Origin of the sequence: Croceicoccus mobilis (assembly GCF_001661965.1) — a bacterium.
Lineage (GTDB): Bacteria > Pseudomonadota > Alphaproteobacteria > Sphingomonadales > Sphingomonadaceae > Croceicoccus > Croceicoccus mobilis.
This window is the reverse complement of the sequence record NZ_LYWZ01000022.1, coordinates 399,323-453,873: the sequence shown is the minus strand read 5'-3', so window position 1 is coordinate 453,873 and position 54,551 is coordinate 399,323. Positions and strand designations below refer to the sequence as shown.

Here is a 54,551-nt window from a genome sequence, read left to right as displayed (position 1 = left end):
GTGGAATACCGGCTCTCGCGGATATGGGCCGCGGGCCGGGCTGTCCATGCCTATCGCTGGGCAGCGGCAATCCCCAAAGGCGCAATGCCCATCAAGCAGGGCGATTTCCTGCGCTGGCTGGGTGAAACCGGGCGGCAGCCATATTGCGAACCGCCGCCTCGGCACCAAGCGCGTTCTCGTCCGTTCGACAGGGCATGACCAAGACAGCCATCATCACCGGCGCGGGCAATGGCATTGGCCGCGCCACTGTAATTCATCTGATAGGCGAGGGCTGGCGCGTCGCCGCGCTGGACAAGGATGGCGAGGCGCTCGACGAGATCGCGGCGTCTTTGCCAGCGGACCAGTTGCTGACCTTCACCGCCGATCTGGGTGAGGAGGATGCGGTTAAATCCGCCTTCAAGGCCATCGCCGATTGGGCCGATAATGCCGCGCTTCTCGTCAATAATTCGGGTATCGCCCAGCCGCATGCAGGGCCGCTGGAGGATCTGACGCTCGACAAGTGGCAGGGCTGGATCGACGCGAGCCTTACCGCGGCATTCCTATGCAGCCGGGCTGCCCTGCCGCTGCTGCGGGCGCATGCCAATGCGGCGGATGAGGCTTCGGCCATCGTCAACATTACCTCGACCCGCGCGATCCAGTCGGAACCCGATACGTTTGGCTATGCTGCGGCAAAGGGCGGGCTGGCGGCGCTGACCCATTGCATGGCAGTCAGCCTGGGCCCCCAAATTCGCGTCAACGCCATCGCGCCGGGCTGGATCGAGACGGGGCCATGGCAAAAGGAGGCGAACCGGGCCCAGCCCGATCACTCGGCCAAGGCGGAGAAGCAGCACCCCGTGGGCCGCATCGGCAAGCCGCAGGACATCGCCGAGGCGGTCGCATGGCTGGCAGGCCCTGCGTCCGGTTTCGTCACCGGACAGCAACTGGCGATCGATGGCGGAATGACCCGAAAGATGATCTACGTCAGCTGATTAGACGCGTGAAATAGTCTTTTAGCGAAATATTTACCCCACTACGGCACGATTCGATTCAAGAGCGACCATCATCAACCGCAGCCATCGATTGAGGCCACGACCGTGATCAGTCTTGCGAAAGCCCTGCCTTTCGGGATCTTCCTGAGCTGGATCCTTTCCCTGTTCATGGGGAATGGCGGTACATCGGGCGGCGTGCTTGCGGTTCATCTCGCGCATGTGCAGGACTACAGCTTCTACTGGAGCTGGCCGTTGTTCTTTGCCGGGACTGCGCTCGCCACCGCGCTGATCGCGATGATGGACGCCTGAGGCTCCCTGAACAGTCCGCCCCGACCGACGCCGAGGTACTTGCCAAATCCGCCGCGCTCGTCTAGGCGCGCGCCTTCACCGACACGAGATTCGAGTCCGGCCTGGCGATAAGGGCTGCCAGGGCTGGTCCAGCGTGTCCCTTTGAAGGAGACGAAAATGCCCAAGCTCAAGACGAAGAGCGGCGTGAAAAAGCGCTTCAAGCTCACCGCGACCGGCAAGGTCAAGCACGGCGTGGCCGGCAAGCGCCACCGCCTCATCAGCCACAACGGCAAGTACATCCGCCAGAACCGCGGCACCACCGTGATCAGCGACGCAGACGCGAAGACGATCAAGAAGTGGGCGCCCTACGGGCTGAACTGAGGAGCATTAGACCATGGCACGTGTCAAAAGGGGTGTAACCACCCGCGCCAAGCACAAGCGTATTCTGGAGCAGGCCAAGGGCTACCGCGGCCGCCGCAAGAATACGATTCGCGTCGCTCGCCAGGCCGTCGAAAAGGCTGGCCAGTACGCCTATCGCGACCGCAAGGTTAAGAAGCGCAGCTTCCGCGCCCTGTGGATCCAGCGCATCAACGCCGCTGTGCGCGCAGAGGGTCTCACCTATTCGCAGTTCATGCATGGCGCAAAGCTCGCCGGCATCGAGCTGGACCGCAAGGTGATGGCCGATCTCGCGATGAACGAAAGCGCCGCTTTTGGTGCGATCATCGCGCAGGCGAAGCAGGCCCTACCGGCCTGATTTTGCGGGCATGATGTCCACCCGGTCCGCCGGGTGGCATCGGCAGCTACGAAAAAAGCCCGGGGGCGAGCATCAGGCTCTCCCCGGGCTTTTTCGTGTCACGGAACATCATGGAAATGTGCTGGCGGCCGGATCCCCCAACCCGGCACGCCAGCTTCCGAGCTGCGACCAGCCGAGCCGGTCGCGGTGTCCTGCAGCACTTATGCTGCTTTGCGGCGAAACGTGCAACAGTATCTGCCGAGTCGAAGGCAGATTCGACAAATCTGAACAATCTTTGTCATCACTGGCATTTCTGTCAGTAATGCGGCGGGTGCGGTTCTGACCGGCTGAGCGTTGCCCTTTCGCTGGCGGCATCCTAGAGAGCGCCTCTCATTCATGCCCGGAGCGTTCGGGCACCGTTCACGACCGATAGACACGAAAAGATGGCTTCCACCCAAACCGACAGCATGCGCGCCGATGCGCTGGCGCAGATCGAAGGGGCTTCCACGCTCGAATCGCTTGATGCGGTGCGCGTGGCCTTTCTTGGCAAGCAGGGCACGATTTCGGCCCTGTTGAAGACGCTGGGCAAGATGAGCCCCGAAGAGCGGCAGGAGGCGGGCCCCGCCTTCAACGGCCTGCGCGCCGAGGTGACCGAAGCGATCGCCGCGCGCAAGGCCGTGCTGGAGGCCGAGGCGCTGAACGCGAAGCTGGCGGGCGAGACCATCGACCTGTCGCTCCCCGCGCCGGAAGCGCCGATCGGCAGCGTGCACCCCGTCTCGCAGGTGATGGACGAGCTGGCCGAGATCTTCGCCGACATGGGTTTCGCCGTCGCGACCGGGCCGGAGATCGAGGACGACTGGCACAATTTCACCGCGCTCAACATGCCGGAGAGCCATCCGGCGCGCGCGATGCACGACACTTTTTATTTCCCCGATGCGGACGATGAAGGCCGCTCGATGCTGCTGCGCACGCATACTTCGCCGGTGCAGATCCGCACCATGCTGAAAGATGGCGCGCCACTGCGGATCATCGCGCCCGGCCGCGTCTATCGCAGCGACAGCGATGCCACGCACACGCCGATGTTCCACCAGATCGAAGGTCTGGTGATCGGCAAGGGCATCCATCTGGGGCATCTGAAATGGACGCTGGAGACTTTCCTGAAGGCGTTTTTCGAGCGTGACGACATCGTCTTGCGCCTGCGCCCCAGCTATTTCCCCTTCACCGAACCTTCGGTCGAGGTCGATGTCGGTTACAGCGTCGAGAAGGGCCGCCGCGTCGTCGGCGGGTCGGGCGACGATGAAGGCCATGCATGGATGGAAGTGCTGGGCAGCGGCATGGTCAATGCCCGCGTGATCGAATTCGGCGGTCTGGACCCCAATGAATGGCAGGGTTTTGCATTCGGCACCGGCGTCGACCGGCTCGCCATGCTCAAATATGGGATGGATGATTTGCGCGCCTTCTTCGACGGCGATCTGCGCTGGATGAAGCATTACGGATTCGCGGCATTGGATGTGCCCACCCTTTCCGGCGGCGTGGGAGTTTCGGCATGAAGTTCTCGCTTTCCTGGCTGCAGGACCACCTCGAAACCGAGGCGACCGCCACCGAAATCGCCGCGAAGCTCAACGCCATCGGGCTGGAACTGGAAGGCATGGACAACCCGGCTGAGGCATTGGCCGGTTTCCGCGTAGCCAGGGTGCTGACCGCGGCCAAGCATCCCGACGCCGACAAGCTGCAGGTGCTCACTGTCGATACGGGTGAAGGCGATCCGCTGACCGTGGTCTGCGGTGCGCCCAATGCGCGTGCGGGGCTGGTCGGCGTGCTGGGCCTGCCCGGCGCGGTCGTGCCTTCGAACGGCATGGAGATGCGCAAGGCCGCGATCCGCGGGGTGGAATCGAACGGCATGATGTGTTCGGCCCGCGAACTTGACCTGTCGGACGAGCATGAGGGCATCATCGAGCTGCCCGAAGATGCGCCTGTCGGAACGGATTATGCCGCCTATGCCGATCTGGACGATCCGGTATTCGATGTCGCGATTACGCCCAACCGTCCCGACTGCATGGGCGTTTACGGTATCGCGCGCGATCTGGCGGCGGCAGGTCTGGGGACGCTCAAGCCTGTTTCCGAACACGTTCACACCGGCAGCTTCGCCTGCCCGGTGCCGATTGCCATCGAGGACCGTGAAGGCTGTCAGGCATTCTACGGCCGCGTCATTCGCGGCGTGACCAATGGGACGAGCCCCGACTGGATGCAGGCGCGGTTGAAGTCGGCGGGTCAGCGCCCGATCTCGGCGCTGGTCGACATCACCAATTACGTGATGCTCACCTATGGCCGCCCCAGCCACGCCTATGACGTGGCGCAGCTTTCGGGCACCGTCACCGCGCGCCGCGCAAAGGCGGGTGAGGGTGTGACCGCGCTCAATGAAAAGCACTATGTGCTGGACGACAGCATGACCGTCATCGCCGATGACGCGCAGGTGCACGATATTGCCGGTATCATGGGCGGCGAACATTCGGGGTGCAGCGAAACGACGAGCGATGTTCTGCTGGAAGTGGCGGCCTTTGATCCGGTGCGTCTGGCGAAGACGGGCCGCGCATTGAACCTCACCAGCGATGCGCGCAGCCGGTTCGAACGCGGGATCGACCCCGCTTTCCTCGCGCCGGGCCTTGAAATCCTGACCGGCCTGATCCTCGACATCTGCGGGGGCGAGGCGAGCGAGGCGCTGCATGTCGGCGCGCCGCACGATCCCGCCCATATAGTCCGTTATGAGCCGAAACTGGTCGAAACGCTGGGCGGGCTTCCGGTCAAGGAAGAGGATCAGCGCCACATCCTGACCGCGCTGGGTTTCGAGATCGCGACCATCAGCGAGAACGGGCAGACTCACTGGGCCGTGACCGCTCCCAGCTGGCGGCCCGATATCGACGGCCCTGCTGACATTGTCGAGGAAGTGATCCGCATCAAGGGTCTCGATGCTATTACCTCGGTCCCGCTGGACCGGGCCGATGGCGTGGCGCAGCCGACCGCGACCCCGGTGCAGGCCTTGGAGCGCCGTGTGCGCCGCTCTGCTGCTGCCCGCGGCATGCACGAGGCGGTGACATGGTCCTTCCTCCCCGCCGATCAGGCCGCGACATTCGCGATCGACGGGCAGGAGCCGTGGGCGCTTGCCAATCCGATCAGCGAGGATCTGAAGGTCATGCGCCCCTCGATGCTGCCGGGCCTGCTTTCGGCCACGGCGCGCAATCAGGCGCGCGGGGCTTCCAGCATCCGCCTGTTCGAGATCGGCCGTCGTTACCTGCGTGGGCCCGGCGGCGCTTCGGATGAGAAGCTGACGCTTGGCCTCGTGCTGGCGGGCGACAAGCATGCGCGTGGCTGGCAGCAGGGCAAGGCCGCCGATTTCGACGCATTCGATGCGAAGGCCGAGGTCGAGGCGATCCTGTCTGCCGCCGGCGCGCCGGTCGAAAAGCTGATGGTGATGGGTGAGGCAGGCGATGCTTTCCACCCCGGCCAGTCGGCGACGCTTCGGCTCGGGCCGAAGAACGTGCTGGCACGCTTTGGCACGCTGCACCCGCTGGTGGCAAAGCAGTTCGATGTGGATGGCGCGGTCGTCGCGGCAGAGATCTATCTCGACGCGATCCCCGCAAGGAAAGGCGCGGCGGGCTTCACCCGTGCCGCCTATGTGCCGCCGGTGCTGCAGCCGGTGATGCGCGATTTCGCTTTCCTCGTGCCCGATGCGCTGGCGGCGGGCGATCTGCTGAAAGCCGTGCGCGGGGCGGAGAAGAACGCGATCACCGATGCGCGCATCTTTGACGAGTTCAAGGGCGCGGGCGTGCCCGAAGGCCAGAAGTCGCTGGCGGTCGAGATCGTGTTGCAGCCGGGCGATGCCAGCTTCACGGAGAAGGATCTGACCGCGATTTCGGAAAAGGTCGTGGCTTCCGCCGCCAAGCTGGGCGCGACCCTGCGCGGATGAGCGAATTGTTCACGATAAGCTCGGGCGATCTCACCGCCCGCATCGATCCGCTTGGCGCGGAGATGGTTTCGCTGCGCGATGCCAGCGGCGGCGAATGGATGACCGACGCCGACCCCCAGTACTGGACCGGCCACGCGCCGATCCTGTTCCCGATCGTGGGCGAGCTTGTGGGCGGAACCTATCGCTTTGACGGACAGGAATACGCGCTTGCCCGCCATGGGTTTGCGCGCAAGAGCATGTTCGAGCGAGTGGATAGTTCGCCGCGCAGCGTCAGCTTCCTCCTCACCGACAGCGAGGCGACGCGCAAGGTCTATCCCTTCGCTTTCAGCCTCGAACTTCTTTACGAGATCGAGGATCGCACCCTGCGTCTGACCGCCACGGTCACCAATCGCGGCGATGGCGACATGCCATTCAGCATCGGTTTTCACCCCGGCTTCGCATGGCCATTGCCGGCAGGCGGCGCCAAGGAGCAGCACCGCGTCGTCTTTTCCGACCACGAGACCGGGCCGATCCGCCGCCTTGACGACAAGGGCCTGCTTCGCGCCTATGAGGATACGCCGATCCATAACCGGATCCTGAGGCCCTATCCGGGTCTGTTCCATGCCGATGCGATGATCTGGGACCGGCTTTCCAGCCGCATGCTGCGGTTTGAGGGCGAAACGCCGGAGAGCGATGACGAGGATGCGGGCGAGGAGCCAGCCGCCCTTGAACTCGCGTTCCCCGACAACGACATGCTGGGCATCTGGCAAAAGCCGGGGGCGAATTACCTCTGCCTCGAACCGTGGTCGGGTATTGCCGATCCCGAAGGGTTCGACGGCGATTTCCGCGAAAAGCCGGGCATCATGTCGCTGGCTGCGGGTGAGGCGCGCAGCTTTCGCCTTGCCATCACCATCTACCCGGCAGAAGCAGGAGACTAAGCCATGCCCACCGCCCTCATCACCGGAGCAACCGCAGGCATTGGCGCGGCATGTGCGCGCGAATTCGTGGGCGCGGGCTGGAAAGTCGTCGGCACGGGCCGCCGCGCCGACCGGCTGGAGGCTCTGCGCGAGGAACTGGGGGCGGACAAGTTCCACCCCTGCGTGTTCGACATCCGCGACGAGGCGCAGCGCGACGAGGAACTCGACGCGCTGCCCGATGCATTCGCGGGGATCGATTGCCTGGTGAATAATGCCGGGCTGGCATTGGGGACATCGACTGCGGACAAGGCCGATCTTGCCGACTGGAAGGTCATGATCGACACGAATGTCACTGCGCTCGTTTCTCTGACGCATCGGCTTCTACCCATGCTGAAAGAGCGCAAGGGCGCGATCATCAACCTGTCTTCGGTGGCGGCGACCTATCCTTACACGGGCGGCAATACCTATGGCGGGACCAAGGCTTTCGTGCGCCAGTTCAGCCTTGGCCTCAGGTCCGACCTGCACGGTAGCGGCGTGCGCGTGACAAGCATCGAACCGGGCATGGTCGAGACCGAGTTCACCACCATCCGCACCCATGGCGACAAGGGGGCGAGCGACGCGCTCTACGCCGGGTCGAACCCGATGACGGGTGAGGACATTGCCGAAACGATCCTGTGGGTGGCGACCTTGCCCCCGCATCTCAACATCAACACGCTGGAACTGATGCCGGTGAGCCAGAGCTTCGCCGGTTTCCAGGTGGCACGCGAAGAAAAGTAATTCTCATGGCTTCCGAGCGGCGGACTTTCGCCATCATCTCCCACCCTGACGCGGGTAAGACCACGCTGACGGAAAAGCTGCTGCTGACTGGCGGCGCAATCCATCTCGCGGGTGAGGTGAAGGCACGCGGGCAGGCGCGGCGCGCCCGTTCGGACTGGATGAAGATCGAGCAGCAGCGCGGCATTTCCGTGACTAGTTCGGTCATGACGTTTGAGCGCGGCGGGGTGACCTTCAACCTGCTCGACACGCCGGGACACGAGGATTTTTCCGAGGACACCTATCGCACGCTGACCGCAGTCGATTCCGCAATCATGGTCATTGACGCGGCCAAGGGCATCGAGCCGCAGACGAGAAAGCTGTTCGAAGTGTGCCGCCTGCGCAGCGTTCCGATCATCACCTTCGTCAACAAGGTCGACCGCGAAGGGCGCGATCCGTTCGAGCTGCTCGATGAAGTGGCCGACATGCTGGCATTGGACGTCTGCCCGATGAGCTGGCCCATCGGCATGGGCGGGCAGTTCGAGGGTATTCTCGATTATGCGACCGGCGGCGTTGCGCGTCCCGAAGGCGGGTCGAAGGAATTCCTCGGCACCATTGATGAAGACCCGGCGATCCCCGACGATTTCGCGGAGCAGGCCGAACTGGCCCGTGAAGCTTATCCCGATTTCGATATCGAGGCCTATCGCGGCGGCGATCTGACGCCGGTGTTTTTCGGCTCGGCGCTCAAGAACTTTGGCGTGGTGCAGATGATCGAGGCGATTGCCGATTACGCCCCGCCGCCGCGCCCTCAGCCCGCTGGCGAAGAGTTGATCGAGCCCGGTCGCGACGAGGTCACGGGCTTCATCTTCAAGGTGCAGGCCAATATGGACCCTCAGCACCGCGACCGCATCGCTTTCATGCGGCTGGTTTCAGGCACCTTCAAGCGCGGCATGAAGCTGACGCCTTCGGGCCTTGGCAAACCCATCGCGGTGCATTCGCCGATCCTGTTCTTCGCTCAGGACCGCGAGATTGCCGATACTGCAGAGCCGGGCGATATCATCGGCATTCCGAACCACGGTACCCTGCGCGTCGGCGATACGCTGTCGGAAAAGAACGATGTGCGCTTTACGGGCCTTCCCAATTTCGCGCCCGAAATCCTGCGCCGTGTCGCGCTGAAGGATCCGACCAAGACCAAGCAGCTCAGGAAGGCCCTCGACGACCTTTCGGAAGAGGGCGTGATCCAGGTGTTTTACCCGGAGATCGGCGCGCAGTGGATCATCGGCGTCGTCGGCCAGCTGCAGCTTGAGGTGCTGATCTCGCGCCTCTCGGCCGAATATAAGGTCGAGGCCAATCTGGAAGCTTCGCCCTTTTCGACCGCGCGTTGGGTCAAGGGCGAGCAGGCGGCCCTGAACGAGTTCGAAAGCTTCAACCGGCCCAATCTCGCCAAGGACCGCGATGGCGACATGGTGTTTCTGGCGAAATCGCCATGGGACGTGAACTATCAGCAGGAAAAGAACCCGAAGCTGAGTTTTGGCACCACCAAGGAGCGGTGAAGGCGCTGTTCATTCGATCCTCTCGCCACCCTGCCGCAATATGTGGCACCGGAACCAACCGCGAGGCTGGGGGATAGAATGAGCGTGAGTCTCAAGGTCGTCAGCTACAATATTCACAAGGCCGTCGGGCTGGATCGTAAGCGCGATCCCGACCGCATTCTGTCCGTGCTGGCCGAGATCGATGCCGATGTCGTGATCCTGCAGGAATGCGACCGCCGCTTTGGCCAAAGGCAGAGCGTGCTGCCCCGCGCCCGTATCGAGGATTCGCATTACCGTCCCGTGCCGCTCGATACGCGGCCGGGCAGTCTTGGCTGGCACGGTAATGGCGTGCTGGTGAGAAAGGGTGTCGAGGTCCTCGAAACCAGCGTCCTCACCCTGCCCGCGCTCGAGCCGCGCGGTGCGGTGCGAGTCGATCTGCGGCATGGTGGCAAGCGGGTGCGGGTGGTCGGCATGCATCTCGACCTGTCCGGACTGATGCGGCGGGAGCAGGCAATGCATGTACTCGATCATCTGGGCCGGCTCGACAGGCATTGCCCGACAGTGCTGGCAGGCGACACCAATGAATGGGCAGCGCGCGGCGGTGTATTTCGCTGCTTTCGCGAAGGGTGGAGCGTGCTCGACAGCGGGCGCAGCTTTCCGACGCGCCGCCCGATCGCGCGGCTCGACCGGCTGATCGTCACCGATCATTGGCATGTGGAGGAAACGAAGGTGCATCATAGCCTGTTGGCATCGCGTGCTTCGGACCATCTGCCGATATGGGCGGCTCTCAGGCTCTGACCGCCAAATCTGGCTGCCGCCTGTTCACCGAACAGACATGAATATGCCCAAAAATTAGGCACAGCCTGCGTCCCTGCTTACACAATGGGCGATATTCTCAACATTTTATTACCTTGACGGTTCCCAAAGCTGCGAAAAAATGTCGATTCGGCATTTGGCACGGCGTTTGCATTTAGAATTTCCGACCGGCGCTTGGGCCGGTAAGGCAAACGAGGGGGCAAGGATGAAATTCATCATTGCGATCATCAAGCCGTTCAAGCTGGACGAGGTTCGCGAGGCATTGGGCTCGCTGGGCGTAGCTGGCATGACGGTTACCGAAGTTAAGGGTTTCGGTCGGCAAAAGGGACAGACCGAAATCTACCGCGGTGCGGAATATTCGACGAATATGCTGCCCAAGGTAAAGATCGAGATCGCCGCGACGGACGCGCTCGCGCCGCAGATCATCGAAACCATTCAGCAGACCGCCAGCACCGAAGCCATCGGCGACGGTAAGGTCTTCGTGCTTGATCTCGCCTCTGCCGTGCGCATCCGCACCGGCGAGAGCGGCGACACCGCGCTGTAAGGGGAACCGCTCATGGATCGTAAATTCCTTAAGACGGGTGCCGCCGCTCTGGCTGCAGCCGCAATCGCCATTCCGGCGGTCGCCTTTGCCCAGGAAGAAGCTGCGCCTGCCGCAGCCGAAGCCGTTTCGGGTGGCACCGCCTATATTCTCAACACGCTGCTGTTCCTGATCGGCGGCTTCCTCGTGATGTGGATGGCCGCAGGCTTCGCCATGCTCGAGGCGGGCCTCGTGCGTTCGAAGAACGTCTCGGTGCAGTGTCTCAAGAACATCGGCCTTTATGCAATCGCCGGTTTGATGTTCTGGGTTCTTGGCTACAACATCGCCTATCCGGGTGATTTCAACGGCTACATCGGCGGCTTCTCGGGCATTTACCCGATGCAGGGCGTTGGCGAAGCCGACACCGACACCGGCTATTCGGTCGCTTCGGACTGGTTCTTCCAGATGGTCTTCTGCGCCACCACGGCGTCGATCGTTTCGGGCACCATTGCCGAGCGTACGAAGCTGACCTCCTTCTTCATCTTCACCGCCGTCCTGACGGGTGTGATCTATCCGATCGTGGTGAGCTGGGAATGGGGCGCAGGCTTCCTCGACCAGATGGGCTTCTCGGACTTCGCCGGTTCGACGCTCGTTCACTCGACCGGTGGCTGGGCCGCTCTCATGGGCGCCATCATCATCGGCCCCCGCCTCAACCGCTACACCTCCTCGGGCGTGACCGTGTTCCCGGGTTCGAGCATTCCGCTGGCAACGCTGGGCACCTTCATCCTGTGGCTGGGCTGGTTCGGCTTCAACGGCGCATCGCAGCTGGCGATGGGCACCGTTGGTGACGTTTCGGACGTGTCGAAGATCTTCGTGAACACCAACATGGCGGCCTGTGCCGGCACCGTTGTCGCGATCATCATGACGCAGCTCATCTACAAGAAGGCTGACACCACCATGGCGCTGAACGGCGCGCTGGCCGGTCTCGTCGCCATCACCGCTGAACCGCTGACCCCGAACGTGGGCATGGCGATCATCATCGGCGGCATCGGCGGCGCGCTGCCCGTGATCGTTGTTCCGCTTCTCGACAAGCTGAAGATCGACGACGTCGTCGGCGCGATCCCGGTTCACCTGTGCGCAGGTATCTGGGGCACGCTGGCCGTTCCGATCACCAATGGCGACGTGCCCTTCGTGGCGCAGATCACTGGTGTGATCGCCACCGGCATCTTCGTCTCGGTTGTTTCGGCCATCCTTTGGCTCATCCTCAAGTTCACCGTCGGCGTCCGTCCTTCAGCTGAAGACGAGATGGCCGGTCTGGATCACTCGGAAACGGGTATCGAGGCTTATCCCGAATTCGCCCGCGTCACGTAACGCGATACGGCGAAAACAAATTGGCGGGGCGGGTGTTTCACACTCTCTTCGATGCCCGCTCCGCCTCACCACGTTCCTCCTGCGAACGGTAGCCTTCGGGCCGGAAGCCAGCCGCTTCCGGCCCGTTTTTTTCATCTTTGCTTGTAAATCGGGCAGCTTGGCAGCATCTCTCAGGTCAAAGAGAACGAGAGGACCTGCCGATGAAATATGTGATTGCCGTGATCAAGCCGCACAAGCTCGACGCCGTGCGCGAGGCTTTGAGCACGATCGGCATTGCCGGGATGACGGTCTCGGAGGTCAAGGGATTTGGCCGCCAGAAAGGCCACACCGAAGTTTATCGCGGCGCGGAGTACACCGTGAACATGGTGCCCAAGGTCAAGCTTGAGATCGCCACCAGCGATGCGCTTGCCGCGCAGGTTGTAGAGGCGGTGCAGGAGGCGGCGTCATCCGACACGATCGGTGACGGGAAGATCTTCGTGCTCGATCTCGGCAGCGCCGTGCGCGTGCGCACCGGCGAAACCGGCGACAGCGCGCTTTAAGGCCTTGTGCGCAGCAATCAGCTTCCCGCTGAGAGCATTTCCACGATCTGGCGCACGGGCGAGATGTCATATCCCGCACCCGCCGCCTCGCTCGCGATGACGGAGGGGTTCTTGCCCTGCTTGGCGCTGGCTAGCGCCCAGAGCAGGGTCGAACGCGTCCCCGACCGGCAGAAGGCGAGGATCTGGCCGTCGCCTGCACTATCGAGCGCCTTTGCCATGGCGTCTACCTGCCCCTGACCGAACCCGGCATGGGTAACCGGAATCGCGACATAGGAAATATCGGCCGCCTCGGCCGCGGCGGCGATCTCGTCGCCTGCGATCTGGCCCGGTTCTTCATCATCAGGCCGGTTGTTGACGATCAGGGTGACACCCATCGCCTTCGCCTCTGCCACGTCGGATACGCTGATCTGCGGGCTGGCGAGGACCTTGTCATTGATGCGGCGGAAATCGCTCATGCAATATGCTCCGTGGCAAGCGCGGCCTTGCGGCGGTTGCGCTTCACCATGTTCAAAAGTTCGACCGCGACCGAGAAGGCCATGGCGGCGTAGATATAGCCCTTGGGCACGTGGAAGCCGAAGCCGTCGGCGATCAGCACAAGCCCGATCATGACGAGGAATGCGAGCGCGAGCATGACCAGCGTCGGGTTCTTCTCGATGAACTTGGCCAGCGGATCGGCGGCGACCAGCATGATGCCGACGGTGATGACGACCGCGGTGACCATGATCGGTACCTGATCGGTCATGCCGACGGCGGTCAGGATCGAATCGATCGAAAATACAAGGTCGAGCGCGATGATCTGCGCGATTGCCGCGTTGAAGGAGACCTGTACCACGCCCTTGTTCTTGTCGAACATCTCGCCCGAATGATCATCAGGCTCCATGTTGTGGTGAATTTCCTTGGTCGCTTTCCAGAGCAGGAACAGGCCGCCAACCAGCAGAATAAGGTCGCGCCCGGAAAAGGCGGTTTCGAAAGTAGGTTGGCCATGTTCGCCCGGGGCACCGGTGATGCCGAGATCGAACAAGGGTGTCTGCAAGGTGACCAGCCAGCCGATCAGCAGCAGCAGGCAGATTCGCATGATCAGCGCGAGAGCAAGCCCGATCCTGCGCGCTTTTGACTGCTGTTCGGGCGGGAGCTTGTTCGACAAGATCGCAATGAAGACGAGATTGTCGATCCCCAGCACGATTTCGAGAATCACCAGAGTTATGAGCGCGGCCCAGGCTGCGGGGTCGGAGAGCAGTGCGACGATGTCCATAGGCCATTTCTCTGCCCGCACGGGTGGCCATAAGCAAGAGTTTGCTTGGCGTAGCCGGGCTTATCCGACGCAAATGCGCAATTCGTTCGCTATTGGCGGATAAATGCTTTATGAACGCTGCGCAGTGGGATCCGGTATGGGAAATATCGGTCTGATCGCCCGGCAGTTGTACGTCCGCACGCCGGGACGATAGAGGGAAGGGCGAGACGCAAGGTACGCTTCGGTTTATGGGTTATGACAAAGGTCGGCGCGGTCGTGGCCGCGACAAGCGCGATGGTTTCGGGGAAGAGGGTTACGACCCGTTTTCCCGCTCCAGTGGCGGGTTTGGATACGATCAGGGGCCGTCTGATGGCGGTTTTCGCTCTGGCGGTTACGACCGCGATCGGGGCGGCTTCGGTGGGGACCGGGGCGGTTTCGGCGGCGGTGATCGCGGCGGTTACGGCGGTGGTGACCGCGGTGGCTTCGGCGGCGGTGGTCCGCGCGGCGGTGGCGGTGGCTTCCGCGGCGGCGGCGGCGGCGGCGGTGGTGGCCGCATGCCCGCACAGGTCGTTGGCGCCGGCAAGGGCGTCGTAAAGTTCTTCAATTCGAACAAGGGCTTCGGCTTCATCCAGCGTGAGGATGGCGGCGAAGACGTGTTCGTGCACATCTCGGCGGTTGAACGTGCAGGCCTTGAAGGTCTGGCAGAAGGTCAGGAACTGGCCTTCAACCTCGTCGATCGCGGCGGGAAGATCAGTGCTGCCGACCTGCAGGTCGTCGGTGACGTGATTCCCGTGGCTGCCAAGCCGGCTGCGCCGCAGCGCCAGCTGACGGGCGACAAGGCACAGGGCACGGTGAAGTTCTTCAACACCATGAAGGGCTTCGGCTTCATCACCCGCGACGATGGCGAGGCTGATGCCTTCGTCCACATCAGCGCGGTGGAACGTTCGGGCCTTCAGGGCATCAACGAGGGTGACCGACTCGAGTTCGATCTCGAAGTCGATCGACGCGGCAAGTATTCCGCGGTGAATCTCGTTCCGATCCAGTAACGCCGGTTTCCGGCACATACAGGCGGACCGCGGGTTTGACCGGGTCCGCCTTAAGCCCTAGATGGGCGTGAATGGCGGTTCCCGGTCCGGGGGCCGCCATTTGTCGTTCGATTCTTTCAGGGGCCCTGCACTGCGAAAGGCGTTGCAGGCCAATCTTCGAGGACCAAGCATGTCGATCACTGAGTTGATGCCCGTCTATCCGCGCTGCGATGTTCGGCCGGTTAAGGGAGACAATTGTCACTTCATCACCGATGACGGCCGCCGATTCCTCGACTTCGCAAGCGGCATTGCGGTCAACCTTCTCGGCCATTCGCACCCCGCTCTGATCGGCGCGATCCAGAAACAGGCCGAGACGCTGATGCATGTCTCGAACCTCTATGGCAGCCCGCAGGGTGAGGAACTGGCCAAGCAGTTGGTCGACCTGACTTTCGGCGACACGGTGTTCTTCACCAATTCGGGCGCCGAGGCGGTGGAGTGCGCGATCAAGACCGCGCGCGTCTATCACCAGGCTGTCGGCAACGATGAAAAGTTTGAACTGATCACCTTCAACAACGCCTTCCACGGGCGGACGATGGCGACCATCTCGGCGTCGAACCAGGAGAAGATGCACAAGGGTTTCTACCCGATGCTTCCCGGTTTCCGCTACGTCGACTTCAATGATCTGGAAGCGGCGAAAGCCGCGATCGGCCCGCACACCGCCGGTTTTCTGGTCGAGCCGATTCAGGGCGAAGGCGGTATCCGCGTCGCCAGTGAAGAGTTCATGCAGGGCCTTCGCAAGCTGTGCGACGAGCATGACCTTATGCTGGTGCTGGACGAGGTGCAGTGCGGCGTGGCGCGTACTGGCCAGATGTACGCCTATGAGCATTACGGTATCGAGCCCGACATCATGGCCACGGCCAAGGGCATTGGCGGCGGCTTCCCGATGGGCGCTTGCATCGCGACCGAAAAAGCCGCGCGCGGCATGACTTTCGGCACGCATGGCAGCACCTATGGCGGCAACCCGCTGGCGATGGCCGCGGGTAAGGCCGTGCTGGATGTCGTTGGCAATGACGAATTCCTCGCGCAGGTTCGCACCATGGGCGAAAAGCTGCGCGGGCGGCTTGAGCAGTTCATCGGCAACTATCCCGAGCTGTTCACTGAGGTTCGCGGCAAGGGGCTGATGCTGGGTCTGAAGATGACCGTCGAGAGCCGCGGATTCTATGCGCATCTGCGCGACAATCATGAGCTGATGACCGTCGCGGCAGGTGACAACACGCTGCGCGTGCTTCCCCCGCTGGTGATCGAGGACGCGCATATCGACGAGTTCATGGATAAGCTCTCGGCCGGTGCGGCGAGCTATCAGCCGGAAGCTGCGGCATGAGCGTGCGGCACCTGCTCGACCTCGCTGATGCGGGGAGCGATGCGCTTCAGGCGATGATCGATGATGCTGTTGCCCGCAAGACTGCGCGCAAGGGCTGGACCAAGGGCCGCGCCGACGCGGATGCGCCTCTGGCAGGCTGCACGTTGGCGATGATCTTCGAGAAGAACTCGACTCGCACGCGCGTTTCGTTCGACATGGCAATGCGCCAGCTGGGCGGCAGCGCGATCATCATGGAAGCGGGAAGCATGCAAATTGGGCGCGGCGAAACGATCGCCGATACCGCCCGGGTGCTGTCGCGCATGGTCGACGCGATCATGATACGCACCGATGATCACGCCAAGATCGAGGCGCTGGCCCAGCATGCGACGGTGCCGGTCATCAACGGCCTGACTGATCGTTCGCACCCGTGTCAGATAATGGCCGACCTGCTGACGCTGGTCGAGCATGGCAAGACGCTGAAGGGCATGGAGCTTGCCTGGCTTGGCGATGGCAACAACGTCCTCCATTCCGTGCTTGAAGCTGCCGGGCTAATGGGTTTCAACGTGCGCTATGGCGTGCCGGAGGGCTATGAGCCGGAAGAGGAATTCGTCGAGTTCGCCCGTTCGCGCGGCTCGACCGTCACCATGACCAGAGATGCAGCCGAAGCGGCGCAAGGTGCCGATGTGCTGGTCACCGATACCTGGGTCTCGATGGGGCAGGACATGGCGCATGACAAGATCAACGCCATGAAGCCATTTCAGATCAACGAGGCGCTGATGAGCCATGCCAAGAGCGATGCGGTTTTCCTGCATTGCCTGCCCGCGCATGTCGGTGATGAGGTTACCGAAGGCGTCTTCGAAGGCCCTCAGTCGGTCGTCTGGGACGAAGCGGAGAATCGCATTCACGCCCAGAAGTCGGTCCTACGCTGGGCGTTCGGCCAGATCTGAACATGGAACCTAAGATCCCGCAGGATGAGACCGGCTTTGACACGGTCGTCGGCTTCACCATTCCCGCGCGCAACGTGCGCGGTCGATGCATACGTTTGGGGCCCGTTCTCGATATCGTATTGTCCGCCCATGATTATCCGGCCGCGATCAAGCATCTGTTGGCCGAGGCTTTGCTGTTGGGGGCGCTGATCGGTTCGCTGACCAAGGAGCAGGGCGGGCAGATGACGATGCAGGCGCAATCCGCCGATGGCATTGTCGACCTTCTGGTCTGCGATTACCGTGATGGAGAACTTCGCGGCTATGTTCGCCACGATCCCAGCCGCCTCGACGAGGTAGGGACAAGCCCGACGCTCACGACCTTGTTCGGGGAAGAGGGGTATCTGGCGATTACCTTCGATCTGGAGGAAGGCGACCGTTACCAAGGGATTGTCCCCCTGAATGCCGCCTCGCTCAGCGAAGCATGCGAGACCTATTTTCGGCAGTCTGAGCAATTGCCGACGGTGCTGCGTGTGGCAGTTTCGTCACAGGATGGCCATTGTATCGCGGGGGGGCTGCTGATTCAGGATCTGCCTGACGGCGAGGAAGGGCGAGAGCGCATTCATGTCCGCATGGACGATCCGGACTGGGAGCATGTAGCCATTCTAGGATCGAGCGTTCGACATGCAGAGCTGGCTGATCCGGCAATCTCGATGGAGGCCTTACTCTGGCGCCTTTTCCACGAGGAAGAGGAAATCCGCGTCGAGCGTTTCGCCGAATTGAGCCGCGGCTGCCGGTGTTCCAGCGACCATTATCGCGACGTCCTTTCAAGATTCGGCAGCGCCGAATTGGACGAGATGCGAGATGATAATGGGCTGATCCAGGTCGACTGCGCTTTTTGCTCGAAGATTTTCCCGATCGAAATCTGATCGATAGCGGCACAGCTGGCAGGCCTTTTCCCATTCGGGTCCGAATGCGCTATAATCATGCTGCGATGCAATGGAGCGGGTTGAGTGCTGGCGTATCTGAACAGACGTGCTCTGAGCCTTTTGGCCGCTGCCGCTTCGGTTTTTGCGGTCGGCGTGGCGACAGCTCACGCAGATATCCGCTCGGCCATGGCTGGCTTGCGCCCCGGTTTATATGAGGCACGGGATCTCGAAACAGGTGACGCGCGGCGTATCTGCATTCGCAGCCAGTCCGATCTCGTGCAGCTGCGTCACGTGGGTAAAACTTGCAAACACTATGTCATCGAAGACACGGCTAGTGCGCTGGGTGTCCGCTACAGCTGTCCGGGGGGAGACTGGGGCCTGACACGGGTGAGGTCGGAAGGCCGCGTTCTTGCCCAGGCGGAAAGCCAGGGCATGGAGCAAGGCTCTCCTTTTTCCGTGCAAGTCGAACTGAGGTATCGAGAGCCCTGTTAGCAGCTGCTTGCAAGGGCTGAAGTCACAGTTTAGCGCCGCTCCATGACTAAAGAAGCAGCAGCAGCCAAACCGGCGGTGGTCCTACTGTCCGGAGGACTCGATTCCATGGTGTCCGCCGGCATCGCCAAATCACAGGGCTACGCAGTTAATGCCCTTACGATTGACTACAACCAGCGCCATTCACGCGAACTGGAAAGCGCAGGCCTGATCGCCAGGACGCTCGGCGCCCAGCGGCATGTGGTACTACCCCTCGATCTGCGGCAATTTGGCGGCTCGGCACTGACGAGCGACATCGATGTGCCCAAGGAAGGCGTCGGACAAGATATTCCGGTCACCTATGTTCCGGCTCGCAATCTCGTTTTCCTGTCATTGACGCTGGCATGGTGCGAAGCCATCGGCGCGCGTGACATCTTTATCGGGGTCAATGCGTTGGATTATTCAGGCTATCCTGATTGCCGACCCGAATTCATTTCTGCATTTCAGGATCTGGCAGAACTCGCGACCAAGGCGGGGAGCGAGGGGGATCGGTTTACGGTCCATGCCCCGCTGCAGTTTCTCTCGAAAGCGGAGATTGTGGCCAAGTCCTACGAGCTCAATATCGACCCGGCTATGAGTTGGTCCTGCTATGACCCCACGCCTGAGGGACTGGCATGCGGGCTGTGCGACAGTTGCCGTTTGCGGCAGCAGGGTTTTGCGCAGACAGGCCGCACAGATCCGCTGGAATATGCTGTGCGCCTGTAATTTGGGGGAAGGCCCCGATTGTAGAATGAAGCGTCTCGCAGACCGATGCCAAAGAAAAGGGGCCGGATTTCTCCGGCCCCTTTCCTGTTTGCGCGATCTCGCGATCGACTGATTACATGCCCGAACCCGGACCGTACGTGATTTCCACACGACGGTTCTGAGGCTCGCGGACGCCATCCTCGGTCGGAACGCGCGGATTGCTCTCACCGAAACCTTCGGTGGTGATCGAGCTGTCCGGAATGCTCCGAGCCGTCAGATAGGCGCGGACCGATGCCGCACGACGTTCCGACAGGCCCTGGTTGTACGTGGCCGAACCCGAAAGGTCGGTGTAGCCGGCAACCATGATCGGAACCGAGTCACAGTCAGCATAGGAAGCGATTGCGCTATCCAGAATGCTGGCAGCCTCCGGCGTGATGTCCGACTTATCCCAGTCGAAGAACACGATATACGGACCCGTGTTGCAGACCACTTCCGGAGCCGGCGGCGGCGGCGGCGGCGGCGGCGGCGGCGGGGGAGGCGGCGGCGGCGGAGGCGGCGGCGGCGGAGGCGGCGGAGCCATGCCGAAGTTGTAGATCAGCGACCCCATGAGCGAGTGCGTACGCACATCGGTTTCAAAGGACGAACCGTCGAGGCCAACCAAGTCGACATTCTGGTGGTTGAAGAAGCGATACTTCAGGCCAACGTCCCAGTTGTCGCTGAGCGGAGCTCGAACGCCAGCGATCACCTGCCAGGCAAAGCCCGTATCGGAGTCGTCAATGAGGCTGGGTTCTTCATAGTTGGTGCGAGCAACACCTGCACCACCACCAACGAAGCCTTGGATCCCATCGTCATCGCCGAAGTCCACCATGCCGTTGAGCATGAAGCTCAAGGTGTTGAACTCCATGTTCACTTCGCTGTCAGAATATGAAGTGCCACCGATGATCATCCCGTCGTCGCCGGCACCCTTATAGCCAGCTTCCGTTTCGAGACGGAACGGGCCGAAGTCGTATCCGACAACAGCGTCGAAGTCATAGCCGTAATCCCAATCGGTCGTTGCGAGATCACTGACCCCACCAACTTCCCAATCAGCATCTTCGACAATCATGGCACCGCCATCGACACCAATGTACCACGCATCATCGCGTGCCAGTGCCGGCGAGGCCATGGCCGTAGAGGCCAGAGCGAGGCCGATAACCGCTTTACGCATCAGCGTTTCCCCTTATTTTCCATTTTGTTGATTGAAGCCACGGGGGCGAGTTCTATCCTTTGTTGAAATTTCACGCAAGCTTGGTAACGCGACGAAATGTTGCATTCGTGCATCACTCTTGTTGCCCGACGTGGCATATCTGCTGATAGTCTTACCCTCACGTTATGGCCAAAATCGCTATGGCGGGAAAAAGTTCCCGGCATGTTACGACTAAAAACAATCAGCTTTATGCTCGGTCAGCCGGAGGGGAGCAAACCGGCACCCTGCATCAAATTCAGGATTTGGTCGATTACGGCCCTTGCTTCGACATCGATGGTGTCTCCGCTGCCCGGCGTGCTTAAGGATACAGGTGTACTCCACCCGTCGCGGTAATGCCGTTCCGCTCCGAGAATGGAGTCGAAAACCCGCATCCCTGCAGCCGGTGTGACGAAAAGCCACTGCTCTTGTTGCCGAAGGGCAATCTGCCCCGTCCGCCCCGCAAAGGCCTCGGTCGCATTGTCCGCAATAATGAATGCCTCGCCATCCGAGGCTTCGACCGGTGGCGCGGTAACGATGCCCTTCACCACGGGATGGAGCAATGCATCGGCCAAGGCATGGGCCTCGTTGACGAAGAGTTCTTTCTGCGCCTGCGCCGAAGGCGTGGCTATGCTGCGGACCGCGCAGGCTTTCCGCTTCGGCAGCGGAGTAAAGAAACGCCTGCGCGCCGTTCGGCCATGTGATCCGCCGCAGCGATGGTTCGAACGTGGGGCGGCGATAGGGCGGTGAGACCGCAAGAATGCCGCTCTCTCCCTCAACCATGATCGAACGCGTTTCGGGCAAAGAGGCGCCGATCAGCGCAATGCGCGCATCGGGATTGTCACGCGCGATCTCGCGAACCCACTCCGCACCGGCGCGGGTTTTGCCAAAGCCGCGCCCGGCACAGATGAGCCAGCTGCTCCAGTCCCCGCCCGGCGGCAATTGTTCGGGCCTGGCCCACAGCGGCCAGTACCATCGTAATTCTTCGCGTTCCTCTTCAGAAAAAAGGGACAGGATCGCTTCGCGATCGGCGGGGTCGAGCGATGTAAGCCAGACGATCCGGTCAAGGCCGGCCATGTATCAGTGCCTATTCGTTATCGTCATTGGACTTGTCGGTGATGGCACCGGCGGCATTCGGCGCATGATCGACCACCTTCGCATCCTTTTCGCGCATCCGGTCGCGCATCATGTCGAGCTTCGCGTTGATCGCGGCGATGATCGCTTTCTCGTCATTGCTAGTGCGGCTGGCCTTGGTCTTGCTCACCGCCTCGCGGTGGATGGTGAGCAGGCGGAAGGCCGTGGCATTGTCATGCTTGCGGTCTTCCTGATCCTTGCCCTGACCTTCGCGCAGGCGGCACAGCAGGTCCATTTCCAGCGCGTCATAACCTTCGCAAAGCGCATCGTGCCATGCAGCCTGAAATTCCTTTTCGTTGCGGCGCGCCTTGTAGACGGTGCTGACGTCCACTCCGGCCGCACGGGCCGATGCGGCGACGTTCGAACTTTGCGCCAGCTGTTCAAGAAACAATTCGCGCCAGTTGCGTGGACGGCGCGTGCGACCCTGCTGAGCCTTGGCCATGGCTGGGCTCCTCCCGTGCGAGACGAAAATGGGGGTGATGAAGATTGGCGGTATGTGGTGACGGCTAGGCCCTGTCCTGCCGTCGGTCATCAAGGACGACCGTCGGAAGTTTCCGTCCGTCCGACTCGGTCTATCGCGATGTTCTTCTTACCTAACCAAAGAGCGTGACGATGTCAATATAAAAGTGCCAAATAGGTTATTTTACCATTTGGCTGGTCAAAGCGCATGGCGATGCTAAACGGCGCAAAGGTGCAGCGTCTTACAGGGGACACACGGGTCGCAATGCTTCGCAAGCTGTATGACTGGACGATGGAAAAGGCGCAGCATCGGCATGCCGAATGGTGGCTGGCCGCTTTCGCCTTCATGGAATCGAGCTTCTTTCCGATTCCCCCGCACCCGCTGCTCGGCCTTATGTGCCTCGCCGCTCCGAAAAAGGCGCTTCGCTTTGCTTTCATCTGCACTGCTGCATCCGTGCTTGGTGCGCTCCTCGGCTATGCGATCGGCTATTTCCTTTATGAGGCCATTGGGCAGGCGCTGATCAATGCGCTGGGCCTCGCCGACAGTTTCCCGGTCGCCGCCTGCTATCTGAGGGAAAAGGACTGGGAGGTCATCGTCATTGCTGGTGCCACGCCGGTACCGTTCAAGCTGCTTACGATCACTTCGGGTTTCATCGCGATGAACCTGGTGACCTTCATTCTGGCATCCATTGTCGGGCGCGGTTTGATCTTCATGACGGTGGGCGTGCTGTTTCGGTTGTTCGGCGCGCCGATCAAGGCATTCATCGACCGCTATCTCGGTATGCTGACCACCCTGTTCGTCGTGCTTGTCGTTGGCGGCTTCATCGCTCTTTCCTACTTCGGCCATGGTGATGGAGAAGGCGCAAAGCAGCGCTGCGATCTCGCTCAGAGTGTCGAGGCACCTGCGAATCCGTGATTGCTGCATCGCACAAAACCCGTTGACGATTTCGCAAGAATAAGGGAGCATCCTCCTAGTTACAGGCGCAGCAGCACTGCGGAGGAGCGATGTCGGACAGGGATTTCGAGCGTCAGCTAGCCGGATACGGTCTTACGACCGTGAACGTCCACTACTGGATGCCGGATCACAGATCCCTTCTGAACCAGCTTACTTTCCAGCAATATGACCTTGCCCCGCGCTTTCCGCGGCTGGAGCAGTTCCTCGACTTCTGGCGGACCGATATCGAAGCCGTGCTTCACTCCGTTCAGATCGCCCATGCGCAGTTGATCGGCCCGACCGAGTGGCAAGCCGTCGACGGAGTAATCACGATCAACTGATGCCGCGCTATTGCGCGCGTGCCAGTGCCGGATTTGACAGCGCATTGATCAGCCCGGTGGCAACCGGGTCCTTTGGTCTGACCTCCAGCGTCGCCTTTGCCTAACGCAGGGCAGCATCCCGGTCGCCGGCTTTCAGCAGTGCGCTGGCAAGATCGCGCCGCACCGGATACCAGAACGCTGGCGGATCGGAGAAGCGGCTGAAATCCTCGGTTTCCTCGATCGCTGCAGCCTCGGCAAAGCGTGCGGCTGCATTGCGATATTCGCCTGCCATCATTGCGGCGCGCCCTTGCAGCACGAGGCGTGAGATCGAAAGCATGTGTTCGGGTGCGGGAGAGCTTTTGCCATCGATGGTGTTGATCGAAACCGGGATTGCCTCGGCCTCGCTCTTCACCCCTGCCGTATTGCCCAGGAAGGCAAATGCCTCGCCCCGGGCGTAATGCCAGGCCGCCTTCGAATAATCGGGCTTGGGCTCTTCCAACGCCAGCACGACATTGGGATCTTCGAACCGGGCGAGGGCGAAGTAGCCCGCAGCGGTCAGAAGCTGGCGGATGGGGTGCATGTCCTCAGCCTTTTCGACCATTGCCACCAGCGGGCGGGCCAGCATCAATGCACTGCGCGAATCCCCGGCCATCAATGCCCCGCCAAGACCAAAGATCACGTTGTGCGCGTGATAGGGCACGGTCCAGACCTCGTCGGCGGCCTTGTCACCCATATGCGCCACTTCGTGCTGGCCCAGGCCCACCGCCCTCACATTGGCATTGGCAGCATCCTGATAACGCCCGACCCAATACCAGGTGTGCGAAGGCATATGGACGAGATGGCTTGCCGACAGTTCCATGGCGTCGAGCCTGTCCGCAGCCACCTCGGCCTTTTCCGGGGTGCCATGGATTTCCGTCGCGTGAATGTAGAAATGGATCGCGGGCGTATGATCGGGATTGCGTGCCAGCACCGGCTCAAGCAGGCCGATCGCATATTCAAGTCCTGCGAAATCAGGCCAGTCGAGCGCCAGCATCGAGGCATCGGCCGCGAGCACCTGCGCCATGTCCGATGCCGGATATTTGGCGGCAAAGCTGCGCATGGCCTTGTCATAGGCCTTGTCGCTCTTATCCGTATCGCCGGAGCGGTAGCGCGGCGTGATTGCGGCAATCAGGTCGCGCTCGAATTGGCTGCCGTTCGCTCGTGCCAGCATTGCTGCCTTCTTCAGCAATGCGCGCGGTTCGGCGCGCTTCTCTTCATCGACGCCGTAGTTCAGCGTGGGGCCCAGCGTATAGGCATGGCCCCAAAGGCACATGGCGCATGCGGGGTCCAGTCGAACCGCCTCGGCCATGGCTTCGATCGCCTGCTTATGCGCGAAGGCACCCGCCAGCGCGATGCCATTGTCGAAATAGGCCTGCGCCTCTGGAACAGAGGTGGTGATGGGGAAGCCGCCATTGCCATAGTTTTCAAGGATGGCCGGTGGCGCAGCCAAATCATGCTCCGCCGTATCGTGGCCCGCCCCGGCAGACGCGCCTGCGCTTTCATCATCGCTGGCCGCACTGACGGCAGTCTCACTATGGCCGCCGCTTGTCGTCGCATCCTGCGCATGAGCTGGCCCGGCAAGACTGATCGCCAGCAGGCTTGCCGAAATAAAGACGTGACGATCCATGAAACATACCCCCTGCCACCCGTCGTGGCGGAAGTTGTCTCATAACAAAGGCGGGGCCGCAACGGGCCCCGCCAAAGATCAGATGATGCCGGTTTTCTTGCCTGCTGCCTCGAACATGGTCAGGATCTGGCCGACCTGTTCCTCGCTATGCTCTGCGCACAGCGAACAGCGCAGCAGCGTCATGCCTGCAGGCGTTGCCGGCGGCCGCGCGAGATTGACGTACAGCCCTTCCTTCAAAAGCGCTTCCCACATTCCCGCACCACGCTCCAGGTCGGGCATGATGACGGCGATGATCGCGCTTTCCGGCTCCTCGGTGCCAAGCGTGAAGCCCAGGTCCTTGAGCCCCTTGTGAAGGCGCTTGGAGTTCGCCCACAGATGCTCGCGCTTGTCGCCAGCATCCATCAGCTTGCGGATCGAAGTCGTCGCCGTCGCCACCACGCTGGGGGGAAGCGAGGCGGTGAACACATAGGGCCGGCAAACGAGGCGCATGATCTCGAACTTCGGGTGGTTCGAAACGCAGAAGCCGCCAACCGTGCCGACCGACTTGGAGAAAGTGCCGATCACGAAATCGACATCGTCGAGCACGCCCTGATCCTCGGCCACGCCGCGGCCGTTGGGACCGATGAATCCCATCGAATGCGCTTCGTCGACCAGGATCATCGCGTCGTATTTCTTGGCGATGGCGATCATTTCCTTCAGCGGGGCGATATCGCCCAGCATGGAATAGACGCCTTCCAGCACGACAAGCTTGCCCGCGCCTTCGGGAATGCGGCGCAGACGCTTTTCCATCGCCTCGAGATCATTGTGCTTGAACGGCACGACCTCCGCATTGCCCAGCGCGCAGCCATCCCAGATGGAGGCGTGGCTGTCGATGTCGAGGACGATGTAATCGCCCTTGCCCGCGATGGTGGAGATGATGCCGAGATTGGCCTGGTAGCCGGTCGAGAAGACCATGGCATGATCCATGCCGTAGAATTCGCACAGCGCCTTTTCGGTTTCCTTGTGACCGACATAGGTGCCGTTCAGCACGCGGCTGCCGGTGGTGCCCGACCCGAAATCAGCGAGCGCGGCCTGACCCGAGGCGATCACGTCGGGGTCGAAGGTCATGCCCATGTAATTGTAGGTGCCCAGCAGGATCGTCTCGCGACCGTTGCAGATCGCGGTAACGGGGGAGAGCACCCTCTCCATGACGAGGCCGAACGGGTCCTCGAACCCGGAGCCCAAGAGATCCTCGCGCTGCTTGATCAGGGGATCGAATTTGGAGAACAGGTCCTTCGAACCTTCGGCGGTCTCGGGCAGGCTCTCGGGCTTGTCGGGCTGGCTGATCGCGTCGCTCATCTGTTTCAGCCGCGCAGTTTCGTCACGGCATCGATCAGCTGGCCGTAATTCTCGATCTCGGCCTGCTGGTTCATCGTGATGATGATGTCGAACTCGTCCTCGATCGCGGCGACGAAATCCATCACCGTCAGGCTGTCCCATTCGAGATCGCCTGCAAAGGTCGTGTCCTCGGTGACGGTGACGCCCTTCTTGTTGAAGGGTTCGATCAGCGCATCGATGCGGCTTTTGGTTTCTTCGCGGTCCATGTGGTCCTGCCAGTGGCGTGAGTTTCTATTGGCCACGTGGCAAAGACGTAGCGAAGGCCCGTGTCAAGCACTGCCGCAGGTCGTGCCTGGTATCAGGAGGCGGAAAATCGCCGGATCGCAGCGATTTGGCGGTCAGGCCGCAGCGCGTTTGTCCACCAGCGAATTCACCGCGTTCATGAAGCCGTTGATCGAAACGGGCTTTGACAGATAGCCATGGGCACCCGCCGCACGGATGCGTTCCTCATCTCCCTTGCCGGCATAGGCGGTCACCGCCAGTACCGGAACCGAGGCGAGCCGCTCATCGAGTTTTAGCGATTCGATTAGCGAGATGCCCGAGATATTGGGAAGCTGGATATCCATGATGATGAGGTGCGGTTCAAAGGCCAGCGCCTCTTCGATGGCGGCAAGTCCGTCGGCAACGGGCTGCACGGCAAAGCCATGCGCCTTGAGGAGGTCGCAGAAGAGCTTCCTATTCAGATCGTTGTCTTCGACAACGAGAACCCGTAATTCCACGGCTAACCCCCTAGCGGATCGACGAAATGAGTGCGATGCGCGACCAAACGTGTAGGAGGTCGAGCCGCGCTCGACAACAGTGTTTATGGATTCTGAACGGCCCGATGCAGCGACTGTTGCGCTCATGGCACTTTCATGGGTGCTGAGCGACGACGACAGGGCGCAGCGCCTGCTCTCGCTTACGGGGATGGATCCCGATCATCTGCGCTTCGCTCTCAGCGATCCGTCCGTTCTCGGATCGGTTCTCGATTTCCTCGCGAATCACGAGGGCGATCTGATGGCGGCATCCGAAGCGCTCAGCCTATCGCCCGAATCGATCATCGCGGCGCGCAACGTGCTGGCCCCGCCCGACTACGAGATGTAAGGGGGCGCCAATGGCTGACACGATTTCCGATTCCGCCCCTGTTTCCACCACCCGTCCGCTGGTCATCACCGATTGCGACGAAGTGCTGTTGCGCATGGTGGTCCATTTCCGCGAATGGCTGGCCGAGGACCATGCGATCGACATGAGCGTCGAGCATGGTTTCGCCGAAGCGCTGCGCCACCGCGACGGCACGGTCCTAGAACCCGATGAGGTGTGGGAGAAGCTGGGCGCCTTCTTTGACGACGAGATGCACCGGCAGGACGAAGTGCCCGGCGCCATTGACGCGATCCGCACGCTGGCCGGACATGCCGAGGTTGTCGTGCTGACCAATCTCATGGATTTCCGGCGCGAAGACCGCATGCGCCAGCTCGCGCAGTTCGGCATCGACATTCCGGTCTATACGAACCAGGGGCCCAAGGGTCCGGCCCTGCGCCGTATCCTCGATGAGCGCGGCAGCGATGCGGCGGGCAATCCGCGCCCTGCCTTTTTTATCGACGATCTCGCCGTGCATCACGCCTCGGTCGCGCAATGCGCGCCCGATGTCATCCGCCTGCATCTGGTGGGTGAACCGGCGGTCGCACCGCATGTCGATTGCGCGTTCAAGGCGGGCGACGCACATGCCCGCATCGACGATTGGCAGCAGGCCCTCCCGTGGCTGCTGGATAGGATCAAGGAGTTTTCATGAGAGCGAAGAGCATCGACAAGCGGCTGGCGGAGCTGGGAATCAAGCTTCCCGAACCGGCGGCGCCCGTGGCCAGCTATGTCGCGGCGGTTGAACATGGCGGGCTGCTGCATGTTTCGGGCCAGCTTCCCTTCATCGATGGCCAGCTGGTCAAGGGGCGGCTGGGCGAAAGCGTGACATTGGATGAAGGCGTTGCCGCTGCGCGCGCATGCGGCATCATGATCCTGGCCCAGGCGAAAGCGGCGCTCGGTTCGCTCGACCGGGTGGAGCGGGTGCTGAAGCTGGGCGGTTTCGTCAATTCAACCGGCGATTTCATTGACCAGCCCAAGGTCGTGAACGGCGCATCCGACCTGATGATGGAAGTCTTCGGCGACATGGGCCGCCATGCCCGCAGCGCGGTCGGCGTGCCGATCCTGCCGCTGGGCGTTCCGGTCGAGGTCGACGCCATCATCGCGGTGAAGCCGGAGTAAGCCTTGCGGCCGGCGTCCTCCGCTTGGCTGAGCGATTGGGTCTATGCTCATCGCGGCCTGCATGCGCCCGATGGCTGGCTTGAAAACTCGCTGCCCGCGGCTCAGGCCGCAATGGCGCGGGGCCTTGGCGTCGAATGCGATGTGCAACTTAGCCGCGATGGCGAGGCGATGGTCTTCCATGACTGGACGCTGGACCGCCTGACCGGCGAAGACGGTCCGGTACGCAAGCGCAGTGCGAAGGAACTGGGCCAGATCGCCCTGAACCGTGACAGCGGTGCCATCGCGCGGCTGGATGAATTGCTAAACCTGATCGCGGGTCGCGTGCCCCTGCTGGTCGAGGTGAAGTCGCGCCCTGATGTCGACTGGCTACCGCTGGCACGCGCCACGGCGCGCGCGGTTCGCAGCTATCGCGGACCGGTCGCTTTGATGAGCTTCGACCCGCGCCCGATGCGCTGGCTGCAGGCCCGCGTGCCGCATTCGCCTATCGGCCTCGTGAACGGTCGCCGCGAATTTCGGGCATCTGGCTTGGCCGGGCAATTCGGCGCGCAGCGGGCCCTTGCGATTTCGCGGCTGGATCCCGATTTTCTGGCCTGTGATCTCAATGACCTCCCCGATCCGCTTGTCGCCCGTTACCGGCGCGAAGGGCTTGCCGTGCTGGGCTGGACCGCGCGTAGCACGCGTCTTGCCGCCCGTGCGGCGCGCTTCTGCGATGCGCCCATCGCCGAAGGAGAAGGGCTGAGGTGAGCGAAGGCGATCTCGCCATCCGGCTGGCGGGTGCCGTCGGCGCCATCGATGAAAGCGAGTGGGACGCGCTCGAGCCCGGCGGCAATCCGTTTACAAGCCACCGTTTCCTGCAACTGCTCGAAGAATCGGGCAGCGTCGGTCCCGGCACGGGCTGGGCGCCCGCGCCACTGGTGCTGGGTGATGGCGTCACGCCGATCCGGGCGGCACTGCCTGCCTATCTGAAATCGCATAGCCAGGGCGAATATGTTTTCGATCACGCCTGGGCCGATGCTTGGCATAGGGCGGGGGGCAGCTATTACCCCAAGCTGCAGATCTCGGTTCCCTTCACCCCGGCGACCGGCCCGCGTGTCCTGGCGGCCTGCGAGGACGATGCCCGGCTGATGCTACGCGGAGCCGAGGCGCTGGTGACGAGCGAGGACCTCTCTAGCGCCCATGCGACCTTTATCGCGCCAGAACAATTGCACCTGTTCGAAGAGGCGGGCTGGCTGATCCGTGAGGATATCCAGTTTCACTGGTCGAACGATGGTTTTCAGGATTTCGACGCCTTCCTCGCCACGCTCGCCTCCCGCAAGCGCAAGGCGATCCGCAAGGAACGCGCCCGCGCCGTCGAAGGCCTGCGGATCGAAAAGCTTTCCGGCGATGGCTTGCGACCTGAACATTGGGATGCGTTCTGGATGTTCTATCAGGATACGGGCGCGCGCAAATGGGGCCAGCCATATCTCACCCGTGAAGCTTTCGACCTTATGGGTCAGCGCATGGCAGAAGAGATCGTGCTGATCCTAGCCTACGAAGATGACGCCTACGAAGACGACATGCCGGTGGCAGGCGCCCTGAATTTTGCTGGACCGGAAGCTCTGTACGGCCGCTATTGGGGTACCGTGATCGACAAGCCGTTCCTGCATTTCGAGCTGTGTTATTATCAGGCCATCGATGTCGCCATCGAGCGCGGTCTGAAACGGGTGGAGGCTGGCGCGCAAGGCTCGCACAAGCTGGCGCGCGGATATGAGCCGGTCGCCACCCATTCGGCCCATTTCATCCCGCATGATGGTTTCCGCGCCGCCGTGGCCGATTATCTCGTGCACGAACGCCACGCGATGGGGGCAGAGCGCGAGACCTTGCGCTCGCTTGCCCCGTTCAGGCGGAGTTAGCGTTCAATGACGAGCGCGCGCTTCCTTTAGCCATGCGCGGGCACGGCGCTGCGCTTCGGCGATTTCGCGCGCGCTCATCTCCTCGGCGACCTCGGCGCGGCAGTTCGATGCATCCTCATGGCCGCGTGCGGCGGCGAGGTTGAACCATTTATGCGCTTCGATCATGTCGCAGCCGATGCCATGGCTGCCGGTCGAGAAGGCGCAGCCGAGCGAAAAGAGCGCGTCGTCGTCACCACGTGCAGCCAGATCTCCGTAAGTATTTAAGAAATCGGTGTTCTTTGCCTGCGTGCGGGCAAATGCCATCGCCCGGTCCAGCGCATCATGATCGAGGTAACCCATCACTCTAAACCCCCTGTGAAGCGCCTTCCCCCTTTGGCGGCGCGAGGGAAAGCCTCGCTCACAATGGTCAACAAGCCGTTAATGATAGTTGCGCAAAGTCAATGCGAAGCGACAAACCTGGAACGATCACTTTGTTCGGCATAGCTTAATCTGTGCATGGTATTACTGAAATTCGAGAGATGCGCTTGTGCCCGAATCGCCACCGATCTATAGGGCCGCGCGTGTGGGGATCGAATTTGGGGGTCGCCGGTCGGATCATCGGCTCCCTCACGGAGAAAATGGATGGCGACAAGCTTGAGCGTTTCGGCGGGTAACTTCGACGATCTTGCGGCAGCCCGCAACGCAATGACGGGGGATTACGTTCCAAGTGCGGACGAGCCTTACATGGGCCCGGAGCAGCTGGAATTCTTTCGCAACCTTCTGGTCGAATGGAAGCAATCGATACTCGATATCTCGGCAGGCACGCTGCAGAACCTGCAGGATGGCCCGATCCGTGAGCCCGATCTCAACGATCGCGCATCGAGCGAAACCGACTGGGGCATCGAACTTCGCACCCGTGACCGTCAGCGCAAGCTGATCTCGAAGATCGATTCGGCGCTGCGCCGCATCGACGAGGGCGAATACGGCTATTGCGAAGTCACCGGCGAACCGATCGGCCTTGGCCGCCTGATTGCCCGTCCGATCGCGACCATGACCGTGGAGGCCCAGGAGGCCCACGAGCGTCGCGAGAAGATTTCGCGCGACGACTGACGTCTTTTTTCGAAAGCGATGGCGCCGGGCCTTTTCGGGTCCGGCACCCTCATGCGTTAACCATATCCCCTTATGTCCCGATGCGGCACAGCAAGTTGCCGTTGGGGATAGTCCGAATGCGCTTTAGACTTTCTTAGCTCTCTTTCTTTAGTGAGGTCATATCGCCGCGGACAGAAGAGCATCTCTGTTCGTGAACGGATACGCTGTCCCCAGGGAAACGCGCGATGATCGACCGCCACGAAAACCGCAGGCATGGCCGCGACTCGCTGTTCCTCGTCGCAGAGATGCGACTGGAGCGCGATGGCGCTCCTTTTGAGGTAAAGCTCCGTAATATCTCGGATTCGGGTGTCATGGCCGAAGGGGCCATGCGCGTTTCGCGTGGCACGCGGGTCTATGTCGACCTGCGCAATGTCGGCCTGGTCGGTGGCCAGGTCGCCTGGGCGGCTGGTGACCGTTGCGGCATCGCTTTCGACGAACCGATTCGCGCAGCCAACGTCCAGTTTCCGGTCGCCGATGTCGATCTTCCCGAAAGCGAGGACGAAAAAAACGACGTCTCCGCATCGTCCCGCGACAGCGAAGACTGAAGTTTCACAACCTTCAAACCCATGCTGACCTTGTCTCTGCCGCTTGCTAGACAGGCGGTATGAGGACTCTCCTTACCCTGCTTGCCGCATGTGCCGGCCTCGCTGTCTCGGGTTGCGGCAGCGACAATGGCGCAGCCGTCGATGTCGTGCTGATCGGTGATGCCGGAAAGGCGCAATCCGATGACATGCCGCTGGAGCAGGCGGCCGCTATCCTGCGCGCAGCCACGCACGAAGGGCTCGTCTCGTTCGACGCCGAGGGGCGCATCTCTCCCGGCTTGGCGGAAAGCTGGATCGTGACGGACGACGGCCTGAGCTATATTTTCCGCCTGCGCGAGATGGGCGACGCAGAAGGGGAGGCGATTCTGGCGTCCGACGTGCGCAAGGCGCTGGACGAACGCATTGCCCGGCAGGACGGACAGGCGCTGGGCCTCGACCTTGGCCTCATCGAAGCGATCCATGCCCGGACCCGCCGCGTGATAGAGGTGCGCCTGACCCAGCCGGTCCCCGAATTTCTCAACCTGCTTGCAGGGCCCGAACTCGCGCTCGACACGGAGGGCCAGCCCGATGCCATGCGGATAGAGGCCGATGGCGATGCCTTCTCGCTGCTGCCGCCGATGGTCGCGGCCGACAATATGACCAGCCCTTGGCTCGGGGCAGAAGCGCTCGAAATCAGGATCGATCCGCCGAAACAGGCCGTCGATCTGTTTCAGTCGGGCGGTGCCCAGATCCTGCTCGGCGGCGGTATAGACGCGCTGCCGCATGTGCAGAAGGGCGGCCTTTTGCGCGGTGCAATCCGGCTCGATCCGGTGCTGGGCCTTTTCGGACTGGGCGTGGCGCGGCACGAGGTCGGTTTCCTGTCGAACCCCGAAAACCGCGAGGCGGTTGCCATGGCGATCAATCGCGGGGAGCTGATCGAACCCTTCAATGTCGGCGGCTGGGTGCCCACGACCCATATCGTCCCGACCGCACTGCCCGATAGCCGGGCGCCGACCGACAGGCGCTGGAGCGGGCTATCGATGGAGGAGCGGCAAAACGTGGCAAGGGCGCGGGTACAGGCGTGGATATCTGCCAATGACGCCATTCCTGCGCTGACAATCGACCTTCCGCCGGGGCGGGGCGGGGATGTCCTGCTGGCTCAGCTGCAGCGTGACCTTGCGGCGATCGGCCTTTCGCTCGAAAGGGCTGGCGAAGCCGATGAATCGGATTTCTGGCTGATCGACGAGGTTGCGCGCTATCGCATGGCGCGCTGGTATCTCAATCGGCTCAACTGCTCTGTCACGCGTGCTGCCTGCAGCGAGGAAGGTGATGCCTTCGTACGCGCGGCCAATACCGAAGCCGACGATGCACGGCGCCGCGCATTGATGGCGCAGGCCGAAAGGCTGATCGAGGAGGCAGGAGGTTATATTCCGCTGGGTCCGCCGATCCGTTTTTCGCTCGTGCGCGGCTCCATCGATCGCTTCGCGGTGAACCCGCTGGGCGTGCATCCCTTGTCTCAGCTCGCTCTTGACCCCACCTAGGGGGCATGATGGATGAGGACAGGATGCGCGAACAGGCGCGTTTCGACAGTCAGATGGTCGGGCTTGGCACCGACCCCCGGTCGATCCGTCAGCGGGTCGAAATGCTGGAACAGGTGCTGGAGCGCAGCTTCCGCATTCCCGGTATCAATTATGCCGTGGGCCTTGATGCCGTCGCGGGTCTGATCCCGGTCCTTGGCGATATCATGACGGCGGCCATGGGCGCCTATATCGTATGGGAAGCGCGCAATCTGGGCCTGCCGAAATGGCAGCTCTGGCGCATGGGCGCGAATGTCGCTGTCGATACGGCCATTGGCGCAGTGCCGGTTGTGGGCGATGCCTTCGACCTGCTGTTCCGGTCAAATACGAAAAACCTGCGCATCATTCGCAAGCATCTCGACAAGCATCACCCGGAAACGCGGGTCATCGACCAGTAATCAAAGGTCGCCAGCGTTCAGAAATCGATCGCGATCCCGTCCTTTTCCCAGTCGCCATAGCGGGTGGGGTCGGGGCGTTCGGCGTCCTCATGCCGGGATCCCTGACCCGGCTTGGGCGCGGGTTCGCTGGTCCAGTGAGCGGGCTTCTTGAACTCTTCGGGGCGTTGCGTTGCGCGTTTGATCATGGATGCAAGATGGCGCGACTGGCGCCGCTGTTCAAGTTTGGCTAGGCGGTGCGCCTCAACTTCCGCACTTCAGGAACCCCAGTGAGCGACATTTCCGGTCTCCCCGCGCGCAAGGCCGCGCTCCAGATCCTCGACGCGGTGACGCGCCGGGGTGAAACGCTCGATATTGCGATGCCGCGTGCGGTGGGCCGCATGCGCGGTGCCGATGCGGCGCTGGCGCGCGCCATCTCGGCTGAGGTGCTGCGCTGGATGGTCGATCTCGATACGCTGATCGACAGCGCCACGCGCCAGCGGCTGCCCGATGATGCCAAGGCGCGTATGGTCCTGCGCATCATGCTGGTGCAGGCATTGCGGCTGGAAACTCCGGGCCATGCCGTGGTCGCGACCGGCCTGCCCTTGCTGGCGGGCGGTCCGCGTCGGCTGGCGCATGGCGTGTTCTCGGCGCTGATGCGGAAGAATGCCAAGCTGCCCGAGGCTCCTACCCTGCCTGAAAACGTGGCCAGCCGCTGGCAGGCCGCCTGGCCCGATCGGGTGGACGCGATCGCCGCAGCCCTCGCGTCGCCGCCGCCGCTGGACCTGTCGCTGCGCGAGCCGGCGGAGATCGAGAATTGGGCGCAGCGTCTCGATGCCGCCAAGGCCGGTCCTGCAACCTTGCGCCTCCCGCGCGGTCACGCGGTTGAAGGGCTGGACGGTTTCGAAGAGGGAGCATGGTGGGTGCAAGATCTCGCCGCCTCGCTCCCAGCGTCTTTGCTGGGCGAGGGGCAGGGGCGCGAGGCGCTGGACCTGTGTGCCGCGCCCGGAGGCAAGACGTTGCAGCTTGCCGCTGCGGGCTGGGATGTCACCGCTCTCGATATTTCGGACCGGCGGCTGAAGCTGCTGAAGGAGAATCTGAAGCGGACCGGGCTGAAGGCCCGCAGTGTTACCGCCGATGCGCTCAAATGGGAGCCGGACCAGAAATTCGATGCAATTCTGCTGGATGCGCCATGCACGGCAACCGGGACCTGCCGCCGCCACCCTGATGTACTGCATCGCATCTTTCCGGCCCAGATTGGCGAACTGGCTGAATTGCAGCGAGCGCTGATTGAACGCGCCGCCACATGGCTGAAGCCCAATGGCCAGCTGGTCTATGCTGTCTGTTCGCTGGAGTCCGAGGAAGGCGAAGAGCAGGCACTCTGGGCCACGCAGTCGCTCGATCTGGAGCTTGTCCCGGTGAAGGCCGAGGAATTGCCCGAGAGCGTGAGCCCCACCGCAGAAGGCTGGCTGCGTACCGATCCCGGCATGCTGGCAGACAGCGGCGGGATGGACGGCTTTTTCGCCGCCCGTTTTACCCGCCGCTGATCCTGTCTATTCGGCCGGTGTCTTTGACCGATTGGCAAAGCTCTTGCGGAGTTTCGCCAGCTTGGGTGGAATGACGGCAAGGCAGTAGGGGTTACGCTGCCCGTCGCCTTCCCAATATTCCTGGTGGTAGTCCTCTGCCGGATACCACTGGGTCGGTTCCTCGATGGTCGTCACCACCGGCAGGTCGCGCTCGTCCTTGGCACGGCGGATGGCGGCCTCGGCCCCTGCCAGCTGCGCTTCGTTCAGCGGAAAGATCGCGCTGCGATACTGGGTGCCGATGTCATTGCCCTGACGGTTCAGCTGGGTCGGATCATGCGTCCCCATGAACACGTCGAGCACGTCGGCATAGCTGATGACATCGGTATCGAATGTTACGCGGATCGCCTCGGCATGGCCGGTTTCGCCGCTGCACACCTGCTTATAGGTCGGGTTTTCGACCGTGCCGCCGATATAGCCGCTTTCAACCTCGCTCACGCCGATGACATCGCGGAACACCGCTTCGGTGCACCAGAAGCATCCGCCTGCGATGATCGCCTGTTCTTCACTCATGCAAATCTCCTTGGGGCTCCAGATAGGAACGCATGCCTGCCCTTGCCAGTGCCCGCGCCGGGTCATAACTGATGGGTCATGAGCACAATCACCGTCGCCGCCCTGCAATGCGCCCTTGGATCAGAGGATGAGCAGGAGAATATCGCCAAGATCACCGGACTGGTGGAAGAGGCCGCCGGAAAGGGCGCGCAGATCATCCTGCCGCCCGAACTTTTCTCCGGCCCCTATTTCTGCCGCGAGGAGGACGAGGCCCTGTTCGCATTGGCGCGCCCGACGCATGAGCACCCCTCGGTCATCGCCATGCAGGCGCTGGCGGCAAAGCTGAAGGTCGCGATCCCGACGAGCTATTTCGAGCGTGACGGGCACCATTATTACAACACGCTGGCCATGATCGGCGCCGATGGCGATATCATGGGCACCTATCGCAAGAGCCACATACCCGACGGACCGGGATACGAGGAAAAATACTATTTCCGCCCCGGCAATACCGGTTTCAAGGTGTGGGATGTCTTCGGCACCCGCATTGGCGTCGGGGTGTGCTGGGACCAGTGGTACCCTGAATGCGCGCGCGCCATGGCGCTGATGGGCGCGGAAATGCTGTTTTACCCCACGGCCATCGGGTCGGAGCCATATGATGCCGATCTCGATACCAGCCGCATGTGGCGGCGCGCGATGATCGGGCATTCGGTATCGAACTGCATGCCGGTGATCGCGTCGAACCGTATCGGCAAGGAAGGCGAGCACCAGACCTTTTACGGGCACAGCTTCATTTCCGACGAATGGGGCGATCTGGTCGCCGAATACGGGCGTGAGGAAACGGGCGTGCTGGTCGAATCGCTCGATCTTTCCCGTGCTGCCACGCACCGGGCCGGCATGGGCTTTTTCCGCGATCGCCGTCCGCAGCTTTACGGCCGCCTGGCCGAGGATATCTGATTGGACGATCCCGGCAGCGACCATCTCTATCTGCTCGCACTTGGATCCAACATGCGTCATGTGCAGATGGGGTCGCCGAGGCAGATAATCGATACCGCTTATGCACGGCTGGATGGCGCGCCCGGGCAGGTGGTCGCGCGTTCGCGTACCCTGCGCTCTGCGCCGATCGGGCCATCACTCAGGCAATATGCCAATGGCGCATGCCTTTATCTGACGCAGCTTGAGCCGCGCGCCCTTCTCCGCGAGTTGAAATCCATCGAGAGCGAATTTGGTCGCAAATCCGGTGGCCAACGCTGGCGTGCAAGGGTGCTGGATCTCGACATCATCCTGTGGAGCGGCGGCGCTTATGCCGATAAAGCGCTTTTGATCCCGCATCCGGAATATGAGACACGCGATTTCGTCCTGCGTCCCGCAATGCAGATCGCGGGCGATTGGCGCGATCCAATCGGTGGACTTTCCATAAGACAGGCACATGCCCGCTTGACCATCCGCCGCCCCCTGCCTAGGTGACCGCATCCAAGGCACACGCCAAGGGCCCTTAGCTCAGTCGGTAGAGCAACTGACTTTTAATCAGTAGGTCGCTGGTTCGAACCCAGCAGGGCTCACCATATTTTGAAGAAAATCATGCATTTTCATGATCTTCTGGGATGGTTAGGCAAGCATTGTCGGCAAAGTTAGCCAAATTCAAGATATCCATCGAGGATTTTGCAATTTTCGCCTAATTGGCCTCTCGCGCATATCGCGCCACTTCAGCATCACTTTCATGCCCAGTGATTGCTTTCATTTGAGCGTTTGTCAGACCGGTTTCGGCCATTCTGCGGACCGCGGCCTTTCGCAAGCCATGCAAGGACAGGCCGGGCCTAAACACCTGCTTTTTTGGACTGATCTGCAAACCAGTTGCCAAAGCTCTCAGTTGTGTATCCAAAGCCTCTGGTCGACTTAATGAAAGGTCCGTTGCCGCTATAGGTGGATGCTATGGACTCGGCTAATTTAGTGTGCATCGGTATTAGTAGAGGTTTATCTGTTTTTTTTTGGCGAAACCAAATAGATCCTTGGCGGGTTACGTTAGGTCCGAGCTTTATTAAATCACCTCTTCGCGGAGAGGTGTATATCGCTAGGTCGAACGCAAGTCGAGCTCGTGTTCCTACCGTGTGAACACTCTCAAATTGTTTGATATCGGACTCCTGCCACGTCAGTTGGCGAGCACCGTGATACGCACAACCCGCATATATGGCGTTCTTTTCACAAGATCAGTTGGAAGCGATCGCCGGCGCGCTTGGCGACACTGCAGAAGGCCTGACCGGGCCAGAGATCGAGCACCTGCTTGCGTCATGCAAGATTGCCGATCCGGGGCCGATGACGAAGCGCGTCCGTATCTAACGCCTTCGCGGAATGCCAGAACACCAAACGCAACCGCACAAACATCCTTGAGTTCATCCGGCTCGCCATGAAGCTGGCGCGTTACGGCCGCGAGCCGCACCGCTATGAGCCTATTCGGGCTCGCCTAAACCTGGCGTTGGCATTCGCAGGACTTGTGGTCGATGAGTCCGGCGAGTTGAAATCTGCGGATGTCGCTCAGACCTTGCCCGATGCTCAACGGCGCGCTCGCAATTTGCGAGCGGACCTTGAAGGTCGCGGTGTGCATCCTGACGTCCTGAAGTTCTGCCGCGCCGAGCTTCTCGCCGACAATTACTTCCATGCGGTGCAAGAAGCGGTCAGAAGCGTCGCTGACAAGATGCGGTCGCAGACGGGGCTTTCCGACATCGGCGCGACGTTCGTCGATCGGACCCTGGCCGGCAGTCCGCCAATGCTTGCGATCAACCCGCTATCCACCGCAAGCCAGCGAAGCGAGCAACGCGGGTTCGCAAATCTCGTCCGCGGCACCTTCGGCATGTTCCGAAATCCCACTGCGCATGGGGCGCGCATCCATTGGGCGATGTTCAAAGAAGATGCCGAAGACCTTCTCACAATCGTATCGCTCATCCACCGCCGGCTCGATGCCGCCCATATCCAAAGCTGATTCCAAACCTTTATGCGGAAGCCGAAACGGCGCGAAACGCGCCTCCGTTTCGGCTTCCGCGCATAGGGCTTAACCTTCGTCAATTGCCGGATTTCCATCGATCTGCACCAGCTTCGTGCCGGGACATGTAATCTATTTCGAACGTCCGCTTGATCGGATCGACCAGAGCGGTTGTCCGTTTGGCCGGTTCAGATTTTCCAGACGCCGTCGATCAGCCTGATTGCACCGTCTGGCCCTTGGCCCGCCAAACACGCGGGTAGAAGTTCAGGCGGCAGATCCTGATAGCAGACCGGACGCAGGAAACGTTCGATGGCCAGCGTGCCGACCGATGTGGATTTCGGGTCGGAAGTCGCCGGATAAGGGCCGCCATGAACCATCGAATGGGATACTTCGACACCTGTCGGCCATCCATTGGCTATGACGCGCCCTGCCTTTTTCTCAAGGACGGGCAGCAATTTGCCCGCCATGCCGTAATCGGCTTCGTCCATGTGCAAAGCTGCCGTCAACTGGCCTTCCAGGCCTGCAAGAAGGCTTTGCAATTGGTCGAGGTCGTCGCATTCGACGATGATCGACGAGGCGCCGAAGTTTTCCTCTCCCAGCGATGGGTTCTTCATGAACTCGGCAGCGCTTGTGCGGAAAATGGCAGCGCTGGATTGGCATTCATTGGAAGGCGCTACACCCTCGCCAAGAAGGGTGACGTTCGTTTCGGCGGACAGCTCAGCCTTGCCCGCGCCAAATTGCTGGCGAATTCCGTGTGTCAGCATGACCTGGGGCGCGGCCTTGTGAATCGCGTCACCGACTGCCTCGGCAAAATTCTCCAATGCCTCACCCTGCATGGCAAGGACCAGGCCGGGGTTGGTGCAGAACTGGCCGGCGCCCATCGTCACGCTTCCGACATAGGCCTGTGCAAGGGCATCGCCGCGCGATTCCAGCGCGGATGGCAGCAGGATGACGGGATTGATCGCTGACATTTCCGCATAGACGGGTATGGGCTGCTTTCGCGCCGCGGCGACTTTCATCAATGCCTCTCCGCCCTTGCGCGATCCGGTGAACCCCACGGCCTGTATCCGAGGATCGCTGACAAGCGCCGTGCCCAGTTCGTGCGACGTTCCGTTCAAAAGGCTGAACATTCCTGTCGGAACGCCGGTCTTTTCTGCCGCGCGCATTATCGCGCCAGCGACAAGTTCCGATGTGCCCGGGTGGGCAGGGTGCCCTTTCGCGACCACCGGGCAACCTGCTGCAAGTGCGGATGCCGTATCTCCGCCCGCGATCGAGAAGGCGAGGGGAAAGTTCGAAGCGCCGAACACGGCGACAGGACCCAGCGGCACCTTTCGCAGGCGCAGATCGGGCTTTGGCGGCGTACGATCTGGATCGGCATTGTCGATCCGCACGCCTTGCCATGCGCCATCGCGTACCACCTGTGCGAAAAGGCGAAGCTGGCCAACGGTGCGTCCGCGCTCTCCTGTCAGCCTTGCTTCCGGCAGGCCGGTTTCCGCGCAGGCCCGCTCCGTCAGCGTGTCGCCCAGCGAGTCGATTTCATCGGCCATCGCTTCCAGGAACCGGGCGCGCTTCTCCAGGGGCAGGTTCGAATAGATTGCGTAAGCGGCCTCGGCTGCTTCGCATGCCGCATCCACGTCAGCAGGTTCTGCAATGGCGAAGCCGGGTTCCGGGATGGCCTTGTCCGTCGAGGGATCGAGCGCCTGGAAACGTTCGTCGGAACTGCGACGCTGTCCGGCGATGAACAGGTTTCCGGTGAGTGTCATGATTGTCTTTCCGTTTGAATGGTTGCCGGTCATGCGGCGGCGACTGCGTGCCGCTTGCGAATTGACCGATAGAGTTCGCGAATGCCGAATTCCCATGCGGGGGCATCGCAGGAATGGACGACCTCGTTCGTCAAGGTGCCCAGTTTCGGGCTATGAATGTGGACTTTGTCGCCGACCTTGTGGGTGAAGCCGCGCCCTGGCTCGTCTCGATCCTGAACTGGTGCAAACAGCGTACCCAGCATCAGGGCGAAGCCATCGGGGTAATGGTGTTCGGACAGGGTCTGCTGCACCAGTTCCAGCGGATCGCGGCTGATCTGATTCATCGAGCTATGGCCTTCAAGCAGATAGCCTTCAGGCCCTTCGATCCGCAGGTCGAGTTCTGCCGACCGCACGTCTTCGATGCCGAAGCTGCTGTCGAAAAGGCGGATGAAGGGGCCAAGCGCGCAGGCGGCGTTATTGTCCTTTGCCTTGCCCAAGAGCAGCGCGCTGCGCCCTTCGAAATCGCGCAGGTTCACATCATTGCCCAGCATCGCGCCAACAACAGCGCCCGACGCGTTGATGGCCAGCACCACTTCGGGTTCCGGGTTGTTCCAGGTGGAATCCGAGCGGATGCCCACGGCCGCGCCCCAACCGACAGTGGAGAGAACCGGCGCCTTGGTAAACACTTCGGCATCGGGGCCGATCGCGACTTCGAGATATTGGGACCACATGCCTGCATCGATCAAAGCGGCCTTCAATTCGGCTGCATTGTCGCTGCCCGGGACCACGTTGCGAATGCCGCTGCCGACCCGGTGTTCGAGTTCTGCCCGAATGGCTGCCGCATGGTCGGCACTGCCCCGCGCGCGCTCCTCAATCACGCGTTCGATGGCCGAGACCGCGAAGGTCACGCCGCATGCTTTCACGCATTGCAGGTCTATCGGCGACAATAATGCGTAATCACCTTCGCCGACGGTCAGTTCGTCGACGCCGCAGATGTCGTCGCCTTGGACACTGGCGGGATCGTTCAGGTCCAGCAGATCGGCGACCGTATCCACGGCCCGCGATACATCAAGGACCCGGCCGCCGCGCACGATCACGGGGCGCGGATCGCCTTCAAACATGACGCGACCTGCCAGCAGGGCGTATTCATGGTCGGCAGGCAGCGCCGACGGCGTAAAACGCTTTACCATTGCATTCTCTCCTTATGGCCTGCGGGGGGCGTCATGCGGCGACCCGCTCGGCATCAAGCTGTTCAAGAGACTTGCCTTCGTTGCGCGGGGCCCAAATGAAACCGATGACGCCGCTGATCGAGAGGAAGCCCACAAGGATCCAGGCCAGCGCGGTGAAACCGGTTGCGGTCAGGAAGGGAACGAAGAAGCTGAAGACGCCAAGAGCGACACGCACCACGGCGAACATCACGCCCTGTGCCGTGCTTCTCAGCAGGGTGGGGAACATCTCCGAACTCCAGAGCTGGAAGAAGCATTGCGCCCCGAAGCCCTGGCCGAATGCCATCAGGAAAACATGCGCCAGCGCCACCGGCAATGTCAGCGGAAAGATCGCCAGCAGCGACATGCCGATGACCTGCAAAAGCGCGGAAAATCCGAAGAGCATGCGCTGGTTCAGCTTGTCCGCGTATTTCATGAAAACAAAATAGATCGACGCCATCCCGATCAGGAAGCTGAGCGCCTGAATCGCGACCGACATCGCCTGCGACTGGTTGCCGACGGTGCGCAATATGTAGGGAAAGAAGAACCCGTTCGTTCCGGCCCACAGGTTCCAGAACAGATACATGCCGGCCAGAAACGCCATCGAACCGATATGCTGACGCGTGAACAGATCGCGCCAGCGTCCCAGCTTGAATGGTGCGTTTTCATCCGGCTTGGACGTCTGCGCTTGAAGCCAGCGTTTCGATTCCTTCATGCGGGACCGCAGGAATGTCAGCGCAAGCGCCAAAACGGCAAGATGGGCAAAAACCAGTCTGGCGGCCAGCAAGCCCAGCGGTTCGAGCACCAGGAACATCAAGAGCACGACAACTGGCCCAAGATACCAGAGCACCTGCGCAACCCCGCTGTGCTGCCCGCGCTTCTTGTCGGGAGCCATTTCGGCGATAAGCGACCATGATGCGGGAATATCCGCGCCGACCGCCAGCCCGACCAGAAAGAAGCCCAGCACGATCATCCAGGCGTTCATCGCGAACACCAGCCACATCATGCCGAATGCATAGAACAGCATGTCGTACTGGTAGATCTTCTTGCGTCCCAGCTTGTCGCACAGCCGTCCGCCGATCAGGGCGCCGATACCGGCGGCAATGGCATTGGGCCCGAACGCCCCGATCAGACCGACCAGGTTGGTGGAAAGCCTGTAGGTTTCTACCCAAAGAGCCAGTGCCGCCGATCCGGCAACGATCGAACCTGCGTCGATATAGTTGGCCAACCCGGCAAGGATGGTGTTCTTCCAATCCTCTCTGTCGGAAGGACTGCGTTCCGGGCCAGAGGCCAATTCGCCATCGGCTTTCATTGTTCTTTTCCAATCCCTTGCGACGCGCCGGCTCGATGCTGTCCAGCGTCTTTTTTCGTGCAAAAGTTCATGCCGCGACCGACCCAAGGGGCCCGTTCTGTGATGCGGCTTCGGTTACTTGCGCGATCGCCTCTTTCCATCTGCGGCGCGCATGCTCGCGGTCGCATCCGTCGATTTGCGGCGTGAATTGTTGTGCTGGTGGCGGGTTGACCGATTGAACAATGCCGATCGCCTGGGCCGCCATGAGCGCCACGCCAAGCGCACTGCTTTCGGCCTGCTGCGGCTGGACGATTATTTTGCCGCTCAAGTCCGCCAATATCTGCGCCAAGAGAGAGTTCTGTGCTCCGCCGCCGTCAATGGTGACGGATGGGAATGGGTGACCCAGATCACCCTCCATCGCTTCGATCACGTCGCAGATCTGATGTGCTATCGCTTCCAGCGTGGCGCGCGCCAGATGGGCGGGACGCGTTGCCAAGCTCATGCCGGCGATAGTGCCGCGGGCATCGGTCCGCCAATGGGGTGCGCCAAGCCCAGCGAGAGCGGGCACGAAGATAACCCCCTCGCTGTCTGAAACCTGTCCGGCCAGGTCGCTAAGGGCCTTGGCATCGGGCAGGCCCATCAATTTTGCGGCAAAGGCCGCTGCATGGCCCGAGACGCTGATATTGCCTTCGAGCGCATGCTGGATGCCGCTATTTTCGCGGCTCCAAGCAATCGTGTCTGATAGGCCATGGTGTGAATTCAGGCGCGCGGGCACCGCTGCCATCAGCGAACTGCCGGTGCCAATCGTCACCTTGACTACGCCTGTCGCCAGGCAGTCATGCGCAAACAGGGCTGCGTGGCTATCGCCAAGAACCGAATGGATGGGCGTGCCTTGCCGCAGAGGAGCCAAGCCTTCTCCTGTCGCGCCGAAATAGCTGTCGGAGGGCATGGCTTGGGGCAGAATGGCAAGAGGAACGTCGAACACGTCGGCCAGTTCCTCGTCCCATTGTGCGGTGCCGATATTGAAGAGCTGCGTGCGCGATGCATTGCTGTGGTCGGTCGCGTGGACGGCTCCGCCGGTCAGGTTCCAGACCAGCCAGCTATCAACCGTTCCGAACAGGATTTCGCCTTTATCGGCGCGCTTCCGCAGCTCGGGCTCCGCATCCAGCATTCCGGCGATCTTGGCTGCGGGAAAGAGGGGGTCGATGCCAAGCCCGCTGCGCTGTGCGATGAAGGGGCCTTTTCCGGCCTTGCGCAGCCTGTCGCACCGTCCTGCCGAGCGGGTGCATTGCCATGTCACGGCAGGAGCGATGGGTTCTCCGGTGTGGCGGTTCCAGAGGATAACGGTTTCCCGCTGGTTCGATATGGCAATTGCCGCGATGTCCGCACCTGATGCCTCGCTCAGCACCTCGAGGATCAGTTCCTTGACGGTAAGCCAGATAGCGTCAGCGGATTGTTCCACCCACCCGGGGCGCGGGTAGGAAAGCGGCACGCATCGGGACCGGCAAAGGCGAATGTCGCCTTTGCCGTCGACCAGCAGAACCTTTGTGTTCGTGGTCCCCTGGTCGATCGCCAGTATGCATGGCGCCGTGTTCGCGGCCGCCGACATTCAGGCCCTTTTGCCCAGCAGTTCGCGCGCGGCAGTAGCGATGCCGGCGGCGTTAAGGCCGAATTCGTCCATGAGCCAGGATGCCGAGCCTGTCGGAACGAAGCCCGGAAAGCCCAGCACACGCATCGGCACAGGCGCGTTCTCTGCGCAGAATTCCGCTACTGCCCCGCCCAGACCACCTTGTTTCAACCCTTCTTCCACGGTCACGATGGCGCCCGTCTTGGCGGCGTCTGCCAGCATGGCCGTGTCGATGGGCGAAACGGTGGCCATGTTGATCACGCGGGCACCAACCCCCTCTGACGCGAGGGCTTTCGCCGCCTTGATCGCGCGATGGACCATCGTGCCATTGGCGATGATCGCAACGTCGCCGCCTTCATGCAGGATCTCACTCTTGCCGATCTCAAAGTGCGGGTTGGACCGTTCCAGTGCAGGAACAGGCATTCGGCTGAGGCGGATGTAGACGGGCCCCTCATGGGCAGTCGCGGCGCGGATCGCCTGCTCCGTCTCCCATGGGTCGGACGGAACGATGACGGTCATGCCGTCGATGGCGCGCAGCCAGGCCACATCCTCGATGCTGTGATGGGTCGCGCCCAATTCGCCATAGGCAACGCCCGACGAAATGCCGCACAGCTTCACATTGGCCCTGCTGTAGGCGCAATCGGCCTTGATCTGCTCCATCGCTCGGGCCGTCAGGAAGCAGGAGGCGCCGCTCACGAAGGGAACCTTGCCGCCGTTGGCGAGGCCAGCGCCGACGCCGACCATGTTCTGTTCGGCAATGCCGACATTGATAAGGCGGTGGGGGAACCGGTCGCGGAACTTGCCCAGCTTGGACGAGCCGACGGAATCGTTCACGACCGCGACGATCCGTTCGTCCGTGGCTGCCATTTCCTCGACCGTGCGGACATAGGCCTCGCGGCAATCGAACATCGCCGTGTCGGGTTTCGTCACGGCTCCCATCACGCCATCTCCGCTTCGAGTTCGGCAAGCGCCTGTGCGTATTGTTCCGGATTGGGGACGCCGTGGTGCCAGCCAGCCTGGTTTTCCATGAAGCTTACGCCCTTGCCCTTGCAGGTATCGGCAATGATCACGCGCGGTTTCTCACGCGGTTCGCAGGCATCATCGAAAGCGTTGAGAAGCGCGGCGTGATCGTGTCCGTCGACGCCCACCACTTCCCAGCCGAAAGCGCGCCACTTGTCGCCAAGCGGTTCCAGTCCGTTGGTATCTTCGGTTTTCGCACCTTGCTGAAGCCGGTTGCGATCGACGATCACGGTCAGCTTTCCAAGGCCGCGGTGTCCCGCGAACATGGCGGCTTCCCACATGCTGCCTTCCTGCAGTTCGCCATCGCCGGTCAGCACGAAGGTGCGGAAATCAGCTTCGTCTATCTGTCCGGCGACTGCGATCCCCACGCCAACGGGAAAGCCGTGCCCAAGGGGGCCGGTGTTCGTCTCGACGCCTGGTAGATAGGTGCGGTTGGGGTGGCCATTCAGTCGGGAACGCGGCTGGAGGTAGCTGTTCAGATCCTCTTCCGGAAACAGACCGCGCCCTGCCATCGCGGTGTAAAGCGCGCCGGTGCAGTGCCCTTTGGACATGACGAACCGGTCCCGGTCCGGTGCCATGGGGTTGGCAGCGTCAATCCTAAGCACATCGAAATAGAGCGTTGCAAGGATGTCGGTTGCGGAAAGGTCTCCGCCGGGATGCCCCTGTCCCGCATCGACAATCATCCTGAGGAACCGGCGGCGCATCCAGTTCGCGCGTTCGCGCACATGTTCGGCGCGCTGTTCGATGGTGGCGGTTGACCTTCCGTCAGGCTCAGGCATAATACATATCATGAATCGCTCTCCTGACCGCTGGATAGCGACAATGCAAACCAGTCGCAAGCATTTGCTTTCGAAAATTTTCGATCAGGTCAGAAGTCGTAAGAAATTGACATCAATTTCCAGTCATCATACGAATTTCATGAGCGCCGCCGTTTTCCGGCGGCAGGCTGCGTTTGATGTTGATGAAGGCCTTGCCAGAGATGACTTTTCGACCGATTCCTCCGTCCGGTTTTATCGCGTGCAAGCGATGAGCGGGATGGGATCACGATCGAGAATGCTGGGCGAGACGCGCCGTGCGCGGATGCTTGCCTGGCTTCAGGAAGAGGGCAGCGCGCGTGTCCGCGAACTGGCCGACGTTTTCGACGTGTCCGAAGTGACCGTCCGGCAGGACCTGGAGACACTTGAAACACAAGGCCATGTCGTGCGTGAACATGGCGGCGCCTTTCTGAAGTCCGTGCCGCAACAGGTGCGGTCGATGGCCCTTCAGAATGCAGGGCAGATGGATGCCAAGCGTCAGATCGGTGTCGCAGCGGCCGCACTCGTCACCGATGGTTCCTCGATCATTCTCGACGCCGGGTCCACCACGACCGAGGTCGCTGCCAACCTTGGCGGTCGCCGTGACATCACGCTGATAACGAACGCGCTCAACATCGCGCTCATGCTGGGTGGGCAGCCGGGCTTCGATGTTCACATGACCGGCGGCCATTTCAAGGCCCCGACCCTGTCCCTGTCGGGAGAGCGTTCGGCCGAATATCTGCGCGGCCTGTACGTCGACCGGCTGTTTCTGGCGACGGCGGCGATCGATGTCGCGGCGGGTCTGACCTATCCCGCATTGTCCGATCTGCCCGTGAAACGCGCCATGATCGAGGCGGCGAACGAAGTCGTCCTCGTGGCCGATTCCAGCAAGATCGGCGCGCGGTCCTTCACCGCTCTGGGCGGGCTCGACCTGATTGACGTGCTGGTGACTGACAAGGGCATTTCAGATGGAGATCGTGCCGCGATTGAGGCGGCGGAAGTGAAAATCATCGTGGCCTGACCAGGCAACGGCTCTCGCAAGGGCCGCCATCAGACCGACAAGAAAACAATCGGGACGAGGATTGCAGAGTGGCAAATCAGAAATTCGGCGCGGGCATCTGGCACTTCGCCACCTATGTGGATCGCTATGCGACGGACGGATATGGTCCGCCGCGTACCCTGATAGAAATGATCGACCTGGCAGGGCAGGTCGATGACCTGTCGGTTGTCGATATCAACTTCCCGTTTGCAGATCCCGCCCTGTCGTTCGACGCGGTCGGCAAGGCGCTGGACCGGAATGGCCTGTCGGTGATCGGCATCACGCCCGAGATCTATACACGACAATTCGCCAAGGGGGCTTTCACAAATCCGGATGCAGGCATTCGCCGTCTTGCGAACGAGATGTGCAACGACGCTGCCGATGCCGTCCGCCACTTCGGTGCGAAATATGTCAAACTATGGCCGGGGCAGGATGGTTGGGACTATCCTTTTCAGGTCGATCATCGCGCGCTGTGGCAGGCCAGTATGGACGGCATTGGCGAACTGGCCGAACAGAACCCCGACCTCCAGTTCGTGATCGAATACAAACCGCGCGAGCCGCGCGTGCACATGAGCTATGACAGCGTCTCCCGCACCCTGCTGGGCATCGAAAAGATCGGCCTTCCGAATATCGGTATTCTGCTCGATTTCGGCCACTCGCTTTATGGTGGGGAGAGCCCCGCGGATGCCGCCCAGCTTGCCATTGATCATGGGCGGCTGTTCGGCATGGACGTGAACGACAATTTCCGCAGCTGGGATGACGATCTGATCGCTGGATCGGTCCACCCGATCGAACTGTTCGAATTCTTCTACACACTGCGCAAAAACGATTGGGAAGGGGTATGGCAGCTCGACCAGTTTCCGTTCCGCGAAGATAGCGTTGCGGCCGCGAATTCGGCGATCGACTTCCTGAAAGGGGTCGAACGCGCGCTCGACAAGCTGGATCTCGAAGCGATGCGAGAGGCGCAGTCCCGCCACGACGCGGTGACGGCGCTGAACCTAGCTCGCCAAGCCCTGTTCTCAAGTTTCTGAAGGGGCGAACAGCGTGATCATCTCTTCCGCCAATGATTTCCGCGAAGCCGCGCGAAGGCGCGTGCCGCGGTTCCTGTTCGATTATGCCGATGGCGGCGCTTATGCCGAGCAGACGCTTTATCGTAACAGCGCCGATCTGGCCGATATCGCCCTGCGGCAGCGGGTGTTGAAGGATGTTGCCAGCATTGACCTGACAACCACGCTTTTCGGGCGGCAGATCGACTTGCCGGTAGCGTTGGGACCGGTCGGGATATCGGGCATGTTTGCACGGCGGGGTGAACTGCAGGCTGCTCGCGCTGCAAGGGGCGCAGGTGTTCCCATGTGTCTTTCGACCGTTTCGATCTGTTCGATCGAAGAGGTGTCGAAATGCGCCGATCCGTTCTGGTTCCAGCTTTACGTAATCCGCGACCGCGATTTCATGAAGGACCTGATCGCACGCGCAAAAGCGGCCGGGGCGGAGGCGTTGATCTTCACTGTCGACATGCCCGTCCCCGGCGCGCGCTACCGCGATGCGCATTCGGGCATGTCCGGGCCCAATGCGCCGCTCCGCCGGTTCCTGCAGGCGGTCGGCAAACCGCGCTGGGCCTGGGATGTCGGGCTTTGGGGACGGCCTCATATGCTGGGCAATCTCATGCCGGTGCTGGGCAAGGATAGCGGCCTCAACGATTACATGGGCTGGCTGGGGCGCAATTTCGATCCGTCGATCCAGTGGAAGGACCTCGACTGGATCAGGCAGGAATGGGATGGGCCGCTTATCATCAAGGGCATCCTGGATCCGGAAGACGCGCGTGAAGCGGCCGCGATCGGTGCCGATGGCATCGTGGTTTCCAACCATGGCGGGCGTCAGCTTGACGGTGTCTGGTCCAGTGCACGGGCGCTGCCGGCGATTGCCGATGCGGTGGCCGACAGGGTTACGGTTCTGGCCGATGGCGGTGTGCGAAATGGCCTAGACGTGTTGCGCATGCTTGCACTGGGCGCGCATGGCGTTCTGCTTGGCCGCGCATGGCTTTATGCGCTTGCCGCGCAGGGCGAGGCGGGCGTTGCGAAGCTGCTGGAGCTGATCGCCGCCGAGATGCATGTCGCCATGACGCTGACGGGGGTGAACCGGATCGATGCCATCGACCGCTCCATTCTTGCCGAGAGCGTGTGATGCGGCTGCTGGAAGGAAAAACCGTTCTCGTCACCGGTGGGTCGACCGGTATCGGTCGGGCTGCTGCGATCGGGGCTGCGCGCCATGGTGCAAATGTCGCGATCAACTATGCCTCGAGCGATGACAAGGCTACCAGCTGCGTTGCCGAGATCGAGGCGCTTGGACAGAAGGCCATTGCCATCAAGGGCGATGTCGCTGACCCGACTACGGCCGGCGATTTCGTGAAACACGCCGTGGCGGAATTCGGCCGCATCGACGTGATGGTGTCGAATGCGGGCATCTGCCCGTTCCACGCATTCCTCGACATGCCGGTCGAGACCGTGGACCGGACCTTCAAGGTCAATCTGCATGGTGCCTATTACATGGTGCAGGCCGCCACGCGGCAAATGGTGGAGCAGGGCGAAGGCGGTGCGATCGTCGCGGTGTCGTCGATCTCGGCATTGGTCGGTGGAGAGTTCCAGACCCATTACACACCCACCAAGGCGGGCGTGCATTCGTTGATGCAATCTGCGGCAATCGCTCTGGGCAAGCATAATATCCGCTGCAATTCGGTGTTGCCGGGCACGATCCTTACCGAGATCAACAAGGCCGACCTCGCCAACGAGGAGAAACGCCGCTCCATGGAAAGCCGCACGCCACTCGGTCGTCTGGGCGAGCCTGAAGACATGGTTGGCCCGATCGTTTTTCTTGCCTCGGAAATGGCTGCCTATGTCACTGGCGCTGCGCTGCTTGTGGATGGCGGCATGTTCGTGAACCTCCAGTGATGCGCGGTTACATCCTTGCCGCGGCAATGTTCGCGGCCTTCGTGTCGCCCGCACCTGTCCTTGCCGACGAAGGGCCGGCATCACTGCGCGTCACCGATAACGGCCGCTATCTGGAAACGGCGGAAAAGCCATTCTTCTGGCTAGGCGATACTGCCTGGCTTTTGCTTAGCCGGCTGGGACGGGAGGAGACCGAACACTACCTCACCGTCCGTGAGCAGCAGGGCTTCAACGTTGTTCAGGTAATGGTCCTGCACACGCCGCAGATGGCAACGAAGTCGGGCGTTCCCGCGCTTCAGAATGGTGACCCGGGGAAGCCGCATGTCACCAAGGGGAACGATCCGGCGAAGCCCGGGGAATACGACTTCTGGGATCATCTGGACTGGGTGGTCCAACGTGCGGCGGCTCGCGACATGCGGGTCGCGATGGTGCCCGCCTGGGGTGCCCTTGCCGACGAAGGTGTTCTCGATTTCGAGAACGCGGGCGATTACGGTCGTTTCCTTGCAGAACGCTATGGCGACAAGGCGAATGTGATCTGGCTGAACGGCGGCGACACTCGGGGCGAAAGGAACACCCGCGTGTGGGAACGGCTGGGAATGACGATAAAGGCGATCGCACCTGGTCAGCTGATGACCTTCCACCCCATCGGTCGCACCGCTTCGTCATGGCAATATCACGAGGCGCCTTGGCTGGACTTCAACATGTTCCAGTCCGGCCACCGTTCCTATGCGCAGGAAGGCCCGCACGCGCGCGCGGAAGACAACTGGCGCTATGCAGCTGAGGACTGGGCGCGCACGCCGGTGAAGCCAACCATCGACGGCGAACCGTCTTACGAGAATATCCCTCATGGCCTGCACGAAGAAAACCAGCCCCGCTGGCAGGCGCGCGATGCGCGTCGATACGGCTGGTGGTCGGTGATGGCCGGGGCCTTCGGCCACACCTATGGCGAAAACAATGTCATGCAGATGTTCGTCGCAGGTGCGCCAACAGCGAATTTCGAGGCCGATACCCGCTGGGACATGGCGCTGCAGGCACCCGGCGCGCGCCAGATGCGTTTCTTGCGACAGCTTATCGAAGCCTATCCGATGGCACAGCGCGTGCCCGACCAGTCACTGATCGCCGATAATGGCGTGCGGTATGATCGCGTGCTGGCAAGCCGCGGAGAAGGCTACGCATTCGCTTATAGCTACACCGGACGCCCCTTTAAGATGCGAATGGGCAGCACTGCAGGCAGTGCCGTCCGCGCCCGCTGGTATTCGCCGCGGGACGGCAGCTGGCAAGCCATCGGCACAATCCAGAACGATGGCGTGCATTGGTTCGACCCGCCCGGCGAAACGCAGGAGGGCAATGACTGGGTGCTGGTGATCGACAATGCTTCAAAAGACATGGGGAGCGCAGGGCAATGAGCGTTTCAGGCGCAATCGAGCGGACTCGCAGCCTTCCGCGCATTGCTCATGTCCGGGCGTTCACGGTGCGGGGCGGCGGCGCGGATTATCACGACCAGGGCGATGGGCACTGGATCGACGACCATATCGCCACGCCCATGTCTCGCTATCCCGAATACCGGCAGTCGCGACAGAGCTTTGGCATCAATGTGCTGGGCACTCTCGTCGTAGAGCTCGAGGCCGACGACGGCACCATCGGTTTTGCTGTCACCACCGGCGGAGAGCCTGCCTGCTATATCGTTGAAAAGCATCTGTCCCGCTTCCTCGTCGGCCGCAGCCCCGCGGAATATGAGAAGATCTGGGACCAGATGTATTTCTCGACCCAGTATTACGGGCGCAAGGGCGTGGTCCTTAATGCGATCTCGGGCGTCGATCTCGCCATCTGGGATTTGCTGGGCAAGCTTCGTGACGAACCTGTCTATCACATGCTTGGCGGCGCGGTGCGCGATGAGCTGCAGTTCTATGCCACGGGCGCGCGGCCCGACCTTGCGAAGGAAATGGGCTTCATCGGGGGCAAGCTGCCGCTGCATCATGGCCCGGCCGAAGGACTGGAGGGGATGGAGAAGAACATCGCTCTCCTTTCCGACATGCGGGCAAAATGCGGCGATGATTTCTGGCTGATGTACGATTGCTGGATGTCTCTCGACCTCGACTACGCGACACGGCTGGCACATCGCGCTTGGGACGAATGCGGCCTGAAATGGATTGAAGAGGCGCTCTCCCCTGACGATTACTGGGGGTATGCAGCGCTGAAAAAGGCAGCGCCGCCAGGGCTGCTTGTCACTACCGGAGAGCATGAGGCGACCCGTTGGGGCTTTCGCATGCTGATGGACATGGAGTGCTGCGACATCATCCAGCCCGACGTGGGCTGGTGCGGCGGCGTGACCGAACTGATCAAGATCGCCAATTACGCCGACAGCCGCGGGGTGATGATGGTCCCCCACGGGTCATCGGTCTACAGCTATCACTTCGTCATTACGCGCCATAATTCGCCGTTTGCCGAATTTTTGATGATGCACCCGGGGCCGACCGAGGTCGTGCCGATGTTCGCGCCCCAGCTTCTGGGCGAACCGGTGCCCGTAAACGGCCACATCCGCGCAAGCGAACTCGACCGCGCCGGCTTTGGCGTGGAACTGAACCGCGAGATCGCGCTTCAGCGCCCCTATTCCAATTCCTGAAATCGAAACGAGGATTTACGATGAAACTTTGCAGATTTGGCGCGCCGGGTGCCGAAAAGCCCGGCTTGGTCGATGCCGATGGAAAGATCCGCGACCTTTCCGCCCATGTCGACGATATCGGCCCCGAGGTGCTTGGCCCCGAAGGTCTTGCGAAACTTGCGGCCATCGACCCTGCTTCGCTGCCGCTGGTAGAGGGCGACCCGCGATATGGACCGTGCGTGACCGGTACGCGCCATTTCGTTGCCATCGGGCTCAACTATGCAGACCATGCTGCGGAATCGAACCTGCCCATTCCGGAGGAGCCGGTTGTCTTCAACAAATGGGTCGGTTGCATCCAGGGCCCCAACGATCCCGTTACCATCCCGAAGGATTCGCAAAAGACCGACTGGGAAGTTGAACTGGGTATCGTGATCGGCACCCGCGCGTCCTATGTCAGCGAAGCCGATGCCCTGAACCACGTAGCCGGCTATTGCGTAGTGAACGATGTGTCCGAACGCCACTGGCAGACCGAGCGCGGCGCGACTTGGGACAAGGGCAAGGGCTTTCCCACCTTCGGTCCGGTCGGACCCTGGATGGTCACGGCGGATGAGGTCGGCGACCCGCAGCAGCTTTCCATGTGGCTGGAGGTCAACGGCAAGCGTGTACAGGACGGATCCACCTCCACCATGATTTTCGGCGTGACCGAAATCGTCTCCTATCTCTCGCAGTTCATGACGCTTGAGCCCGGCGACATTATCACCACCGGGACGCCTCCGGGCGTGGGCCTGGGGCAGAAGCCCGAACCCTGGTACCTGAAAGCGGGCGATGTCGTGGAACTCGGCATCGACAAGCTTGGTCGTCAGCGACAGGACTTCGTCGCCTGGCAGCCGGCATGAGCGTCTTCGAAGGACGCTTCGCCGAACGGGGTGCCATCGTGACCGGTGGCGCCTCGGGGCTGGGCAAGGCCGTCGCGGCGCGCTTGGTGGCAGAGGGCGCAAGGGTCTCGCTCTGGGATCTCGATAGCGGGACACTGGCCGCGGCTCAGGCAGAGACAGGCGCGTGTGACGTCCAGGCGCTGGATGTTTCGGATGCGCAGCAGGTTGCCTCCGCCGCGTCTGCCAGTGCCAAAGCGCTGGGCACGGTCGGCGTGCTGATCTGTTCAGCAGGCATCACCGGCGCAACCGCACCGGTTCATGAGTTTCCGATCGACAGCTGGCAGCGCGTCTTCGAGATCAACGTCCACGGGCTGTTCTACTGCAACCGTGCTGTGGTGCCCTATATGCTGGACGGCGGCTATGGCCGCATCGTCAACGTGGCGTCGGTCGCAGGCAAGGAAGGCAA

Annotated in this window: 61 protein-coding genes, 1 tRNA gene and 1 pseudogene (2 of these 63 running past the window's edge); 44 read left to right on the top strand and 19 right to left on the bottom strand. The window is 61.7% G+C overall.

Translation table 11 applies throughout. The features are described 5' to 3' along the window. From A9D13_RS09690 to A9D13_RS09625, 14 genes are all read left to right on the top strand, one after another. Positions 1–198, top strand: partial view of a gamma-glutamylcyclotransferase family protein gene (locus A9D13_RS09690; protein WP_066772870.1) — the final stretch only. It extends 258 nt beyond the left edge of the window; only the last 198 of its 456 coding nucleotides appear in the window; the start codon falls outside the window, past its left edge; its stop codon occupies positions 196–198. After that, complete coding sequence (locus A9D13_RS09685; RefSeq protein WP_066772868.1) at positions 195–968, top strand: SDR family NAD(P)-dependent oxidoreductase; 774 nt, start codon at positions 195–197, stop codon at positions 966–968. Before A9D13_RS09690 ends, A9D13_RS09685 begins: the two co-directional genes overlap by 4 nt. Positions 969–1,073: 105 nt before the next feature. Then, entirely contained in the window at positions 1,074–1,277 is a 204-nt protein-coding gene (locus tag A9D13_RS09680) for a hypothetical protein (RefSeq protein ID WP_156521986.1), read from the top strand. Positions 1,278–1,433: 156 nt separating this feature from the next. Then, positions 1,434–1,637 (top strand): 50S ribosomal protein L35, encoded by a 204-nt coding sequence (gene rpmI / locus A9D13_RS09675; protein ID WP_047821885.1) that lies wholly within the window; start codon positions 1,434–1,436, stop codon positions 1,635–1,637. A gap of 13 nt (positions 1,638–1,650) precedes the next feature. After that, positions 1,651–2,010, top strand: a complete 360-nt coding sequence (gene rplT / locus A9D13_RS09670) for a 50S ribosomal protein L20 (RefSeq protein WP_066772866.1) — start codon at positions 1,651–1,653, stop codon at positions 2,008–2,010. A 422-nt stretch (positions 2,011–2,432) separates the two neighbouring features. Continuing rightward, positions 2,433–3,539 carry a phenylalanine--tRNA ligase subunit alpha gene (gene pheS / locus A9D13_RS09665; RefSeq protein WP_172808139.1) on the top strand — a complete coding sequence of 369 codons (1,107 nt, stop codon included), beginning with the start codon at positions 2,433–2,435 and terminating at the stop codon, positions 3,537–3,539. After that, positions 3,536–5,953 (top strand): phenylalanine--tRNA ligase subunit beta, encoded by a 2,418-nt coding sequence (gene pheT, locus A9D13_RS09660; protein WP_066772864.1) that lies wholly within the window; start codon positions 3,536–3,538, stop codon positions 5,951–5,953. The genes pheS and pheT overlap by 4 nt, the downstream gene beginning before the upstream one ends. Continuing rightward, positions 5,950–6,870: an aldose 1-epimerase family protein gene (locus A9D13_RS09655; RefSeq protein ID WP_066772862.1), complete on the top strand. Its 921-nt coding sequence runs from the start codon at positions 5,950–5,952 to the stop codon at positions 6,868–6,870. The genes pheT and A9D13_RS09655 overlap by 4 nt, the downstream gene beginning before the upstream one ends. 3 nt (positions 6,871–6,873) lie before the next feature. Then, positions 6,874–7,626, top strand: a complete 753-nt coding sequence (locus A9D13_RS09650; protein ID WP_066772860.1) for an SDR family NAD(P)-dependent oxidoreductase — start codon at positions 6,874–6,876, stop codon at positions 7,624–7,626. A gap of 5 nt (positions 7,627–7,631) precedes the next feature. Then, a complete protein-coding gene (locus A9D13_RS09645) occupies positions 7,632–9,155 on the top strand; it encodes a peptide chain release factor 3 (protein WP_066772858.1) in 1,524 nt (507 codons plus the stop codon). A 78-nt stretch (positions 9,156–9,233) separates the two neighbouring features. Beyond that, positions 9,234–9,932, top strand: a complete 699-nt coding sequence (locus A9D13_RS09640) for an endonuclease/exonuclease/phosphatase family protein (protein ID WP_308420355.1) — start codon at positions 9,234–9,236, stop codon at positions 9,930–9,932. A gap of 223 nt (positions 9,933–10,155) precedes the next feature. Continuing rightward, positions 10,156–10,494, top strand: coding sequence for a P-II family nitrogen regulator (locus A9D13_RS09635; RefSeq protein WP_066772856.1), 339 nt, complete (start codon positions 10,156–10,158; stop codon positions 10,492–10,494). Between the two features lie 12 nt (positions 10,495–10,506). Then, positions 10,507–11,841 (top strand): ammonium transporter family protein, encoded by a 1,335-nt coding sequence (locus A9D13_RS09630; RefSeq protein WP_082922249.1) that lies wholly within the window; start codon positions 10,507–10,509, stop codon positions 11,839–11,841. 200 nt (positions 11,842–12,041) lie between these two features. Then, a complete protein-coding gene (locus A9D13_RS09625; protein WP_066772854.1) occupies positions 12,042–12,380 on the top strand; it encodes a P-II family nitrogen regulator in 339 nt (112 codons plus the stop codon). 17 nt (positions 12,381–12,397) lie between these two features. Here the strand turns inward: A9D13_RS09625 and A9D13_RS09620 are convergent, their stop codons facing one another. Both A9D13_RS09620 and A9D13_RS09615 read right to left on the bottom strand, forming a co-directional pair. Beyond that, positions 12,398–12,835: a protein tyrosine phosphatase family protein gene (locus A9D13_RS09620; RefSeq protein ID WP_066772848.1), complete on the bottom strand. Its 438-nt coding sequence runs from the start codon at positions 12,833–12,835 to the stop codon at positions 12,398–12,400. Further along, the gene (locus A9D13_RS09615; protein ID WP_066772846.1) at positions 12,832–13,632 is read right to left on the bottom strand and encodes a TerC family protein; all 801 of its coding nucleotides are present in this window, start codon (positions 13,630–13,632) and stop codon (positions 12,832–12,834) included. Before A9D13_RS09615 ends, A9D13_RS09620 begins: the two co-directional genes overlap by 4 nt. A 227-nt stretch (positions 13,633–13,859) precedes the next feature. Between A9D13_RS09615 and A9D13_RS21260 the strand changes: the two genes are divergently transcribed. The 5 genes from A9D13_RS21260 to queC all read left to right on the top strand — a co-directional run bounded on the left by A9D13_RS21260 (position 13,860) and on the right by queC (position 19,081). Then, positions 13,860–14,657: a cold-shock protein gene (locus A9D13_RS21260; protein ID WP_066772844.1), complete on the top strand. Its 798-nt coding sequence runs from the start codon at positions 13,860–13,862 to the stop codon at positions 14,655–14,657. 169 nt (positions 14,658–14,826) lie between these two features. Then, the gene (locus A9D13_RS09605) at positions 14,827–16,017 is read left to right on the top strand and encodes an aspartate aminotransferase family protein (RefSeq protein WP_066772842.1); all 1,191 of its coding nucleotides are present in this window, start codon (positions 14,827–14,829) and stop codon (positions 16,015–16,017) included. After that, positions 16,014–16,943, top strand: a complete 930-nt coding sequence (gene argF, locus A9D13_RS09600) for an ornithine carbamoyltransferase (RefSeq protein ID WP_066772839.1) — start codon at positions 16,014–16,016, stop codon at positions 16,941–16,943. Before A9D13_RS09605 ends, argF begins: the two co-directional genes overlap by 4 nt. 2 nt (positions 16,944–16,945) lie before the next feature. Then, positions 16,946–17,848, top strand: a complete 903-nt coding sequence (gene hslO, locus A9D13_RS09595; protein WP_066772838.1) for an Hsp33 family molecular chaperone HslO — start codon at positions 16,946–16,948, stop codon at positions 17,846–17,848. 534 nt (positions 17,849–18,382) lie between these two features. Next, entirely contained in the window at positions 18,383–19,081 is a 699-nt protein-coding gene (gene queC, locus A9D13_RS09585; RefSeq protein WP_066772836.1) for a 7-cyano-7-deazaguanine synthase QueC, read from the top strand. Between the two features lie 112 nt (positions 19,082–19,193). On the opposite strand, the gene A9D13_RS09580 is transcribed toward queC, so the two are convergent. The 4 genes and pseudogenes from A9D13_RS09580 to A9D13_RS09570 form a co-directional block, all read right to left on the bottom strand. Then, complete coding sequence (locus A9D13_RS09580) at positions 19,194–20,267, bottom strand: OmpA family protein (protein ID WP_066772834.1); 1,074 nt, start codon at positions 20,265–20,267, stop codon at positions 19,194–19,196. Between the two features lie 236 nt (positions 20,268–20,503). Beyond that, positions 20,504–20,914 carry a DUF2793 domain-containing protein gene (locus tag A9D13_RS09575; RefSeq protein ID WP_268235788.1) on the bottom strand — a complete coding sequence of 137 codons (411 nt, stop codon included), beginning with the start codon at positions 20,912–20,914 and terminating at the stop codon, positions 20,504–20,506. Beyond that, positions 20,913–21,359 (bottom strand): annotated as a pseudogene (locus A9D13_RS20095) (terminase large subunit domain-containing protein); the annotation flags it as partial. The gene A9D13_RS09575 and the pseudogene A9D13_RS20095, both read right to left, overlap by 2 nt. A 10-nt stretch (positions 21,360–21,369) precedes the next feature. Then, complete coding sequence (locus A9D13_RS09570; protein ID WP_082922247.1) at positions 21,370–21,858, bottom strand: hypothetical protein; 489 nt, start codon at positions 21,856–21,858, stop codon at positions 21,370–21,372. 282 nt (positions 21,859–22,140) lie between these two features. Here A9D13_RS09570 and A9D13_RS09565 point away from each other — a divergent pair, with 282 nt between their 5' ends. Together A9D13_RS09565 and A9D13_RS09560 are read left to right on the top strand one after the other, a co-directional pair. After that, positions 22,141–22,791, top strand: coding sequence for a YqaA family protein (locus A9D13_RS09565; RefSeq protein WP_066773951.1), 651 nt, complete (start codon positions 22,141–22,143; stop codon positions 22,789–22,791). Between the two features lie 89 nt (positions 22,792–22,880). Next, a complete protein-coding gene (locus tag A9D13_RS09560) occupies positions 22,881–23,150 on the top strand; it encodes an usg protein (RefSeq protein WP_066772832.1) in 270 nt (89 codons plus the stop codon). Between the two features lie 100 nt (positions 23,151–23,250). On the opposite strand, the gene A9D13_RS09555 is transcribed toward A9D13_RS09560, so the two are convergent. The 4 genes from A9D13_RS09555 to A9D13_RS09540 all read right to left on the bottom strand — a co-directional run bounded on the left by A9D13_RS09555 (position 23,251) and on the right by A9D13_RS09540 (position 26,891). Beyond that, positions 23,251–24,795 (bottom strand): hypothetical protein, encoded by a 1,545-nt coding sequence (locus A9D13_RS09555; protein ID WP_066772830.1) that lies wholly within the window; start codon positions 24,793–24,795, stop codon positions 23,251–23,253. Between the two features lie 78 nt (positions 24,796–24,873). Continuing rightward, on the bottom strand, positions 24,874–26,133 hold the full coding sequence (gene spt, locus A9D13_RS09550) for a serine palmitoyltransferase (protein ID WP_066772827.1): 1,260 nt from the start codon (positions 26,131–26,133) through the stop codon (positions 24,874–24,876). Between the two features lie 5 nt (positions 26,134–26,138). Further along, positions 26,139–26,378, bottom strand: coding sequence for an acyl carrier protein (locus A9D13_RS09545; protein WP_066772825.1), 240 nt, complete (start codon positions 26,376–26,378; stop codon positions 26,139–26,141). Between the two features lie 132 nt (positions 26,379–26,510). Continuing rightward, complete coding sequence (locus A9D13_RS09540; RefSeq protein WP_066772823.1) at positions 26,511–26,891, bottom strand: response regulator; 381 nt, start codon at positions 26,889–26,891, stop codon at positions 26,511–26,513. Positions 26,892–26,976: 85 nt separating this feature from the next. Between A9D13_RS09540 and A9D13_RS09535 the strand changes: the two genes are divergently transcribed. From A9D13_RS09535 to A9D13_RS09515, 5 genes are read left to right on the top strand one after another with little or no spacing between them, the layout of a single operon-like run. Continuing rightward, the gene (locus tag A9D13_RS09535) at positions 26,977–27,255 is read left to right on the top strand and encodes a DUF3572 domain-containing protein (protein ID WP_066772821.1); all 279 of its coding nucleotides are present in this window, start codon (positions 26,977–26,979) and stop codon (positions 27,253–27,255) included. Positions 27,256–27,265: 10 nt separating this feature from the next. Beyond that, positions 27,266–27,940, top strand: a complete 675-nt coding sequence (locus A9D13_RS09530) for an HAD family hydrolase (RefSeq protein ID WP_066772819.1) — start codon at positions 27,266–27,268, stop codon at positions 27,938–27,940. Further along, the gene (locus tag A9D13_RS09525; protein ID WP_066772817.1) at positions 27,937–28,407 is read left to right on the top strand and encodes a RidA family protein; all 471 of its coding nucleotides are present in this window, start codon (positions 27,937–27,939) and stop codon (positions 28,405–28,407) included. Before A9D13_RS09530 ends, A9D13_RS09525 begins: the two co-directional genes overlap by 4 nt. 3 nt (positions 28,408–28,410) lie before the next feature. Next, positions 28,411–29,151 carry a glycerophosphodiester phosphodiesterase family protein gene (locus A9D13_RS09520; RefSeq protein ID WP_066772816.1) on the top strand — a complete coding sequence of 247 codons (741 nt, stop codon included), beginning with the start codon at positions 28,411–28,413 and terminating at the stop codon, positions 29,149–29,151. After that, positions 29,148–30,299 (top strand): GNAT family N-acetyltransferase, encoded by a 1,152-nt coding sequence (locus A9D13_RS09515; protein WP_066772815.1) that lies wholly within the window; start codon positions 29,148–29,150, stop codon positions 30,297–30,299. The genes A9D13_RS09520 and A9D13_RS09515 overlap by 4 nt, the downstream gene beginning before the upstream one ends. 3 nt (positions 30,300–30,302) lie before the next feature. On the opposite strand, the gene A9D13_RS09510 is transcribed toward A9D13_RS09515, so the two are convergent. Beyond that, the gene (locus A9D13_RS09510; protein ID WP_082922341.1) at positions 30,303–30,602 is read right to left on the bottom strand and encodes an SEL1-like repeat protein; all 300 of its coding nucleotides are present in this window, start codon (positions 30,600–30,602) and stop codon (positions 30,303–30,305) included. Between the two features lie 318 nt (positions 30,603–30,920). On the opposite strand from A9D13_RS09510, the gene dksA reads away from it, so the two are divergent. The 4 genes from dksA (at position 30,921) to A9D13_RS09490 (ending at position 33,923) form a co-directional block, all read left to right on the top strand. Beyond that, positions 30,921–31,388: an RNA polymerase-binding protein DksA gene (dksA, locus tag A9D13_RS09505; protein ID WP_066772811.1), complete on the top strand. Its 468-nt coding sequence runs from the start codon at positions 30,921–30,923 to the stop codon at positions 31,386–31,388. 224 nt (positions 31,389–31,612) lie between these two features. Then, on the top strand, positions 31,613–31,972 hold the full coding sequence (locus tag A9D13_RS09500) for a PilZ domain-containing protein (protein ID WP_066772809.1): 360 nt from the start codon (positions 31,613–31,615) through the stop codon (positions 31,970–31,972). Between the two features lie 59 nt (positions 31,973–32,031). Continuing rightward, positions 32,032–33,489, top strand: a complete 1,458-nt coding sequence (locus A9D13_RS09495) for an ABC transporter substrate-binding protein (RefSeq protein ID WP_066772807.1) — start codon at positions 32,032–32,034, stop codon at positions 33,487–33,489. 53 nt (positions 33,490–33,542) lie between these two features. Beyond that, positions 33,543–33,923 carry a DUF4112 domain-containing protein gene (locus tag A9D13_RS09490; protein WP_373288730.1) on the top strand — a complete coding sequence of 127 codons (381 nt, stop codon included), beginning with the start codon at positions 33,543–33,545 and terminating at the stop codon, positions 33,921–33,923. Between the two features lie 17 nt (positions 33,924–33,940). On the opposite strand, the gene A9D13_RS09485 is transcribed toward A9D13_RS09490, so the two are convergent. Beyond that, a complete protein-coding gene (locus A9D13_RS09485; protein ID WP_066772805.1) occupies positions 33,941–34,108 on the bottom strand; it encodes a DUF1674 domain-containing protein in 168 nt (55 codons plus the stop codon). 81 nt (positions 34,109–34,189) lie between these two features. Here A9D13_RS09485 and A9D13_RS09480 point away from each other — a divergent pair, with 81 nt between their 5' ends. Beyond that, the gene (locus tag A9D13_RS09480) at positions 34,190–35,446 is read left to right on the top strand and encodes an RsmB/NOP family class I SAM-dependent RNA methyltransferase (RefSeq protein ID WP_066772803.1); all 1,257 of its coding nucleotides are present in this window, start codon (positions 34,190–34,192) and stop codon (positions 35,444–35,446) included. Between the two features lie 6 nt (positions 35,447–35,452). Here the strand turns inward: A9D13_RS09480 and msrA are convergent, their stop codons facing one another. Beyond that, a complete protein-coding gene (gene msrA, locus A9D13_RS09475) occupies positions 35,453–35,995 on the bottom strand; it encodes a peptide-methionine (S)-S-oxide reductase MsrA (RefSeq protein WP_066772802.1) in 543 nt (180 codons plus the stop codon). A 78-nt stretch (positions 35,996–36,073) separates the two neighbouring features. Here msrA and aguB point away from each other — a divergent pair, with 78 nt between their 5' ends. The 5 genes from aguB to A9D13_RS09455 all read left to right on the top strand — a co-directional run bounded on the left by aguB (position 36,074) and on the right by A9D13_RS09455 (position 38,948). After that, positions 36,074–36,928 carry an N-carbamoylputrescine amidase gene (gene aguB, locus A9D13_RS09470; RefSeq protein ID WP_066772801.1) on the top strand — a complete coding sequence of 285 codons (855 nt, stop codon included), beginning with the start codon at positions 36,074–36,076 and terminating at the stop codon, positions 36,926–36,928. Continuing rightward, a complete protein-coding gene (folK, locus tag A9D13_RS09465; protein ID WP_229665220.1) occupies positions 36,929–37,438 on the top strand; it encodes a 2-amino-4-hydroxy-6-hydroxymethyldihydropteridine diphosphokinase in 510 nt (169 codons plus the stop codon). Positions 37,439–37,460: 22 nt separating this feature from the next. After that, positions 37,461–37,536: transfer RNA gene (locus tag A9D13_RS09460), tRNA-Lys, on the top strand. Between the two features lie 622 nt (positions 37,537–38,158). After that, on the top strand, positions 38,159–38,308 hold the full coding sequence (locus A9D13_RS21090) for a hypothetical protein (RefSeq protein ID WP_244884884.1): 150 nt from the start codon (positions 38,159–38,161) through the stop codon (positions 38,306–38,308). A gap of 67 nt (positions 38,309–38,375) precedes the next feature. Continuing rightward, entirely contained in the window at positions 38,376–38,948 is a 573-nt protein-coding gene (locus A9D13_RS09455; RefSeq protein ID WP_229665217.1) for a TIGR02391 family protein, read from the top strand. Between the two features lie 188 nt (positions 38,949–39,136). Here A9D13_RS09455 and A9D13_RS09450 read toward each other — a convergent pair whose 3' ends face one another. The 6 genes from A9D13_RS09450 to A9D13_RS09425 all read right to left on the bottom strand — a co-directional run bounded on the left by A9D13_RS09450 (position 39,137) and on the right by A9D13_RS09425 (position 46,612). After that, on the bottom strand, positions 39,137–40,711 hold the full coding sequence (locus A9D13_RS09450; RefSeq protein WP_066773945.1) for an aldehyde dehydrogenase (NADP(+)): 1,575 nt from the start codon (positions 40,709–40,711) through the stop codon (positions 39,137–39,139). A gap of 29 nt (positions 40,712–40,740) precedes the next feature. Beyond that, positions 40,741–41,880 carry a fumarylacetoacetate hydrolase family protein gene (locus tag A9D13_RS09445; protein WP_066772800.1) on the bottom strand — a complete coding sequence of 380 codons (1,140 nt, stop codon included), beginning with the start codon at positions 41,878–41,880 and terminating at the stop codon, positions 40,741–40,743. A gap of 31 nt (positions 41,881–41,911) precedes the next feature. After that, positions 41,912–43,207, bottom strand: coding sequence for an MFS transporter (locus A9D13_RS09440; protein ID WP_066772798.1), 1,296 nt, complete (start codon positions 43,205–43,207; stop codon positions 41,912–41,914). Between the two features lie 67 nt (positions 43,208–43,274). Beyond that, positions 43,275–44,795 carry an FGGY family carbohydrate kinase gene (locus tag A9D13_RS09435; RefSeq protein ID WP_066772796.1) on the bottom strand — a complete coding sequence of 507 codons (1,521 nt, stop codon included), beginning with the start codon at positions 44,793–44,795 and terminating at the stop codon, positions 43,275–43,277. Further along, positions 44,796–45,752 (bottom strand): transketolase family protein, encoded by a 957-nt coding sequence (locus A9D13_RS09430; protein WP_066772794.1) that lies wholly within the window; start codon positions 45,750–45,752, stop codon positions 44,796–44,798. After that, positions 45,752–46,612: a transketolase gene (locus A9D13_RS09425; protein WP_082922245.1), complete on the bottom strand. Its 861-nt coding sequence runs from the start codon at positions 46,610–46,612 to the stop codon at positions 45,752–45,754. Before A9D13_RS09425 ends, A9D13_RS09430 begins: the two co-directional genes overlap by 1 nt. Here A9D13_RS09425 and A9D13_RS09420 point away from each other — a divergent pair. The 8 genes from A9D13_RS09420 to A9D13_RS09385 all read left to right on the top strand — a co-directional run. Further along, positions 46,578–47,648, top strand: coding sequence for a DeoR/GlpR family DNA-binding transcription regulator (locus A9D13_RS09420; protein WP_229665215.1), 1,071 nt, complete (start codon positions 46,578–46,580; stop codon positions 47,646–47,648). The genes A9D13_RS09425 and A9D13_RS09420 overlap by 35 nt on opposite strands. A gap of 68 nt (positions 47,649–47,716) precedes the next feature. After that, entirely contained in the window at positions 47,717–48,697 is a 981-nt protein-coding gene (locus A9D13_RS09415; protein WP_066772792.1) for a sugar phosphate isomerase/epimerase family protein, read from the top strand. A 13-nt stretch (positions 48,698–48,710) separates the two neighbouring features. Then, entirely contained in the window at positions 48,711–49,847 is a 1,137-nt protein-coding gene (gene lldD / locus A9D13_RS09410) for an FMN-dependent L-lactate dehydrogenase LldD (RefSeq protein ID WP_066772789.1), read from the top strand. Then, positions 49,847–50,611, top strand: coding sequence for an L-rhamnose 1-dehydrogenase Lra1 (gene lra1 / locus A9D13_RS09405; RefSeq protein WP_066772787.1), 765 nt, complete (start codon positions 49,847–49,849; stop codon positions 50,609–50,611). Before lldD ends, lra1 begins: the two co-directional genes overlap by 1 nt. Continuing rightward, positions 50,611–52,014, top strand: coding sequence for a glycoside hydrolase family 140 protein (locus tag A9D13_RS09400; protein WP_066772785.1), 1,404 nt, complete (start codon positions 50,611–50,613; stop codon positions 52,012–52,014). The genes lra1 and A9D13_RS09400 overlap by 1 nt, the downstream gene beginning before the upstream one ends. Next, complete coding sequence (rhmD, locus tag A9D13_RS09395) at positions 52,011–53,231, top strand: L-rhamnonate dehydratase (protein WP_066772784.1); 1,221 nt, start codon at positions 52,011–52,013, stop codon at positions 53,229–53,231. The genes A9D13_RS09400 and rhmD overlap by 4 nt, the downstream gene beginning before the upstream one ends. A 20-nt stretch (positions 53,232–53,251) precedes the next feature. Continuing rightward, positions 53,252–54,106, top strand: a complete 855-nt coding sequence (locus A9D13_RS09390) for a fumarylacetoacetate hydrolase family protein (RefSeq protein WP_066772782.1) — start codon at positions 53,252–53,254, stop codon at positions 54,104–54,106. Continuing rightward, positions 54,103–54,551, top strand: the 5' portion of a protein-coding gene (locus A9D13_RS09385) for an SDR family NAD(P)-dependent oxidoreductase (RefSeq protein ID WP_066772780.1). 301 nt of this gene lie beyond the right edge of the window; the window shows 449 of its 750 coding nt (coding positions 1–449); its start codon is at positions 54,103–54,105; its stop codon lies beyond the right edge, outside the window. Before A9D13_RS09390 ends, A9D13_RS09385 begins: the two co-directional genes overlap by 4 nt.

Excerpts from the sequence above, each read along its gene's own strand:
- A9D13_RS09685 (WP_066772868.1), top strand. The coding sequence starts at position 195 with ATGACCAAGACAGCCATCATCACCGGCGCGGGCAATGGCATTGGCCGC.
- rpmI (WP_047821885.1), top strand. The coding sequence starts at position 1,434 with ATGCCCAAGCTCAAGACGAAGAGCGGCGTGAAAAAGCGCTTCAAGCTC.
- rplT (WP_066772866.1), top strand. The coding sequence starts at position 1,651 with ATGGCACGTGTCAAAAGGGGTGTAACCACCCGCGCCAAGCACAAGCGT.
- pheS (WP_172808139.1), top strand. The coding sequence starts at position 2,433 with ATGGCTTCCACCCAAACCGACAGCATGCGCGCCGATGCGCTGGCGCAG.
- pheT (WP_066772864.1), top strand. The coding sequence starts at position 3,536 with ATGAAGTTCTCGCTTTCCTGGCTGCAGGACCACCTCGAAACCGAGGCG.
- A9D13_RS09655 (WP_066772862.1), top strand. The coding sequence starts at position 5,950 with ATGAGCGAATTGTTCACGATAAGCTCGGGCGATCTCACCGCCCGCATC.
- A9D13_RS09650 (WP_066772860.1), top strand. The coding sequence starts at position 6,874 with ATGCCCACCGCCCTCATCACCGGAGCAACCGCAGGCATTGGCGCGGCA.
- A9D13_RS09645 (WP_066772858.1), top strand. The coding sequence starts at position 7,632 with ATGGCTTCCGAGCGGCGGACTTTCGCCATCATCTCCCACCCTGACGCG.
- A9D13_RS09640 (WP_308420355.1), top strand. The coding sequence starts at position 9,234 with ATGAGCGTGAGTCTCAAGGTCGTCAGCTACAATATTCACAAGGCCGTC.
- A9D13_RS09635 (WP_066772856.1), top strand. The coding sequence starts at position 10,156 with ATGAAATTCATCATTGCGATCATCAAGCCGTTCAAGCTGGACGAGGTT.
- A9D13_RS09630 (WP_082922249.1), top strand. The coding sequence starts at position 10,507 with ATGGATCGTAAATTCCTTAAGACGGGTGCCGCCGCTCTGGCTGCAGCC.
- A9D13_RS09625 (WP_066772854.1), top strand. The coding sequence starts at position 12,042 with ATGAAATATGTGATTGCCGTGATCAAGCCGCACAAGCTCGACGCCGTG.
- A9D13_RS09620 (WP_066772848.1), bottom strand. The coding sequence starts at position 12,835 with ATGAGCGATTTCCGCCGCATCAATGACAAGGTCCTCGCCAGCCCGCAG.
- A9D13_RS09615 (WP_066772846.1), bottom strand. The coding sequence starts at position 13,632 with ATGGACATCGTCGCACTGCTCTCCGACCCCGCAGCCTGGGCCGCGCTC.
- A9D13_RS21260 (WP_066772844.1), top strand. The coding sequence starts at position 13,860 with ATGGGTTATGACAAAGGTCGGCGCGGTCGTGGCCGCGACAAGCGCGAT.
- A9D13_RS09605 (WP_066772842.1), top strand. The coding sequence starts at position 14,827 with ATGTCGATCACTGAGTTGATGCCCGTCTATCCGCGCTGCGATGTTCGG.
- argF (WP_066772839.1), top strand. The coding sequence starts at position 16,014 with ATGAGCGTGCGGCACCTGCTCGACCTCGCTGATGCGGGGAGCGATGCG.
- hslO (WP_066772838.1), top strand. The coding sequence starts at position 16,946 with ATGGAACCTAAGATCCCGCAGGATGAGACCGGCTTTGACACGGTCGTC.
- queC (WP_066772836.1), top strand. The coding sequence starts at position 18,383 with ATGACTAAAGAAGCAGCAGCAGCCAAACCGGCGGTGGTCCTACTGTCC.
- A9D13_RS09580 (WP_066772834.1), bottom strand. The coding sequence starts at position 20,267 with ATGCGTAAAGCGGTTATCGGCCTCGCTCTGGCCTCTACGGCCATGGCC.
- A9D13_RS09570 (WP_082922247.1), bottom strand. The coding sequence starts at position 21,858 with ATGGCCAAGGCTCAGCAGGGTCGCACGCGCCGTCCACGCAACTGGCGC.
- A9D13_RS09565 (WP_066773951.1), top strand. The coding sequence starts at position 22,141 with ATGCTTCGCAAGCTGTATGACTGGACGATGGAAAAGGCGCAGCATCGG.
- A9D13_RS09560 (WP_066772832.1), top strand. The coding sequence starts at position 22,881 with ATGTCGGACAGGGATTTCGAGCGTCAGCTAGCCGGATACGGTCTTACG.
- A9D13_RS09555 (WP_066772830.1), bottom strand. The coding sequence starts at position 24,795 with ATGGATCGTCACGTCTTTATTTCGGCAAGCCTGCTGGCGATCAGTCTT.
- spt (WP_066772827.1), bottom strand. The coding sequence starts at position 26,133 with ATGAGCGACGCGATCAGCCAGCCCGACAAGCCCGAGAGCCTGCCCGAG.
- A9D13_RS09545 (WP_066772825.1), bottom strand. The coding sequence starts at position 26,378 with ATGGACCGCGAAGAAACCAAAAGCCGCATCGATGCGCTGATCGAACCC.
- A9D13_RS09535 (WP_066772821.1), top strand. The coding sequence starts at position 26,977 with ATGGATTCTGAACGGCCCGATGCAGCGACTGTTGCGCTCATGGCACTT.
- A9D13_RS09530 (WP_066772819.1), top strand. The coding sequence starts at position 27,266 with ATGGCTGACACGATTTCCGATTCCGCCCCTGTTTCCACCACCCGTCCG.
- A9D13_RS09525 (WP_066772817.1), top strand. The coding sequence starts at position 27,937 with ATGAGAGCGAAGAGCATCGACAAGCGGCTGGCGGAGCTGGGAATCAAG.
- A9D13_RS09510 (WP_082922341.1), bottom strand. The coding sequence starts at position 30,602 with ATGGCATTTGCCCGCACGCAGGCAAAGAACACCGATTTCTTAAATACT.
- dksA (WP_066772811.1), top strand. The coding sequence starts at position 30,921 with ATGGCGACAAGCTTGAGCGTTTCGGCGGGTAACTTCGACGATCTTGCG.
- A9D13_RS09500 (WP_066772809.1), top strand. The coding sequence starts at position 31,613 with ATGATCGACCGCCACGAAAACCGCAGGCATGGCCGCGACTCGCTGTTC.
- A9D13_RS09495 (WP_066772807.1), top strand. The coding sequence starts at position 32,032 with ATGAGGACTCTCCTTACCCTGCTTGCCGCATGTGCCGGCCTCGCTGTC.
- A9D13_RS09490 (WP_373288730.1), top strand. The coding sequence starts at position 33,543 with ATGGTCGGGCTTGGCACCGACCCCCGGTCGATCCGTCAGCGGGTCGAA.
- A9D13_RS09485 (WP_066772805.1), bottom strand. The coding sequence starts at position 34,108 with ATGATCAAACGCGCAACGCAACGCCCCGAAGAGTTCAAGAAGCCCGCT.
- msrA (WP_066772802.1), bottom strand. The coding sequence starts at position 35,995 with ATGAGTGAAGAACAGGCGATCATCGCAGGCGGATGCTTCTGGTGCACC.
- aguB (WP_066772801.1), top strand. The coding sequence starts at position 36,074 with ATGAGCACAATCACCGTCGCCGCCCTGCAATGCGCCCTTGGATCAGAG.
- A9D13_RS21090 (WP_244884884.1), top strand. The coding sequence starts at position 38,159 with ATGGCGTTCTTTTCACAAGATCAGTTGGAAGCGATCGCCGGCGCGCTT.
- A9D13_RS09455 (WP_229665217.1), top strand. The coding sequence starts at position 38,376 with ATGAAGCTGGCGCGTTACGGCCGCGAGCCGCACCGCTATGAGCCTATT.
- A9D13_RS09450 (WP_066773945.1), bottom strand. The coding sequence starts at position 40,711 with ATGACACTCACCGGAAACCTGTTCATCGCCGGACAGCGTCGCAGTTCC.
- A9D13_RS09445 (WP_066772800.1), bottom strand. The coding sequence starts at position 41,880 with ATGGTAAAGCGTTTTACGCCGTCGGCGCTGCCTGCCGACCATGAATAC.
- A9D13_RS09440 (WP_066772798.1), bottom strand. The coding sequence starts at position 43,207 with ATGAAAGCCGATGGCGAATTGGCCTCTGGCCCGGAACGCAGTCCTTCC.
- A9D13_RS09435 (WP_066772796.1), bottom strand. The coding sequence starts at position 44,795 with ATGTCGGCGGCCGCGAACACGGCGCCATGCATACTGGCGATCGACCAG.
- A9D13_RS09430 (WP_066772794.1), bottom strand. The coding sequence starts at position 45,752 with ATGGGAGCCGTGACGAAACCCGACACGGCGATGTTCGATTGCCGCGAG.
- A9D13_RS09420 (WP_229665215.1), top strand. The coding sequence starts at position 46,578 with ATGGTGGCGGTTGACCTTCCGTCAGGCTCAGGCATAATACATATCATG.
- A9D13_RS09425 (WP_082922245.1), bottom strand. The coding sequence starts at position 46,612 with ATGCCTGAGCCTGACGGAAGGTCAACCGCCACCATCGAACAGCGCGCC.
- lra1 (WP_066772787.1), top strand. The coding sequence starts at position 49,847 with ATGCGGCTGCTGGAAGGAAAAACCGTTCTCGTCACCGGTGGGTCGACC.
- A9D13_RS09400 (WP_066772785.1), top strand. The coding sequence starts at position 50,611 with ATGCGCGGTTACATCCTTGCCGCGGCAATGTTCGCGGCCTTCGTGTCG.
- rhmD (WP_066772784.1), top strand. The coding sequence starts at position 52,011 with ATGAGCGTTTCAGGCGCAATCGAGCGGACTCGCAGCCTTCCGCGCATT.
- A9D13_RS09390 (WP_066772782.1), top strand. The coding sequence starts at position 53,252 with ATGAAACTTTGCAGATTTGGCGCGCCGGGTGCCGAAAAGCCCGGCTTG.